We start from the raw sequence: 56,922 nt of genomic DNA, 5'->3' as shown, positions 1-56,922 counted from the left end.
CGCAGCGGTGCGCAACTGGAAGCGGGCGATCCAGATCGCCGTGGAGATGGACTGCGATCTGATCAACACCGAATTCAGCGGTCAGTCTGACGCTCCACTGGTGTGCGAAAACCAGTTCATGAAGTCCATGGATGAGCTGATGCCACACTTCGAGCGAGAAGGCATCCGGCTCGATATCCAGGCGCACCCTTACGACTTCTGCGAGCGCAACAACGAGTCGGTAGACATCATTCGCGGGCTGGACCGCGACTGGATCAATTACCTGTACGCCGCGCCACATACCTTTTTCTACGACGACGGCCTGGGAGACGTTGCGTCCATGCTTCGGTACGCGGGTGACAAGCTCACCCACCTGATCATTGCCGACACCTATAATCACCGTGCTTCGTCCAGTCTGCGTTATATCGTCAACCCGCCCGGCGTCACGGCAACGGTGCATCAGCATCTGGACATCGGGCAGGGCGAGGTGGACTGGACGGCGTTCTTTTCGACGTTGCGCGAGATCGATTTCGACGGTATCGCCACAGTGGCCGTATTTGCCTGGGAGGAGCGCGCAGATGAGTCGAGCCGATTCATGCTGGAACGGGTCAAAAGCGAGCTGCTGCGTTGATACGTCGGCATCCAATACACGACCCTTGGCTGCGGCCATGAGGTTCATGGGCTACAGGAGATATCCATGCGAGCAGGGCTGGTGGGCTACGGCAAAGGCGGGCGTTACTTTCATGCAACGCTGATTTCGAGTTTGCCCGGTGCCACATTTGCAGGCGTTGTCACCCGGTCACCCGAGCGAAAACAGGAAGTGGTCAACGACCATCCCGGCGTGGCAACCTTCGACACGCTGGCCGAAATGGTCGCCGCCGGGGTTGATGTGGTGGTGATTTCGACGCCGTTGGCATCGCGCCGGGCGTTGATCCTCGAGGCGATAGAACTGGGCGTCGCGGTGGTCAGCGACAAACCCTTTGCCAGCGATGCGGCTCAGGCCCGCGAACTGGTGGACGCGGCAGAACGGCGGGGCGTACTGCTCAGCGTTTATCAGAACAGGCGATGGGATTCCGACTTTCTCACCGTGCGCAAACTGATCGACAACAAGGCGTTGGGGGATATCAGCCGGTTCGAGTCCAGCATCGAACGCTATTCGCCACGCTCCGTCGGCAAGGCCAGCGGAGGCGGCATGCTGCGTGACCTCGGCAGCCATCTGGTGGATCAGGCGCTGGTCTTGTTCGGACCGGTCGAGCGGGTGTACGCAGAACTGCAGTTCGCTGCGCCCGGAGACGAACTGGACCATACATTTTTCGTGTCCTTGAGCCATGCCGGTGGCGTGACTTCGCATCTGTCCGGCAGTTGTCTGCAAAACACTGCCAAGCCCCGTTTCAGGGTCAGCGGATCAAAAGGCTGTTACAGCGTCGAAGGGCTGGATGGCCAGGAGGAAGCTGCATTTGCAGGCCTTACACCGCGGTCCGAGGGCGAGCGCTGGGGCGTCGAAGAGCATCGACGCTGGGGGTGGTTCGAGCAGGGTGAGCATCGCGAACGTGTGCCTTCGGAGCGCGGATGCTGGCTTGAATTCTATCGCCAGCTGCAGGAAGCCGTTGACCGGCAGGGCAGTAATCCGGTCAACCCTCATGATGCCATTGCCTCGGCACAGGTTATGGATGCAGCCCGTTTGAGCGCCAGTGAAGGAAGGGTTGTGATGCTGTAATCAGCTACATTGCAACCCGCCAGCAAGAGAGCCCGACGCCTGAAAAGCGTCGGGCTTTGTCGTAAAGGCATCCGAATAAAAATGAAATGGAATAAAATTCTAAAATCAGTTGAATTGGAAAATATTTTCCAATAGAGTCTTTTTCAGGTTACCGACTATCGAATCACTCGGGCTTTGAAGTTCTTCAAGACCACGAGAAGCAAGCCAACAAAAACAAAACAAAAGATAGGTACTGTCGATGAAAACCCCTACCTCTGGCTTTACTGCCAAGCGTTCTGTCACCTCGTCATTCTGGATTCGGACCATGGAGCGATTTTTCATGATCGTTGCCCGTGGCATGTGCGTGCAGCACAAGGACGCCCGATTGTTCTGCATTCCCGGAGCGACGGGCATTCGCCTGCCTCGCTGACAGGCCGTACCGGTTCTACGTCTTTACCAGGTCCCGACAACAACAAGAATTTGGAGACAGACCCTCATGAACACCAAGGTTCGCATTACCTCCCTGGCGGTGGCCCTGATGCTCGGCAGCAGTGCTGCACTGGCTGATATCAAGGTAGGGGTTGCCATGTCGCAGTTCGACGACACCTGGCTGACCTACCTGCGTCAGGACATGGGTGCCAAGGCAAAAGCCATGCCTGACGGTGTGGCGCTGCAATTCGTCGATGCCCGTGCAGATGTCAACAAGCAGATCGATCAGGTCAAGGAGCTCATCAACAAGAAGGTCGATGCCTTGATCGTCAACCCGGTGGACACCGCTGCGACAGCCAGTATCACCAAGGCGGCAGTCGCTGCCGGTATTCCGCTGGTCTACGTCAATCGCCGCCCGGATGATCCAAAACTGCCCGAAGGGGTTGCGACCGTCACCTCGGACGATACGGAGGCGGGCCGGCTGCAGGCGCAGTACATAGCCGACAAAATGGGCGGCAAGGGTAGCGTGATGATTTTGCTGGGTGATCTGGCCAACAACTCGACGCAGAACCGCACCAAGGGCGTCAAGGAAGTGCTGGCCAAATACCCGGGCATCAAGATAGATCAGGAGCAGACCGGCACCTGGCTGCGTCAGAAGGGCATGGACCTGACCAATGACTGGCTCACTCAGGGCCGAAAATTCAACGCAGTGATGGCCAACAACGATGAAATGGCCATTGGCGCTGCAATGGCGCTGAAGCAGGCCGGCGTCGAAAAAGGCACCGTGTTTGTCGCGGGTGTCGACGGTACGCCGGACGGGCTCAACGCCGTCACCAAAGGCGACCTGGCCGTCTCCGTTTTCCAGGATGCCAAAGGGCAGGCCGACGGGGCGATTGATGCCGCTGTGAAAATGGCCAAAAAGGAAAAGGTCGAGCCTCAGGCGATCATCATTCCTTATCGTCTGATCACGCCTGAAAACGTCGCTACCTTCAAATAACAGCAATCGACACGCCGGGGAGGAGCCTGAAATGCCCTCCCGCAGCCTGCCGCTTGAGGAGTCATGATCATGTTCGGTTCCGCTACTGCCAATCCGCCCGCGCAACGCGATCTGCCATCCAGTGATGTCGATGGTCTCACACCGGGTGCCGAGCCCCCTTACCTGCTGGAAATCAGCCACATCAGCAAGGGCTTCCCCGGTGTCATCGCACTCAACGATGTACAACTGCGTGTGCGCCCTGGCAGCGTGCTGGCGCTGATGGGCGAGAACGGAGCCGGGAAGTCGACGCTGATGAAAATCATCGCGGGCATCTACCAGCCGGACTCGGGCGAAATCCGCCTGCGTGGCAAGCCGGTTCGCTTCGAGACACCGCTTTCAGCCTTGCAGGCGGGCATCGCCATGATCCATCAGGAACTGAACCTGATGCCGTTCATGAGCATCGCCGAGAACATCTGGATCGGTCGCGAGCAGCTCAACGGCCTGCACATGGTCGATCACCGGGAGATGCACCGCTGCACGGCCGAATTGCTGGAGCGCCTGCGTATCAGGCTCGACCCGGAGGAACTGGTCGGCACGTTGAGTATTGCCGAGCGGCAGATGGTGGAGATCGCCAAGGCCGTGTCCTACGACTCGGACGTGCTGATCATGGACGAGCCGACCTCGGCCATTACGGAAACCGAAGTCGCTCACCTGTTTTCGATCATCAGCGACCTGCGCGCCCAGGGCAAGGGCATCATCTACATCACCCACAAGATGAACGAAGTTTTCGAAATCGCCGACGAAGTGGCAGTGTTCCGCGACGGCGCTTATATCGGTCTGCAACGCGCCGAAAGCATGGATGGCGACAGCCTGATCACCATGATGGTTGGCCGTGAGCTGACTCAGCTGTTTCCCGAGCGGGAAAAACCGGCAGGCGAGGTGCTGCTGTCAGTCAGCAATCTTTGCCTGAACGGCATTTTCAAGGGCGTGAGTTTTGACCTGCGTGCCGGCGAGGTTCTCGGTATTGCCGGGCTGATGGGATCGGGCCGGACCAATGTGGCCGAAACCCTGTTCGGCATAACCCCCAGCGACAGCGGCGAGGTCCGTTTTGATGGCAACGCGGTGCATATTGGCGATCCGCATCAGGCTATCGAACTGGGCTTTGCGCTGTTGACGGAGGACCGTAAATTGACGGGGCTGTTTCCATGCCTGTCGGTGATGGAAAACATGGAGATGGCCGTGCTGGCCAACTATGCCGGCAACGGTTTCGTACAACAGAAGGCTCTGCGCGCACTGTGCGAAGACATGTGCAAGAAGCTTCGGGTCAAGACCCCGTCGCTGGAGCAGTGCATCGACACATTGTCGGGCGGCAATCAGCAGAAGGCGCTGCTGGCGCGCTGGCTGATGACCAATCCCAGGGTACTGATTCTGGACGAGCCCACCCGCGGCATCGATGTGGGTGCCAAGGCGGAAATCTATCGCCTGATCTCCTTGCTGGCCAGTGAGGGTATGGCCGTCATCATGATTTCTTCGGAGCTGCCGGAGGTTCTCGGCATGAGTGACCGGGTGATGGTCATGCACGAAGGCGAAATGATGGGCGTCCTCGATCGGGGCGAAGCAACCCAGGAAAAAGTCATGCATCTGGCTTCCGGCCACAAGGTTCATTGAGTTCGCACTACAGGGCTCGGTAGAAGAAGAACAAAAGGGGAACGAACATGAGCAACGCGATCTTGCAAAACAAACCGGCGCTGGCGCCGACCAAGAGCAAACGGCGGCTGCCAACCGAATTGAGCATTTTTCTGGTGCTGATCGGCATAGGCCTGATCTTCGAGCTGTTCGGCTGGATCGTCCGTGATCAGAGCTTTCTGCTCAACTCTCAGCGGCTGGTGCTGATGATCCTGCAAGTGTCGATCATCGGCTTGCTGGCTATCGGCGTGACCCAGGTGATTATCACGACAGGCATCGACCTTTCGTCCGGCTCGGTACTGGCGCTGTCGGCAATGATTGCCGCGAGTCTGGCGCAGACTTCAGACTTTTCCCGTGCGGTATTTCCCTCGCTGACCGACCTGCCGGTGTGGATTCCGGTGGTAGCCGGTCTCGGGGTCGGGCTGCTGGCGGGTGCCATCAACGGCAGTATCATAGCCATAACCGGCATTCCGCCGTTTATTGCCACGCTGGGCATGATGGTCTCCGCGCGCGGTCTGGCGCGTTTCTATACCGAAGGTCAACCGGTCAGCATGCTCTCGGACTCCTACACGGCTATCGGACAGGGCGCGATGCCGGTGATCATTTTCCTGGTAGTGGCGGTTATCTTTCACATCGCCCTGCGCTACACCAAGTATGGCAAGTACACCTACGCGATCGGCGGCAACATGCAGGCGGCGCGTACCTCCGGGATTAACGTCAAGCGCCATCTTGTGATCGTCTACAGCATTGCCGGACTGCTGGCCGGGCTGGCGGGGGTGGTCGCTTCGGCGCGGGCCGCAACCGGGCAGGCCGGGATGGGCATGTCCTATGAACTGGACGCCATCGCTGCTGCGGTGATCGGCGGCACGAGTCTTTCCGGTGGGGTAGGTCGAATCACCGGCACTGTGATCGGCGCGCTTATCCTTGGGGTCATGGCCAGTGGTTTTACCTTTGTCGGCGTGGATGCCTATGTTCAGGACATTATCAAAGGGCTGATCATTGTGGTGGCGGTGGTAATCGATCAATATCGCAACAAGCGCAAGACCAAGCGCTGATTGGATAGAGTGTACGAAAGGGCCTTGAAGGCCCTTTTGTGCGTTTGATGTTGCAGGAACCGATTCGCTGTACGTGGGTCAGAGCCTCATCAAGCAGCATGCTGACCGGGTCTTTCGCCCGCATTTAAAGGGTTTTAAGGCAATTGCTGCGCAAAAATCCTTCAATTGTGTTGCCGAGTCCGCTAGCCGGCCTTAGACTGCCGCCCATCGTAAATTGAGTGCCAGGTGGCGCTTGGAGATTATTGGTTTGCACGGCAACGTCAGGCCGCTCCTCAATGCACGTTTTTTTATAGAGAAATAAATGACAAAGGAAAAGTTGCTGGCCATGCCGGCCGATGACTACATGAACGCCGAGCAGCACGCTTTCTTCGTCGAGCTGTTGCAGGGTATGAAGGTCGAGATCCACGAGCGAATCGAGCAGAGCCGTATTGCGATCGAGAGCCTGGACACGCCTGCCGACCCTGCAGACGCCGCTTCGGTCGAAGAAGAGCGTCACTGGCTGGTCAATGTGATCGACCGCGACCAGCGCATGCTGCCCCAGTTGGAAATGGCCCTCTCGCGTATTGCCGACGACACCTTCGGCTGGTGCGACGACAGCGGCGAGCCAATCGGCCTCAAGCGTCTGCTGATCAGCCCGACCACCAAGTATTGCATCGAGGCGCAAGAGCGCCACGAGCAGATCGACAAGCACCAGCGCCAGGCCTGATCACAGGCAGCAGCGACTGAGTGACCAGACCGGGAGGCAAGCGATTGCCTCCCGGTTTTGTTGTGCCCGGAATTTGTCTACGCCTGAATTGCCCGCTACGACCAACAGCGCATGGCATAAGGCCGTTATGTGGCGTTTAATAAGCGCTATAACGATAAATACCGACGGGGTGACGCAGCATGGCCGAGAACCTATCCATGGCAGCCGGATTACCGCTGGCCGATGCTTCAGGGCGTGCATCGAAGTGGTGGGTGCCAGCCGTGCAAAGTACCGTGTTGTGCCTGCTGTTCGCCGCCATGAGTGTGGTCGGCCTGTCTCTTTATGTCGCCATTCCTGTGGCGTTGCTGGTGGCCTGGCTGCCGCTTCTGACGCGCAAGAGGCCGCCGGGCTCACAAGTCAAGGCCGGTGACAGCGATATAGCACTGCTGACCCGGGATCTTTCCCGCACGACCAGCCACAACGCGCTGTCTGCGGCCCAGGTGGCTTTTTCTGTCGGGCATTTGGCGGGCAAGGTGCAGTCGCAGCTGGGTGCCGCCGGACAGATAGTTAGCAGCGCCGAGCAGATGATCGCCACCGAGCAACAAGCCGCCCAATTGAGTCAGCAGGCACTGATAGCCGCCAGCGAAGCGCGCCAGCGTAGCGAGTCGGGAAGCAGCGTTCTGAATGAGTCCATCGAGCGTATGCACTTTTTGAGCAAGCGCGCTGTCAGCAGCCGTGAACTGATCGAGGCGCTGAGCCAGCGCAGTGAAGAGATTCAGCGTGTGACGCTGGTCATTCAGTCTATTGCCAGCCAGACCAATCTGCTGGCGCTCAATGCAGCCATTGAAGCCGCCCGCGCCGGTGAGCATGGACGCGGCTTCGCGGTGGTTGCTGACGAAGTGCGCGGGCTTGCTGGCCGTACTGCCAGCGCTACCGGGGAAGTCGGGCAGATGGTGGCGGATATCCAGCAGCGCACGGCACAGGTCGTGGAGCAGATCCGCGAGCTGTCGTCCGATCTGGATGTGGGTGTCGAGCAGGTCGAGCTGACCGGCCAGCATCTGGGCAACATCGCCCGGCTTGCGGTTGAGGTAGAAAGCCAGGTCAGCGAAATTGCTCAGGGCGCAAGAAGCAATCAGGACCAGTTGGCGAGCCTGTTCAGCGCCGTCGAGCATATGCGCAGTGATCTTGCCGTCAGTGATGAACAGACGCGGCAACTGGCCAAAGCTGCAGTGCAGATGGAGGGGCAGGCCGAGACCATCAGCCAGCGTCTGGCTCAGGTCGGTCTGGATGACTATCACCAGCGCATCTATGATCTGGCCCGGGAAGGTGCACGGCTGATCGCCGAAAAATTCGAGGTCGATATCCAGCAGGGAAAGGTCAGCCTCGACGACCTGTTCGATCGCAATTACAAACCCGTCCCCAATACGTCGCCCACTCGCTTTACCACGCGTTTTGATCGCTATACCGATCAGGTCCTGCCTGCATTACAGGAACCGTTGCTCTCGCGTCATGAAGGTCTGGTGTTCGCCATCGCCTGTACGCAGCAAGGTTACGTGCCAACGCACAATAATGCGTTCAGTCAGCCTCTGACGGGCGATGCGACGGTGGACAATGCGCGTAATCGAAGCAAACGCAAGTTCGATGATCGTACCGGCATTCGCTGCGGCAGCCACCAGCAGCCGGTGTTGCTGCAAACCTACACCCGTGACACGGGCGAATTGATGCATGACCTGTCTGTGCCCGTTATCGTCTGTGGGCGACATTGGGGTGGATTGCGTCTCGGGTACAAACCGCAAGGTCGTTGATCACTGAAAACCGGTGAATCAGGCTGACAAGCGATTCAAATCATTCGCCCCTGCTCAATAAAGTGACGCAGTGGAACGCGGTTGTATGAGTGTGTAGGTATTTATTTATAAATACTAAGTTTAAACCTGTGGAAGTTGTAGGAGTTGTCTGAAAACACACTGTGCGACTTGACTGCTCACTGTCTTTAAGCAAGCTGTTTAAATCAGCGTTATTTACGTTTTGATTTAAGTGCGGCCTTTTCATGGCCTGCCTCTAAGGACGGAAAAGTTATGAGCGATAAATGGAGTGCCCAGCAAACAGCAGTGTCAGACGTGGTCACGCGGCGTGTTACCGCGCGGGTCGGAATTTTCTTCGATGGCACAGGGAATAATCGTGTCAACAGTCAAATTGGAGCCGACTGTCAGGCACTGTTTGAAGTCAATGGCGGGCAGCACATTAACGAGTGTGCAGGGCGTCATGTTCATCCTGGTAGTAGTTACAGTAACGATCCAAGCAATATAGCCCGGCTGGTCGATATCTATCGTCTACAACCTGTTGCCGAAAATGACGGGGAAGGTCTGAAGGTTTATTACTCGATCTATGTAAGCGGAGCGGGTACTACCTCGGGTGGACGTGATTCGGTATGGCCGGGGCAGAGTTTCGGTCGGGGCACCACCGGTGTGGTCTCCAAGGTGGAAAATGCCTTCAGAAAGCTTGAATCGGTATTGAAAGGATTTCCTCGGGATAACCCTGACTGCGTGCTGGAAGCGCTTGAGCTCGACGTGTTCGGTTTCAGTCGAGGTGCTGCGTCGGCCAGGCATCTGGCCAACGAAATACTGAAACAGGGGGCAGGCATGCTTGAGCCAATACTGCAAAGCCGCAAGGTCAGGCTCAGCGAGCATTTCAACTGGCGCAATGGCAGCGTTCGGCTCAAGGTTATCGGCCTGTTCGACACAGTCGCCGCCATCGGCAGTTTCAAGGACATGGGCAATACCCGGGATGCCAGCAACAGACGGGTCAATCTGTACCTGCCGCCGGGGTGTGCCCAGCAGGTCTTGCATCTGGTGGCTCGAGATGAATCACGACGAAATTTCGCGCTCAACAGCGTGCTGCCAGTGTGGCCCAGGGAAATTGTGCTGCCCGGCGCTCATTCCGATATTGGCGGAGGTTATCCTCCACAAATGGAAGAAAATGTACTGCTCACGCGTCCGCAAAGCAGCTTGATAAACCGTGACAGTCCGTGCAACACCGCAGCGAGCTGGAAGGACGCCGAGGCACGATTGCTCGAAATGAACCGCATTCACTGGATCGATCCGCTCGATAACCGGGCCTTTCTCAGGGTTCAGGCCTGCGAAAGTAAATGTTACCCGTGCAGAAAAACGTTTACCGGGTTGAATGGCATGAGAACGATCGTTGCTGCAGTGGGTATGCATCGACAGGTCTTTGGCCATCTGTCGAGGGTGTCATTGCAGGTCATGCATGCGCTGGCCTGCGACGAAGGCGTGCCTTTCGAACCGCTGCCAAACAGCCCGGAATTCCAGCTTCCGCCGGAACTCGAGAATATTGCTGCCCGCCTGATCGACTATGCGCGAGGCGGGCCTTACCTGCTGGACAGTCAAGATGAGCAGTTGCTGCGCTGGCGTTATATTCATCAATCCGCACATTGGAACGCAGTGGTCGGCAGGGTGGGTACTTTTAGTGATGCTGTCTTCGTGCATGCTCCGCAACCGGGTGGCCGGGTATTGCATCCCAACGTTGGCCAGCCCGGTTATCCGCAGTAGCAATCAACGCCCGGGTGGTTCACTCGGGCTTTTTATGCAGACGGACATTCAGCTCGTCTACCAACATTGCCCATTCAGCGTCCTCATGCAGTTGTTCTTTGAGGAAGTCAGCCTGCCGCGGCGTCCAGAACTCTGCATCGATCAGCTTGACGTCGTCAGGCAGGGTGTGACTGGCGACGAACGCTTCAATGCTCTTATCGTCAGAGTCGAGCCCCAACTGGGCGAACAGGTCGTTGATGGTCGTTGTAGTCTGTTCCATGTCATCTCCTCGCCGGGGGATATCCCCGTTTCATCAGTTCTCATGGGAGTGGTCGATACACGCAAGAGTTCGATGCATTTGGCAGCTGGGGAAAGATGGCCTTTTGTGCTCTGTCTACAAGTGATATGTTTCCAGTATCGCCGGGCCCACACTGATCGCGAGGATGGAACCCTTCCAGCCTTGAGTCGTGGTCAGGCTGGCTGCCGTTTCATGACGCCAGCGCCTGTGCGACACCGCTGTGTACAAAAGGTATATATCCCGTAGCTGCCATGAGCCGGTAGAATTCGCCACCCGCCTGCACAAGGTTTGCGGCGGCGCTTTCAGCGCTTCTGCGTGCAGCGTGCCGGAAAGATTTCCGGCCGTCTGACGCGGTCTATGGATGAATCACTTTCTTGACTGCCCTGACATCAGGCAGCCTCATTTTCATGTTTGAGGGTTTGTACTTTGGCTGTAAGTAATCTGGATACCCACGCCTTGTTCGTGCTCGGCGATCTCCGCGCACAGTTGGTCAAGCAGTTTCAGTCCCGTTTTGTCTATGTCACCGAACAGTCAGCCGAAGGTATTTACATCGCTGAAATCGACACCGAAACCGCGCTGGTGGTCGATGACAAACCGCGCCTTGAACTCAAGGTTGGCGATCATTTCCGCGCTTCCGTGTTGCCAAGCCGTGAAGGTGGCAAGCTCGAATTGAAATTCCGTGAAATCAAGACCACCGTGTACGGTCTGGGCGAATATGCGTTCGTCGATGTTCCTGAAGGTCACGGCATTGTGTTCAAGGAAGGTCAGACAGTTTTCATGGTATTTGCTGCAAAAGAGCAATTGCAGACCGGCATGAGCAAACTGTTGAAAGGCGCTGTCGGCAAAGCCGCGAAATGGCGCAAGGGTGAGTTGACCTTCAAGGCCAGCGAGTAACGCAGGCCGGGCTGTCGCTTCAGCCGCCTGCCGACTTTTCATTGCCATTACCGCTGCTGACTTCTGCGGGCACATCGTCACCGGCCATGCGCTTGCGGAACAGTGCAGTTCGCGCCAGCAGCAGGGTGGTGACAGGCACAGTGATCGCCAGCAACACCGGAATCAGCCATGCGTGAATCACCGGCTCTGACTTCAGCGCAGAGAAATAGATGATCGATGCCAGCGCGACGCACCAGGCACCCAGTGTTGAAGCCAGAGCAGGTGGGTGCATGCGCTGGAAAAAGTCCTTGAGGCGCAGCAGTCCGAGTGCACCGGTCAAGGCGAACAGGCTGCTGGCGATCAGCAGCCCGGCGGTGAGTATTTCAGCCCAGAAGGGCACCGTGTTCGGCAGTCCGGTCATTCGATCACTTCTCCGCGTAGCAGGAATTTGGCCAGAGCAAAGGAGCCGACAAAGCCGAACAGGGCAATCAGAATGGCCGCTTCGAAATACGTGTCACTGGCGTAGCGGATACCCAGCACCAGCATCATCAGCATGGCAATGATGTAAAGGTAGTCCAGTGCCAGGACCCGGTCCTGTGCTGAAGGCCCCTTCAGCAGACGAAGCAGGGTGATGACCATCGCCAAGGCGAAAATCAGCAGGCTGATCAGGATGGCGTTGTCGAGCAGTGCACTCATTGAAAGATCTCCATCAACGGACGCTCATAGGTGGTCTTGAAGTGCTCGATGAATTGCGCCTCGTCTTCGAGGTCGAAGACGTGCATCAACAGTATGCTGCGATCCAGCGCCAGTTCTGACCACACAGTCCCTGGCACCACCGTCGTGACCGCCGCCAATGCGGCGAGACCGTGGGCGTCGTGCAGGTCCAGGGGAATACGCACGAAGGCCGAACGTGGCGGACGCCCCTCGAGTCGCCATACGCTCAGACCGACCTGAAGGTTGGAAATCACCACATCCCGGCCTACCCGCCACAGAAATTTCAGGATTGTGCCGGGTTTGCGGATGCGTACCGGGAGCGGTCGCAGTGGTGCCATCAATAACGGAGCAAGAAAACCCAGCACCGCGCCCAGCAGCAGGTGGCCGGGGCTGATCGACAGGTTCAATACCAGCCACAGCAGCCAAAGTGCCAAGGAGAGGAGCGGGGCGGGAAACAGGCGCTTCATGGTTGTCCCTCCAAACTCATGTCCTCACTGGTGGGGCCGGGTATCGGACGCGTGGCAAGAACTGACTGCACATACTGTTTGGGCTCATGCAGTGCCGCAGCGGTGTCCTGGGTATAGCGCAACAGGGGCTCGGCCTTGAACGTCAGCGCAACGCACAGGCCCAGCAGGATGACGATCGGCAGGCATTCGTTACGGCGCAACAGCGGCGAAGGACGCTCGTGCGGCGTCCAGAAGCGTTGCGTGCCAAGCCTTGCAAAAGCGATCAGCGACGCCAGTCCGGAAAAGATCAGCAAAGCGATCAGCATCCAGGCCTGGGGCGAAAGCGCTTCATCCTGCGCTACGTCCAGCCCCAGCGGGTTCATCAGAGCGCTCAGCAGCGTGAGTTTGCCGATAAAACCCGACAGCGGCGGCATGCCGATGATCAGCAACGCGCAGGCGATAAAGCTCAGGCCTAGAAAAGCCATGGTCATGGGGATGACCTGACCGACCACGACCTTCTGTTCATCGTCCAGGTTGGCGCCAGGGGGTGGATGCAGAGACTCCAGGGCCCGGGGCAATTGATCCACGTCGTCCTCCAGCGGGATCTCGTTGGCCGAGCGCGAGCGTTCGATCAATTCACCGAGCAGGAACATGGCGCTCAGCGCCAGCGTCGAACTGACCATATAGAACAGTGCGCCCGAGGTCAGACTGGGTTGGGCGAAACCGACTGCGGACAGCAGAATACCCGCCGATACCAATATGCTCAGGCTGGCGAGGCGCTCCAGGCGCTGGGCGGCGATGATTGCAATTGCTGCTGTGAAGATCGTCGCCATGCCGCCGTAGATCAACCAGTCACCGCCAAAGAATGCCGATGCCCCGGCCTGGCCGGAAAACAGGAGCGTCCACAGGCGCAGCAGGGTGTAAACGCCCACTTTGGTCATGATCGCAAACATTGCCGCTACCGGCGCGCTGGCCGCCGAATAGGCCGGGACCAGCCAGAAGTTCAGCGGCCACATGCCTGCCTTGGCCAGAAATGCCGTGGCGAGAATGGCAGCGCCGGCATGCAGCAGGCCCAGGTCGGACTCCGCTACCTGAGGAATCTTGATCGCCAGGTCAGCGAAGTTCAGCGTTCCGGTCACTCCGTAGATCAGTGCAGCGCCGATCAGGAAAAGCGACGACGCCAGCAGGTTGATTGAAATGTAATGCAGGCCGGTCGATACCCGGGCCCGGCCAGAACCATGCAGCATCAAGCCGTAGGACGCTGCCAGCAGGACCTCGAAGAACACGAACAGGTTGAACAGGTCGGCGGTCAGGAATGCGCCGTACAGGCCCATGAGCTGGATCTGGAACAGTGCGTGGAAACTGGCACCGGCCCGGTCCCAGCGCGCCAGCGCGAACAGCAGCGCGCAGACACCGACAATCCCGGTCAGCACCAGCATCAGTGCCGACAGGTGGTCCACCACCAGCACGATACCGAATGGCACACCCCAGTTGCCCGGCAGGTAGACACCAATGGAGCCGCTGCTGCCGCTGTGCTGTACCCAGAGAAACAGCACCACGGAAATGCCCAGGCCGAGGATGCTGGAGAACAGGTTGATGCGCCCTTTGAGTGGCCGATGCTTTTCGCCCAGCCAGAGCATCAGTCCTGCGGTCAGCAGCGGCAGCAGGATCGGTGCGATGATCAGTTGGTTCAGCCAGCTCATGCCTTGGGCTCCCGGCCATCTACATGGTCGGTGCCGGTCAGGCCTCTGGAAGCAAGCAATACCACCAGAAACAGCGCTGTCATGGCGAAGCTGATCACGATTGCGGTCAACACCAGCGCCTGCGGCAGCGGATCAGTGTAATTGAGCAGGTCCTGCGGAATGCCGTCTTTGATGATCGGTTCTCTGCCGATGAACAGGCTGCCCATGCTGAAGATGAACAGGTTGACCCCGTAAGACAGCAGGCACAGCCCCATGACGACCTGAAAGGTGCGTGGCCGCAGGATCAGCCAGACACCCGAGGCGGCCAGCACACCGATGGCGATTGCAATGACTTCTTCCATCAGAGGATTCCTTGCGGGTTGGCGACAGGTTTGGGCAGTTGGGTCGGACGATGGCTGCGCACCGACTGGTGCGCCAGTGCGGTCAGGATCAGCAGCGTCGATCCGACCACTACGGCGTATACGCCGACATCGAAGAACAGCGCGCTGGCGATGTGGATATCGCCCAGAATCGGCAAGTCGACGTGTGCGGTGTGTGTGGTCATGAACGGATAACCCAGCAGCATTGAGCCGGCTCCGGTCAGAACCGCACACAGCAGGCCCGTACCCATCCAGCGTAACGGCCGCAGGCTCATTTGCGCCTCTACCCACTGAGTGCCTGCAACCATGTATTGCAGAAGGAACGCCACCGACATCACCAGACCGGCAACGAACCCGCCGCCTGGCTGATTGTGACCGCGCACGAACAGGTACATCGAGACGATGAAGGCAATCGGCAACAGCAATCGCACCAGTGCTGCAGGCACCATCATGAAACCGAGCGCTGTATCGCTGGCGCTGCGCGGGTTGACCAGGTCGGTCACCACGTCACGCGCCAACAGGCGTTGCTGTGTGGGCAGCAGGATGCTTTCCTTCGGCGGGCGGAAGCGTCGCAACAGGGCAAACACCGTCAGGGCCACCGCTGCCAGCACAGTGATTTCGCCAAACGTATCGAAGCCGCGGAAATCTACCAGCATCACGTTGACCACGTTGGTGCCCCCGCCTTGAGGCAGCGCACGGCTAAGGTAGAAGGACGAGATGGCGTTGGGTGTCTGGCGGGTCAGCATGGCATAGGACAATATCGCCATGCCCAGCCCGACGAGCACTGCCAGACCGAAGTCGCGTATCCGCCGGGTGCGAGCACGCAGACGCGCACTGAGCGGGGCCACGTCTTCATTGCGCCGTGGCAACCAGCGCAGACCGAGCAGGATCAGCACGGTGGTCACCACTTCGACGACCAGTTGGGTCAGCGCCAGATCGGGTGCCGAGAACCAGACAAAAGTGATGCAGGTCATCAGGCCGCAAACGCTGACCATGACCAGTGCCGCCAGACGGTGATATTTACCCTGCCAGGCAGCGCCGATTGCGCAGGCAATCGCGATAAGCCAAAGCGTGACAAAGACCCCGGACCCCGGAATCTTTGGCCGGTCGCCCCAGGTCAAACCACTGAAATACATCGGAATGAAGCCGCCCAGAACGGCTGCCAGTACCAGCAGAAACAATTGCGGCTGCAAGCGTCGAGTGCTGACCTTGCGCTCGAAACGTCGCGCCCAGTGCATCATCACAACCTGGCTGCGTTCGAAGAAACGCTTGCCGTTGAGTCGTCCCACCAGCGGCGGGGCGGTGATGCGCTCCTGCTTGAGGGGCTTGCGCAACAATAGATACAGAATGATACCGCCAGCCATCGCCACCAGACTCATGACCATCGGCAGGTTCCAGCCGTGCCAGATTGCCAGGCTGTACTCGGGCAGCGTGCCGCCGACCACAGGCCGCGCCGCCGCCGCCAGCAGCGGGGCCACCGACTGCGCCGGGAAAATCCCCACGACCAGACACGTCAGCACCAACAGCTCGACGGGCGCACGCATCCAGCGCGGTGGCTCATGGGGCAAGTGCGGCAAGTTCTTTGCTGCGGGACCAAAAAACACGTCGACGGTGAAGCGCAGCGAGTAGGCAACGCTGAATATCCCGGCGATAGTCGCGATCACCGGCAAGGCAATCTCGACCCAGGCAGTGGCGGAAATGAACACGGTTTCGGCAAAGAACATCTCTTTGGACAGAAACCCGTTGAGCAGCGGCACCCCTGCCATTGAAGCGCTGGCGACCATCGCCAGTGTCGCGGTGTAGGGAAGCAGCTTCACCAGCCCGCTCAGGCGCCGGATGTCCCGGGTTCCGCTCTCGTGGTCGATGATTCCGGCTGCCATGAACAGCGAGGCCTTGAAGGTGGCGTGGTTGAGAATGTGAAAGACTGCGGCTACCGCCGCCAACGGGCTGTTCAGACCCAGCAACAGCGTGATCAGACCCAGATGGCTGATTGTGGAGTAGGCTAGCAGGCCTTTCAGATCATTCTGAAAGATAGCCGCATAGGCACCCAGAATCAGCGTACAGGCACCTGCGCCGCTGACGATCCAGAACCATTGCTCGGTGCCTGACAGCGCCGGCCACATCCGCGCCATGAGAAACACCCCGGCCTTGACCATGGTCGCCGAGTGCAGATACGCCGACACCGGCGTGGGCGCTGCCATCGCATGAGGCAGCCAGAAATGAAACGGGAACTGGGCGCTTTTGGTCAGTGCGCCGATCAGGATCAGGGTCAGCAATACCGGGTACAGGGCATGGGCGCGAATTGCGTCTCCGGACGCCAGTACCCGGTCCAGGTCATAACTGCCTGCCACATGACCGAGGATCATCATGCCCGCCAGCAATGCCAGACCGCCCGCGCCGGTGACCATCAACGCCATGTAAGCGCCGCGCCGTGCATCGGCGCGGTGGTGCCAGTAACCGATCAGCAGGAACGAGAACAGGCTGGTCAGCTCCCAGAAAAACACGATTTGAATCAGATTGCCGGACATCACCAGCCCGAGCATGGCACCCATGAACGCCAGGAAAAACGCAAAGAAGCGCGGCACCGGATCGTCTGGCGACATGTAGTAGCGAGCGTAAAGCGAGACCAGCGCACCAATGCCCAGCACCAGCATCGAGAACAGCCAGGCGAAGCCGTCGATACGCAGAACGAAGTTCATTCCCAGGCTAGGCAGCCAGAAATACTCTTCGCGAATAACGCCGCCGTCGGCGATCTGCGGGAACCACAACGCCATCTGGATGGCGCCGATCAGGGCAACCAGACCCGCCAGAAACGATTCTGCGTTACGCGCGTTGTGCGGCAGGAAGGCCGCCAGACAGCTGCCGATGAAAGGCAGAAGCAGTAGAACTATCAGGGACATAGGCTTCTAATCTGCAGGGGAATGTCAAGCATCATACGTGCCAGACACCCCGATACCAAAGGGACTGTTTCCGAAATTTCCTACAAAAAGTGTCTGCTGTTTTCAAGACAGCAGATCGTTGTCATGAAACAGGTATGTAACGGCGAAGCGAGCACCTGGCTCAATCGGCTCTGGACACGCCTTGTTCCTTGATGAGGCTCTGTTCGGCGGGCGCAGAGCGCCGCTTCATTTCGCTGACGATCACCCCGGCTACAATCAAGGCTGCACCCAGCAGGGCGATGCCCGGCAAGCGCTCACCGGCCAGTCTTCCGACAATCCCGGCCCAGACCGGTTCACCCGCATAGATCACGGTGGCACGCGTGGGCGAAACACTTTTCTGTGCCCAGTTCATGGCGATCTGAATAACCGCACTCATTGCGCCAAGGCCCACGGCACTGAGCACCAGCACCCAGGAAAAAACCGGCAGGCGTTCCTGGGTGGGGACAATCATCAGAAAGGCCAGAGCTGAAGCGGTTGCCAGCTGCACCACGGTAACCCTGCGTACATCGACCTTGCCGGCATAGGCACTGATCATGATGATCTCGGCAGCTATGGCCACGGCACTGATCAGCGTCACGATCTCGCCAGAGCTGAGTTGCAGGGCAGTACCTTGCGGTCCGGCGACCAGCATCAGCCCGGCAAAGGCGAGGATGATGCCCAGCGTCGGCATCAGACCTGGTCTTCGTCCAAGCACCAGCCATTGCAATAAAGGCACGCAAGGCACATAGAGCGCCGTGATGAACGCGGACTGGCTGCTGGGAATGCTCTGCAATCCGATGGTCTGCAGGCCATAACCGAGCATGATGCAGGTGCCGATGAAGACCCCGGCCTTGAGTTCAAGAAAAGTCAGACCGCGCAGCACCTTCGTCGAAAACAGCGCTACGATAAGCGCCGCTGCGGCAAAACGCAGACCGACGAAAAACATCGGGCCGCTGACGGTCATCGCGTGCTGGACCAGCAGGAAGGTGCCTCCCCAGAGCATGGTGATCATAATCAGCACGGCTTCTGCCTTGCTGATGCGGGGTAGACGGCTGATAGACTTCATGTCAGCTCGGGACTCCTGTGAATGGCTATGCGTACGTCAAGCGCTGGACACCCTGACGTCGTCTTTGAAATGGGCAGTATAATGCGCAACGGTTTGATATGAGTACCTGAATGCACAAAGAAAATACTCAACGCCCTCCGGTGTTGCAGCACGTCAGCCAGAACGTGCGCCGTTTGCGCAACGACGCCGACCTCAGCCAGACCGCTCTGGCGGAAAAGTCCGGGGTCAGCCGCCGCATGCTGGTCGCTATCGAAGCGGGCGAGAAAAACGTCAGTCTGGCAACACTGGACCGGGTGGCTGAAGCGTTGGAGGTGGCGTTCAGCGACCTGATTCAGGCCCCCGAAAATCGTGATTACAGCCGTATCAACGAACTGGCATGGGCCGGTACGATTTCAGGCAGCAAGGCCGTGCTGCTCGCCAGGGCGGTTGCCCGGCAAGAAGTGGAGTTGTGGGAGTTCTGTCTGGAGCCTGGTGATGCCTACGTGTCGGAAGCCGATCCGGATGGCTGGAGTGAACAGGTCTATATCGTGGAAGGGCATCTGACCCTGCGCTTCTCGGACCCTGCTGCCGTGCAACAGGTCGGCCCTGGCGAGTTCTTCATGTTCCCCAGCAATCAGCCACACCGTTATTGCAATGAGGCTGATACACCCCTGCGTTTTGTGCGTAACGTCGTGCTCTGACCTTCCGACTCTTCTATTGCAATCCGACCGAGGCGCTGTTCGATGACCGAAGACCCTAACCAGACGGCTGACATTCTGATCATTGGCGGAGGTCTGAGCGGCAGCCTGCTGGCGGTGCAGTTGCTGCGCAGAGCCGGCCAGCGTCGAATCCTGATCATCGAAACCCGCAGCGAGCTTGGCAGGGGCGAGGCTTACAGTGCAACGGAGCCGGGCCATACGCTCAATGGCAACGCGGCGCGGATGAGTGTCGATCCGGACAATCCGGATGACCTCACGCACTGGCTGACGGCCTATCTGGCCGAGGGCGGCTGGCCTGAAGCCGCCGAGCAAAAGGTTCCGATCGCCGAGCTGTTTCCGCCGCGTGGCGTGTTCGGGCTTTATGTTCAGCAGCGCTTGCGTGAGGCCCGTGAAGCTGGCGAAGCGGCTGCTTCCACGGTAATGCATGTGCGCGGCGAAGCCGTCGATGTGCAGGTCCATGAACAGGGTGTGAGCGTCACGCTGGCTGACGGTCGTCTGTTGCGCGGCAGCCAGGCTGTGCTGGCGACGGGTATGTACGCCGCTTCGCGCACACCCCGGCGCGAGTCGAACGAGCTGAACGCGGCAGCGCTGGATCCCTGGAATGTGCAGGCAATGGAGCAGCTCGATGCGCAGTCCAGAGTGCTGATCATCGGCTCCGGCCTGACCATGGTCGATGCGCTGGTCTCGCTGGAAAAAGCCGGGCATCGCGGGCCGATTCAGGTCTATTCCCGGCACGGCCTGCTGCCCCATGTTCGACGCCAGCCGCCGGAGTGGTCCGACTTTCTGGCCCAGGACCCGAGTATTCGCAGCACTCGGCAACTGGTACGCAAGGTCCGCGAGCAATGCGAGCTGGCCATCGAGAGCGGCATCGATTGGCAGGCCCCGCTGGACACCGTGCGCGCCAACGTCGGTAGACTGTGGAATCAAGCCAGCGACAGGCAGCGCCGCCAGTTCGTCCGCCATGTACGGCCCTGGTGGGAAAGCCATCACCATCGCTCTCCGCCACCCAGTGCTGCGCTGCTGGCAAGGCTGATCAGGCAAGGACGGCTGAGCATTGACGCCGCGTCATTGCAGAGCGTTGCAAGCCTGCCTTCCGGTCAGGTGCAGATCAGCGTTCGTCGGCGCGGTGACAGCAATCCCACGCAGATCCTCGGCGATGCCTTGATCAATTCCACGGGTATCGAGTACGACTGGCGGCGAGTGGATCGCCCGCTGCCTCGGCAACTGCTGGAGCGTGGATTGATCCAGCCGGGGCCTTTGGCGCTGGGCATCGCTGCCGATGCCGGTGGCGCGGTGCTCGACGCGCACAGTCACTGCTCGTCACGCCTGTTCGCCATGGGCCCGCCGCTGCGCGGCATGTGGTGGGAAAGCACCGCAGTGACCGATGTCGCACTCCAGGCCAAGGCGCTGGCAATGCGCTTGCCATGAGGTGCCGCCGCGTGATCGTGGCCGGACGCAAGGCGTCTGCAACGGCATGCCCACGCGGAGCGCGGGCACCATAGCGTCTTGCGGATACCGCGCGTTCCTCACGCTCCAGCGTGGAAAGGCCTTGCTTGACGCTCCGCGTCGTCTGCCTGTGTATTACACCGACAGGTGCAACATCCGGTCGCCCTGCACGTTTTCACCCGGCCTGCGTTTGTTGACTGCCAGTTCACCGATCTTTATCAGTCGCGTACGTGTGACATTTCGCGTCAGGCCCAGCAAGCTGGCCGTGTGCACCTGATTATGGTGACAGAAGCGGTAGGCCGTTCTGAGCAATGTGTCTTCGACCTTCTCGTGCAACGCGCCGGCCTGTTCTTCGAACAACTTTTGAAACGCCCGATTGAGCAACTGTTCGGCAGATTCGTCAGGCGGGTTCTGTTCGTCCTGACGCTCGATTCTCAGGTTCGACAGGCGCAGGTCATCACGCTGAATGACGCCTTCCCGGCAGACCAGCAAGGTGTGATGAATGACGTTTTCCAGCTCGCGAATATTGCCTGGCCAACTGTAGGTCTTGAGCTTGTGCTCGGCTTCCGCACTGATTCTTACCGGGCCATGGCGCAGACGCTGGCTGTAGACCTCGATAAAGTGCCGCGCCAACGGCAGGATGTCGCCGGGCCGGTCGCGCAACGGGCTCAGTTCCAAGTTGACCACGTCCAGCCGGTAGTAGAGGTCCTCGCGAAAATGCCCGGCGTTGATGGCTTTTTCCAGTTGTACGTTGGTGGCCGCGAGTACCCGCACGTCAATCGGCACGCTTTTGCGCGAGCCCAGACGGACGACTTCCCGTTCTTGAAGTACGCGCAGCAGCTTGACCTGCAGTGTCATGGGCAGGTCGCCGATTTCATCGAGAAACAGCGTGCCGCCGTTGGCCTCCTCGAACCAGCCAGCCTTGGCGCTGATCGCTCCGGTAAAGGCGCCTTTCTCGTGACCGAACAACTCGGCCTCGATCAGGTTCTCGGAGAACGCGCCACAGTTGACCGCCACGAACGGCTTGTCGCGGCGTGCACTCAGCTCGTGGACGTGCCGTGCCACCAGCTCTTTGCCGGTACCGGTTTCACCAATGATCAGTACGCTGGCATCGCTGGGCGCAACCTGGCGCACATGAGCGAGCAAGGCCCTGGACTTGGGGTCCTCGAATACCTGCGCAGTGGCCCTGATCGAGGTCGCCAGCGCAGGCGAGTGCGGTAAGGTCAGCAGTTGCCCGGACATCACTTGGCCTGCGGGGGCAGATCGTTGGCGATCATTTCGCCGAACGGGCCCGTCAGGTTGGTGATGCCGCGCCCTGCAAGGCTGGCGTAGGGTTCAGGCAGCAGCGGGAAGACCAGCTCGGCAAAGCGATACGCTTCTTCCAGATGCGGGTAGCCCGAGAAAATGAAGCTCTCGATGCCCAGGTCCGCGTATTCCTTGATGCGCGCCGCGACTTCTTCAGGGTTGCCGACCAGCGCCGTGCCTGCGCCACCGCGTACCAGGCCAACGCCCGCCCACAGGTTGGGAGCAATCTCCAGATTGTCGCGGCGGCCGTCATGCAGGGCAGCCATGCGTCGCTGGCCTTCGGAATCAAAGCGTGAGAAAGACTTCTGGGCCGCAGCAATGGTTTCATCACTGATGTGTTCGATCAGCGTGCTCGCAGCTTTCCAGGCTTCTTCACTGGTTTCGCGCACGATAACGTGCAGGCGAATGCCAAACTTCACGGTACGCCCCTTGCGGGCTGCTCGTTCGCGAACATCGGCCAGCTTCTGAGCCACGGCGGCCGGCGGCTCGCCCCAAGTCAGGTACACATCCACCTGATCGGCAGCAAGGTCATGTGCCGCGTCGGAGGAACCACCGAAGTACAGCGGCGGATAAGGCTTCTGAATCGGCGGGTAGAGTGCTTTGGCGTTCTGTACGCGCAGATGCTTGCCTTCGAAATCGACCGCTTCGCCCTGCAATACCCGACGCCAGATCTGCAGGAATTCGTCAGTGACTTCATAGCGCTCACTGTGATCGAGGAAACTGCCGTCGCCGCGATTTTCGTCCGGATCGCCACCTGTCACTACGTTGATCAGCAAACGGCCGCCGGAAAGACGATCGAGTGTGGCTGCCATGCGAGCCGAAACGGTCGGGGAAATGATGCCCGGACGGATCGCCACCAGGTATTTCAGGCGCTCGGTCAATGGCACCAGCGCCGAGGCGATGACCCATGAGTCTTCGCAGGAACGGCCGGTTGGAATCAGTACCCCGTGATAGCCCAGATCATCGGCGGCCTGCGCGACCTGCTTCAGATAATTGAGGCTCACGGGACGTGCGCCCTTTGTCGTGCCCAGATAATGGCCGTCGCCGTGAGTCGGAAGAAACCAGAAAACGTTCATGACAAATCCTTGGAAGTGATCAGCTGAGTGAAAGCTGACGGGACCAACTGTTGGTTTGCAGACAGTTCGCCAACAGCGTTCGAGGTGGAGCCATTTATAGAACGTCTGATTTATTCCGCAAAAGAACGTTAAACCATATTTTTAGATCCTAAACGCATATAAGGGCCATCAAAATCTGTATGTCACCCTGCAGACCCTTCCAGGACAAGGCTTTGAACGTCTCGCGACCTCGCTCGCTATTGTGTTTATCAGGAGCCAAAGCGTTGACAGTCCGGTTATGAAAACAAAAAACCGCGCTTACCTGCGCGGGTTTTCCGGCACTCGTCAGGCTGTCGAAACTTTTGTCCGACCGGTCCTGTCACTTTTTCAAGATCAATAGGAGTCAGACCATGGCAAGGGCAATCTGGAAAGGCGCAATCAGCTTCGGGCTGGTACATATACCGGTCGCGTTGGTATCGGCGACAACCTCAACCAGTGTCGACTTTGACTGGCTCGACAAGCGCAGCATGGACCCGGTCGGCTACAAGCGAATCAACAAGGTCACCGGCAAGGAAGTCACCAGCGAAAATATCGTCAAGGGTGTGGCGTACGAAAAGGATCGTTATGTGGTGCTCAGCGAAGAAGAAATACGCTCCGCGCACCCAAAATCGACTCAGACCATCGATATATTCGCCTTCGTCGACAGCCAGCAGATCCCTTTGCAAAACATCGACACACCTTATTTTCTGACCCCGGACAAACGCGGCGAAAAAGTCTATGCACTGCTGCGCGAAACCCTGATCGATACCCGCAAGGTAGCGCTGGCCAATGTCGTGTTGCACACCCGTGAACATCTGGCGGCGGTCATGCCGCTGGAGTCGGCACTGGTGATGGTGATCCTGCGCTGGCCTGCCGACGTGCGCGAGCTCGACGCTCTTGAGCTGAGCGACGCGGTGACGGATGCGCAGTTGACCAAAAGCGAGCGCGACATGGCCAAGCGTCTGGTCAAGGACATGAGCGCCGACTGGCAGCCTGAGCAGTACCGTGACACCTTTCAGGACAAAATCATGCAACTGGTCGAAACCAAGGCAGGAGAAGGCAAGATCGAGGATGTCGAGACGGATCCGGCCGAAGAAGAGCGCAAGAGCGCCGATGTCATCGACCTCACCGACTTGTTGCGGCGCAGCCTGGCGGGCAAGGGTAGTGCGGGTAAAAGCAAACCGGGCAAGCCTGCGGCAAAAGAAAAACCTGCCGACAAGGACAGTACCAAGCCCAAACGACCTGCCGCTCGCAAGAAAACCAGTAAAGCCTCTTGAGCCATACGGAGACACCGGCCATGGCCAAGCCCGCCAGCGAGTACACACGCAAGCGCAATTTTGCCGTCACCTCCGAGCCTGCGGAGAGCCCGCGCAAAGGCAAATCCCGTTCGAAGCCCGGTGCGCTGGCTTTCGTGATTCAAAAGCACGATGCACGTAACCTGCACTACGATTTTCGCCTGGAACTGGACGGCACGCTCAAGAGCTGGGCGGTGCCCAAAGGGCCGAGTCTGGACCCCAGACAGAAGCGGCTGGCCGTGCATGTTGAAGACCACCCACTGGACTATGCCGGTTTCGAGGGCAGCATTCCGCAAGGTCAGTACGGCGGCGGCGATGTGATTGTCTGGGACCGTGGGATCTGGCAACCGCATGGCGATCCGCAAAAGACCTATGAGGAAGGAAAGCTCAAATTCACCCTGGTCGGCGAGAAGCTCAGTGGCGACTGGGCACTGGTACGTACCCGGCTCAAAGGTAGCGGCAGCAAGGAGCAGTGGCTGCTGATCAAGGAAAAGGACGCCATTGCACGGCCTGCTGACGAATACGACATTACTCAGGAGCAGCCGCAGAGCGTGATCAGTGGTGCTCACGTCGGCACTCACGTCGGCAATGCTCATGCAGACAAAAAGCGCAGCACGTCGGCAAAGCCTCCGGTTAAACCTGCATCGGGCAAAACCGGGGCCTCGGCGTCAAAAACCGAGGCATCCGCTTCACCTGCAACAACAGCGCGGAAGAAATCGAAGCCAGACTTCCCTGAAGCGCTTTCGCCGCAACTGGCGACGCTGGTGGATGCGCCGCCAGCGGGTGACTGGCTGTATGAGATCAAGTTCGACGGCTACCGCATTCTGACCCGCATTCAGGATGATGAAGTGCGTTTGTTCACCCGTAACGGTCATGACTGGACCGAGCGGCTACCCGAGCTGGTCAAGGCGCTCAAGGGGCTGAAAGTAAAAGACAGCTGGTTCGACGGTGAGGTCGTGGTTCTTGACGAGCAAGGACTCCCGGACTTCCAGGGGCTGCAGAATGCCTTTGACGCCGGCACCAGCAAAAACATCCTGTATTACCTGTTCGATATGCCGTTTCTGGGCGCAGAAGATCTGCGTGAAGTGCCCCTTGAGCAGCGTCGTGATGCCTTGAAACACGTGCTCGACGCTCAGCGCAGTCGCCTGTTGCGTTATTCGGATGCCTTTCAGGCCGGGCATCATGACATTGTGGCGAGTGCTGCCGCAATGGGCCTGGAAGGGGTCATTGGCAAGCGTGCCGGGAGTGCCTATGTCGGCAAGCGCAACGCCGACTGGATCAAGCTCAAATGCCGGCTGCGACAAGAGTTCGTGATTGTCGGGTACTCCGCTCCTCAGGGCAGCCGCTCGGCATTTGGGGCCTTGTTGCTGGCGGTCAACGACGGCGATGAGGGACTGGTGTATGCCGGCAGGGTCGGCACCGGGTTCAGTGAAGAGACGCTTGCACAACTGCACAAACAGCTGAAAAAGCTCCACCGCAAGGATTCACCGCTGGCCAGAAAACTGTCCTCGGCTCAGGCCCGGGGTGTGCAGTGGGTCGAGCCAAAACAGGTCTGCGAAGCGGAATTCGCCCAGTGGACCCGCGAAGGCATTGTGCGACAGGCTGCATTTGTCGGATTGCGCAGTGACAAGCCAGCCACTGAGGTGGTGCGCGAAGACGCTCAGCCTGCCAGGGTTGCCAGTCAGGGCCAGACTAAAGCGAAGTCGGCAGCGCCCCGGAGCGGTAAAAAAACCGCTCAAGGCAAAGTGGATGTGGCCGGCATCGGCATCAGCCATCCGGATCGAGTGATCGACAGCAAGACCGGCACCAGCAAGGTCCAGCTTGCACAGTTCTACGAGTCTATCGCCGAGTGGATTCTGCCGTATCTGGACAAGCGTCCGGTGGCGTTGCTGCGTTGTCCGGAGGGCATCGACGGTGAGCAGTTCTTCCAGAAACACGCCGAGCATCTGGCGATTCCGCACATCAAACAGCTGGATCGTGCGCTGGATCCCGGACATGCCGCGCTGATGGAAATCGATTCGCTGCCCGCATTGGTCGGTGCTGCGCAGATGGGAGCCATCGAGTTGCATACCTGGGGCGCGACGCGTGACAGGATCGAAACGCCGGACCATTTCGTTCTGGACCTTGATCCCGATCCGGCGCTGCCCTGGCGCAGCATGATCGAAGCCACGCAAATGGTGCTTGCCGTGCTGGAGGAGCTTGGGCTCGACGCCTATCTCAAGACCAGTGGCGGCAAGGGAATGCACATCATTGTGCCGTTGGCGCGGCACGCAGACTGGGACACGGTGAAGGCCTTTGCCAAGGCCATCGCCGAGTTCGCCAGTCGTCAGTTGCCCGAACGTTTCACTGCGACCATGGGGCCGAAGAACCGGGTGGGGAAAATTTTCATCGATTACCTGCGCAACAGCCGAGGCGGCAGCACAGTGACGGCCTATTCGGTACGTGCCCGGCCGGGGCTGCCGGTCTCGGTGCCGATTGCGCTGGATGAGCTGGCGGGTCTGAAGTCGTCGGCACAGTGGGACATCTCCAGCCTGGGACAGCGCTTGAAGCAGCTCAAGGACGATCCGTGGGCCGGCTACAGCAACCGCCGCAAAATCACGCAAAAGATGTGGAAGCAACTGGGCGCGAAACAGCCGTGAGACGCCATGTTTCATTGGCTGCAAGCCGACATGCCCTGGCATGTCGGCCGGCCGCCTGAGGGTCAGAGAATCCGGTACAGCAATCGCTCGACCCGGACCCGGCTGACGCGCTTGAGGAACTTGCGCACCCCTTCGGGATAATTGGCCAGTGTGTCGAGTTCGTCATATTGGTTGACGCGCTGGGTATTGCGCATCAGATGAGCGATTTCTGCGTCACGCGGCTCGCTCCACAGGCCTTGCGGATCATCGATCAGCAGCGCGTTTTCCAGGTCCAGATTGAATGCGCGAGGGTTAAGGTTGTTGCCCGTCAACAGGGTATAGCGCTGATCGACCCAAATGCCTTTGAGATGGAACGTGTTATCGCCATGTTTCCACAGGTGCACGTTGAGGCGCTGCTGCGCGATTGCCTTTTGATGCTTGTGGGCAAAGCGCCGCAGACTGATTTCATACAGGTACGGCAGGGCCGAGATCACCTTGAACGGTTCGTCCGGGTCAATGAAGAAGTCGTTGGCGGTCTTGTCGCCAATGATGATATCGACCTGCACACCGCGCTTGAGCGCCCGGTTGATCTCACGGGTCACGGCCACCGGCAGGTTGAAATACGGGGTGCAGATGGTCAGCTGGATCTTGCTCGACGCAATCAGGTCGCAAATGGCTCGGTTAAGGTTGTTGCGTGGTCCGACGCCCAGCAGCGGAATCACCCGCAGCTCGCCGTTTTCCTTTTCACCCGCCGAGGTGTCGTAGGCAGCGCGCTTCAGATCACTGCGAAAGGCGCGGATTTCGCTGCGCAGGCTGCGCGAGTCGGGTGGCGATTGCAGGTCGAGGCGGTGCACGGCCGGTGACGGGAGTATTTCTCGCTGTACCAGATTTTGAAAAGCATCCGCCAGTGGTGCGCTTTCGATCAGGTGGTAACGGTCCAGGCGGTATTTGTCGAGCTTGTGCAGATAGACGTTGTTGATGCTGGCACCGCTGTAGATCACACAATCGTCGATCACACTGCCCTTGAGATGCAGCACCCCGAACAGCTCGCGGGTTTGCACGGGCACGCCGTAGATCGGTACTTCTTCATCGTATTCAAGGTTCTGCGCCTGATACCAGGTCGAGTTGCCGGGCTGACGTCCGGCACCGATCAGCCCCCTCTGCGCACGGAACCAGTCAACCAGCACCACGACATCAAGCTCCGGCCGGGCAGCCTTGGCCGCGTACAGCGCGTCGAGGATCTCCTGGCCGGCTTCATCCTGTTGCAGGTACAACGCGATGATATAGATGCGGCGGGTGGCCGACGCGATCCTTTCCAGCAGACAGCGCCTGTAGTCGGCGGCAGAAGGAACAATGGAGATTGCATCGCTCGGCAAGGCAAAACCACGAAGTGCTGCCAGGGTCGAGCGTCGGAAAGTGGACGGCATAGGCCTCTCGATCGGAAAACCAATAGCGCATGAGCTTACACGAGAGTTGCGTGCAGGTGGCTGTCCCTGACCTGTTTCAAAGCATTGCGAAGCGTCTCGGGATGTTATGCCCATGGCGAGCGGTGTGACATCGGGCACTGAGCGTCGGGCGTTCGCGACATTGGCCGATACGCTTTGAAGCTGGCGGGTACGATCGATTTTCGGGTGGCTGGCCGCATCGCGGGATGCGGCCAGTGGCTCGATCAGTAGCCGTTACGCTTGAGAATGGTGTGAATGCTTTCTTTCGCGGGGCGCCCGTAGAATTTCAACAGTTCAGCGGTACGGTTGGTGAAGAAACCATCGACCCCATCGTTGCTGATGCGCTTGAAGTCATCGGCGGCGTCCACCGTGTAGGCGTGGATCACCATACCTTTCTCGTGGGTCAGGTTGTTCATCCAGGGCTTGACCAGGTCCATGTAGCTTTGGTCGCCGCCCTTGGCCAGTTGCGACGAAGGACCGGTGCCGATGGCACCATGGGCTTTGGCCCAGTCAATCCATTTCTGGAACTCCTCCGGTGATTTGACTTCCTGCGAAGCGTAGTAGGTGGCTTTGTCCTTGGCTCCCGAATCCTTGAACGCGACGCTGGATTTAGGCTCTATCGAGCCTTCGCCAATCCACAGCAGCATGACTTTGGGCACTTTCGGCATTTCTTTCTGCAGCAATTCCAGGCTTTGCTTCTCGAACGTCTGCAGTACCACGCGTCCCGGCATATGCGCGACGTTGACATGCCCGGCCGCTGCGGCGGGGCGTTGCGCGAGCCAGCCGCGTTGGGTCAGCACTTTTTTAAGGTCGGCTTCGACACCGGGAAACTTGTTCGGCACCTTGGTCTCGATGTACAGCCCCGGTTTGTTCGCGCCGCCTTCGGCGATGTCGATGACCTCATCCAGTGTCAGGATTTGCAACCCGGTGTAACTGTCGCGCGCCCTGTCGGGGTAGGCCTTGTTGAACCATGAACCAGCATCCAGTTGCTTGAGCTCCGCCAGCGTGAAGGTACTGACCGGGTCCTTGACCCGGGTCGGGAACACTTCGGCAATGTTGGTGGTGCGTTCCAGCACGTCATCGTGCAGCGCTATCAGTACGCCGTCCTTGGTGCGCTGGATGTCCATTTCCAGGTAATCGGCACCCAGATCGCGTGCCAGGGTATAGGCCGGAATGGTCTCTTCCGGCGCGTCGAATGAAGCGCCGCGGTGGGCGATCACGGCGGGCCAGGGCAGACCGTATTTCTCGCTCAATACCTTGCCTGGGGCATCCGCCGCCGCTGCCATGCCTGATGACAACATCAGGCTCGACATGACAGCCGAGGCCAAAAGGGTCTTTTTCAACAGGGTGGTGGAAAATCCTTGCATGGGCGGGTGTTTCCTTGTTTTTGAGAAGGCCTGTTTTGAGAAACCTGAGCACCAGCCGACAGGGCTGCCGTTGGTTTCGCTGCATGCAACGATAGCGCACTTGCGATCCCGGGTCTGGCAAGGCCTCAGGCTCTGGGCCTGAATTGGCTACGCTCGCCGAGTTTTCGTACAGAGCCCAGTGTCTCCGGCAAATGCGTCCACTTTATGAACACATAGTGCGGGCGAAAGCTTTTTTTCAGCGCGAACACCAGGGTGCGCTGCACAAGCGCGTCGAGTCGCGTTAAGGTCAGTGTTTTGCTGATCGGACGGGAACGCACATGACAACGGTATTGGTGCTGGTGGAAAACCTGGACACGTATTTGCCGATTCTGGAAAGCAGCGGTTTTCAGTTGATTCGTGCGCCGACGGCCGAACTGCGCGCCGAGGCAATTGCTGCGCACGGGCAGGAAATCAGTGCCGTTGTCACACGCGGACCGCTGGGTTTTTTCGCCGAGGAAATGGATGCACTACCGCAGCTGCGCATCATTTGTGTGAGCGGTGCCGGCTACGAGAAGGTTGATCTGTCTGCTGCGCAGGCGCGGGGCATCCGTGTGACCAACGGTGCGGGCGTCAATGCCGCCACAGTGGCTGATCATACGCTGGCGCTTTTGCTGTCCCTGGTGCGCGACATCCCGCAGGCCGATGCCTCGGTGCGGCGCAGCGAGTGGCGCAAGGTGGTACGACCCTCGCTGGCGGGCAAGCGCCTCGGCATTGTCGGGCTGGGAGCCGTGGGGCTGGCGATTGCCAGGCGTGCAGCAGCGTTCGACATCGCCATCGGCTACCACAATCGCAAACCGCGCACCGATTGCGATTACACCTGGCACGCCACGCCACAGGCGCTGGCTGCCGCGTCGGATTTTCTGATCATCGCCACCCCCGGCGGCACCGGCACGCAGCATCTGGTCGATGCACAGGTGCTTGAGGCGCTGGGTCCTGAAGGCTTTCTGGTCAATATTGCGCGCGCCAGTGTCGTGGATACTCATGCCTTGGTCGATGCGCTCGAGAACCAGCGGATTGCCGGAGCCGCGCTGGACGTCTTCGACGATGAGCCCGCTGTGCCGGACGTGTTCAAGACGCTGGGCAATGTCGTGCTGACGCCCCATGTAGCAGGGCTGTCCCCGGAGGCCTCGAGAGACAGTGTGCAGATGGTCAACGACAATCTGCTGGCATTCTTTTCCGGAAAACCGGTGCTGACGCCTGTGATTGACTGACCCGGCGTGCAGTATTGCACGCCGGCATTGCAACGATGCCCATTCTGCTGGTTTTGATGCCTGTTTATAGTCTCCGCCCAGGTCATACGAAGTCGAACAGGGAGCAGGGCATGGGCAAGGCAGATAGCGTAGGCAACACGGTAAAGATCGGCCTGGTGGGGGATTTCAACGCGGATGTTCCAGCCCATCGGGCCATTCCTCTGGCACTGCAGATGGCGGCGGAGGTGCTTCAAATAACGGTCGGCTTCGAATGGCTGCCGACGCCACAAATCGGCAACGGTGCACGGCTTGGCGAATTCGACGGTCTCTGGTGTGTACCTGCCAGTCCGTACCTGGACATGCAGGGCGCATTGACTGCCATTCGTTTCGCCCGTGAGCAGCTCGTGCCGTTTCTTGGAACGTGCGGCGGCTTTCAGCACGCGTTGGTGGAGTACGCTCGCCATCAATTGGGCTGGGCAGACGCCGAGCACGGCGAAACGGCGCCAGAAGCGCCAAACGTCATCATCGAGCCACTCAGTTGCTCACTGGTTGAATCGGTGGCAGCGGTTCAGTTGCAACCCGATACATTGATCGCCCGGGCGTACGGCAGGCTGGATATCGAAGAGCGTTATCACTGCCGCTACGGTCTGCGCCGTGAGCTGGAGTCCGCGCTGTTCGGCCAACGGCTCGAAATCAGTGGACGCGGCCCGGAAGGCGAAGTACGCAGTATCGAACTGCAGGGGCATCCGTTCTTCGTCGCCACGCTGTTCCAGCCGGAACGGGCTGCGTTGCAGGGCGAAATACCGCCTGTGGTCAAGGCTTTCCTGCGCGCTTGCAGCGCATTCGTACAGAGTACCGAATCATGATGGCCTCGCGCTTTGCCACGCCCTATTTTGCGGTCGTGTTCACCTCATTGCGTACGCATGACGAAGGGCAGGCCTACGCAGATGCTGCGCAGCGAATGGTAGGTCTGGCCCGGCAACAGCCCGGCTTTTTAGGCGTGGAATCGGCACGCGGCGAAGACGGACTGGGGATCACCGTGTCCTACTGGACCGATGAGACCGCGATTCTGGCCTGGAAACGGCAAGCCGAACATGCCGAGGTCCGCGAGCAGGGGCGTGCACGCTGGTATCAGGCGTTTACCACGCGAATCTGCAAGGTCGAGCGTGATTACGCGTTCGACAGCTAGCTATCAGGGCATTACCGGCGGCGTATAGGCCAGCGTAGTGCCCAATGCCCAGAGCAGAAACAGCACCAGTGGCGTGTGAACCAGCAACTGCACGAACGAGAACCCGATCAGGTCACGCGCTTTCAGGCCCAGTACCCCCAGCAGCGGCAGCATATAAAACGGATTGATCAGGTTGGGAAGCGCTTCGGCTGCGTTGTAGATCTGCACTGCCCAGCCGAGGTGATACTGCAGGTCATTGGCGACTTGCATCACATAGGGCGCTTCGATGATCCACTTGCCGCCGCCCGATGGAATGAAAAAACCCAATATGGCCGAATAGACGCCCATCAGAATCGCGTAGGTGTCATGCGAGGCGATACTGGTGAAAAACGTCGAGATATAATGCGCCAGGGTTTGCGCATCACCGCCTTTGACTGTAGTCAGCAGTGCGGCGATCGAGCCGTACAGTGGGAATTGAATCAACACACCGGTGGTAGTGGGCACCGCCCGTGCTACCGCATCGAGAAAGCTGCGCGGCCGCCAGTGCAGCAATGCGCCGAGCATGATGAACAGAAAGTTGTAGGTATTGAGTCCGGAGATCGCAGTGATCGCCGGTTTGTTCGAAAACTCGTTGAACAACCAGCCTGCTCCCAGCAGCACCATCAGGATGATCAGCAGCGGGCTGTACTCCAGCCATTCGCCGGGCCGTGTGCGAGGCGGCAGTGGCGGCAGGTTGAAGGCCGGGTCGACACCGCAGGCCTTGGCGTCGCGAGCGCTGATGGGACTTGGGGCGGTGGCATAGGCCACGATCAGTGAGATGACCACCAGTGCTGCGAGCATGACCCCGGATTGCCACAGAAAAATGGTTTCGGTGAAAGGAATCACGCCGGTGATCGCCAGGATGGACGGCGGCAGGCTGGCCGGGTTGGCCTGCAACTGCGCAGCCGAAGAAGACAGCCCCAGCGCCCAGACTGCGCCCAGCCCCAGGTACGCGGCAGCACCAGCTGCGCGATAATCCATACGCAGGTCAGTACGCCGGGCGAGGGCGCGTACCAGCAAGCCGCCGAACACCAGTGACAGTCCCCAGTTGAGCAACGAGGCCAGCATGGAAATCAGCGCCACCCAGGCCACCGCCGAGCGTCCGTTGCGTGGCACCCGGGCCAGGCGGTCGATCAGGCGTACGGCGGGAGGTGAACTGGCGACCACGTAACCGCCAATGACCACGAAGGCCATTTGCATGGTGAACGGAATCAGGCTCCAGAACCCGTCACCGAATGCCTTGGCGGCCTCGGCCGGACGTGCGCCGATAGCCAGCGTTGCCAGGGTGACGATAACCACCGCCAATGCGGCAAATACCCAGGAGTCGGGAAACCAGCGCTCGGCCCACGCTGCACAGCGCAAGGCAAATCGCGCGGAACGGCTTTCTTCGATGTTGGCGGCCATCTGGGGCACCTCTTCTTGTCATTATTATCGGGGTCGAGCGCAAGGTGGTGTTACCACGTCGGGGCACCAAGCGTTCGCAAGCCATTCTGATGTTGGTCAGACGCCGCAGGAGCTAGCCGGGCCGTTGGCCACAGTCAAGCGCGAGCTTCATAACCAGGAGCCAGAGGCTCACGGTCCTCAAAAGCTCATCTCGATCACGTCATCCGGAACGATCAGTTTGCCGGCGGTCCTGGCTATGATCTCTTCGACGCTGACCCCAGGCGCACGCTCGCGGAGGATGAACGCACCGTTTTCAATTTCCAGGTACGCCAGATCGGTCAGCACCTTGCGAATGCATCCCGCACCGGTCAGTGGCAGGCTGCAGCGGGTCAGCAGCTTGGATTCGCCGTCCCTGGATGCGTGGGTCATGGTCACAATGATGTTTTCGGCACCCGCCACCAGGTCCATCGCGCCGCCCATGCCCTTGACCAGTTTGCCGGGAATCATCCACGACGCGATATTGCCCTCGACATCCACCTCGAAAGCGCCAAGCACCGTCAGGTCGACATGGCCACCACGGATCATGGCAAAGGATTCGGCCGACGAGAAAATCGATGCTCCGATGCGTGCGGTAACTGTCTGCTTGCCGGCATTGATCATGTCCGCGTCGAGGGTATCCTCGGTCGGAAAGGCGCCCATGCCCAGCAGGCCGTTTTCCGATTGCAGCATGACGTCGATGTCGTCCGGCACATAGTTGGCCACCAGCGTTGGAATGCCGATGCCGAGGTTCACGTAATAACCGTCCTTGAGTTCACGAGCGACGCGTTGAGCCATTTGTTCGCGAGAAAGTGCCATGGTCTGAATCTCTTTGTTGTTGTCTGCCCGAGGCGGCGCTATCAGGATTTTCTGACGGTGCGCTGTTCAATGCGTTTTTCAAACGTGCCTTGAATCACTCGATCGACATAAATGCCGGGCGTGTGGATCTGGGCAGGCAGCAATACGCCGGGTTCGACGATCTCCTCGACTTCCACCACGGTGATACGTCCAGCGGTGGCCGCTACCGGGTTGAAGTTTTGCGCGGTATGTCTATAGATGACATTGCCGAAGTGGTCGGCTTTCCAGCCTTTGATCAAGGCGAAGTCGCCGGTGATGGCTTCCTCCAGAATGACGTTGCGGCCATTGAACTGACGGGTTTCCTTGCCTTCAGCCACGGGGGTTCCATAACCTGTCGCGGTGTAGAACGCCGGAATGCCCGCGCCACCTGCGCGCAGTTTTTCCGCCAGGGTGCCTTGAGGGGTGAGTTCGACTTCCAGTTCGCCACTGAGCAACTGCTTTTCGAACAAGGCGTTTTCGCCGACGTAGGATGAAATCATTTTCCGGATCTGCCGGTCTTCGAGCAGTATGCCCAGGCCGAAGCCGTCAACGCCGCAGTTGTTGGAAACCACGGTCAGGCCTTTGATGCCCATGCGTTTGATCTGCATGATCAGGTTTTCCGGAATGCCACACAGGCCAAACCCGCCGCAGAGCACAGTCATGCCATCGGTCAGCCCGGCGAGGGCTTCTTCGTAGGTCGCTACTCGTTTATCGAGTCCAGCCATGATGATCCGCCTTTTATAGTTGTTGACCGACAGTCGCACTGCCGGAGGATCGATGACTTGCATCTTCTCTCGTGAGCACTGATTTGTTAATTTTGTTTTTCTGATCAATTGATAAGAAAATCGAATAGATGAACGTCAAGCAGCTTCGCGCTTTTCTGGCAGTGGCGCAGTACTTGAGCTTTGCTCAGGCAGGGGAGCGGCTGAACATCTCGCAGCCGGCGTTGAGCCTGACGATCAAGGGGCTGGAGGACGACCTGGGCGGGCAATTGCTGACCCGCACCACACGCAATGTGGCGCTGACGCCCGAAGGCGAAACCCTGCTGCCGCTGGCGCGCCAACTAATGGCCGACTGGGACAACACCGAAGAGTTGCTGCGCCAGCGGTTCACCTTGCAGACGGGGCGGGTTTCCATCGCCGCCATGCCATCATTCGCCGGCAATCTGCTGCCTGCGGCGCTGAAGGTGTTCCGCGGGCGCTACCCGCGGGTCAACGTTGCGGTGCATGACGTGATCAACGAACAGGTGCTGGAGATGGTGCGCCATCGTCGCGTCGAGCTGGGGATCGGTTTTGAGCCCGAGTCCAACGGCGCCCTGTCGTTTACGCCGTTCTATATGGACCGTTTCGTGGCCGTGGTACCTGGAGAGTCACCGCTGGCCGGGCGGGGCGAGGTGTCCTGGGCGGAACTGTTGCGCGAAGACTTTATCGCCCTGCAACGCCCTTCGGCCGTACGTTTGCTGCTGGAACAGGCCATCGAGCCCAGGCACGGCAAGCTGGCGGTGGCGTTCGAAAGCCATCAGTTGTCGACCATCGGCCGTATGGTTGCCAACGGTCTGGGCGTAAGCGCCGTTCCATCGCTGTGCATAGGGCAGATGCACGAACTGGGGGCATGCTGCGTTGCGCTGGTAGAACCGCGTATCGAGCGCCGTATCGGCCTGATGATGCTGGCCGATCACAAACTTTCCACTGCGGCCCAGGCGTTGCGCGAGGTATTGATCGAGGAGGCTCGTAGCAGTCGATAGCGACTATCACGGTGGATGATTTTTGCTGCAACGGGGGGCGGCGTAACCTTGCTTCATTCCTGAAATGAAGCCCGCCCGGAGGCCCCAGATGAACCGTATGCTTGCCCTTGCGCTTGTCCTGACATTCACCGTTGCGCTGGTTTCCGGCTGCTCCACCCACCATGCGGTCGAGCAGCGTGCGTTCAGTGCCGAAGAAAGCCATCAACTGGCGCTTGAAGACCTGAACCGTCGTGGCCTGTCGTTTGAGGAGTACCAGGCGCGCAAGGCGCAGTTGATGGCCGATCCTCAGATTCAGCAGGCGCGGGAATTCGACGATAAAGGCGAAACAAGTGTTGACCTGGGTGTGACGGGCCAACAGCCACAAGGCTAACAGTCTGCTTAAAAATGATTTTTTGTATAACTGTACGGTAGGAATTAACAGTCAACTGTCCGTGTGTTTCCTCTGCCGCTTTCGATAGGGTGAGTACCTGACTCACTGATCCGGACAGGCTGTATGGTGCTCTCTTTCGATTTGCTTCTTGCGTTCACACTCTTCGCGTTCGTCACCTCGATAACTCCCGGCCCGAACAATATGATGCTGCTGGCCTCCGGCGTGAATTTCGGTTTCAGCCGCACCCTGCCGCATATGCTCGGCATCAGCATCGGCTTTTTCGTATTGGTGCTGGCCGTCGGCTTCGGTCTGGGCAGTGTGTTCAAGGCGTGGCCCGTTCTCTACACGATCCTGCGCTACGTGGGGGCCGCTTACCTTCTGTACCTGGCCTGGAAAATTGCCACCTCAAAACCTGCTTCCGATGAGGTCGACAGCCAGGGCAAACCGCTGGGCTTCATGAGCGCCGCGCTGTTTCAATGGGTCAATCCCAAGGCGTGGATCATGGCAATCGGAGCTATCAGTACTTACACGCCGATGCAGGGCTATTTCTACAATGTGGTGGTAATTTCGGCGGTGTTTGCGCTGATCAACCTGCCCAGCGTGGGCATCTGGACAGGTTTTGGCAGCTTGCTGCGCAACGTTTTGCGCGAACCGCTGGGGCTGCGTCTTTTCAACGGGGTGATGGCCTTGCTATTGGTGGCCTCGCTGTATCCGCTGTTTGTCGAGCACTGAGTCCGGGGCTATAAAGCCAGTTGCAAATGCCCGCCCGCCTGTTTATGACGAGCCTGCAAGCGTCGTTGCAGGCCGTGATGGAAGTGTTCCAGCCCCTCATGCAGGCGCTCTGTGAGAATTTCGTCCAGCGTTCCGCCTTCTTCATTGTCGTCGTAAGTGATCTGCGTATCGATGGCGAAGATGCCGTGCAGCACTTCCTGAGACTTGAGGGCAGACAGTACCGGTTTGAGTGCGTAATCCACAGCCAGCATGTGCGCAATGCTGCCGCCGGTGGCCAGCGGCAAGACCACTTTGCCATGCAGCGCGCGTTCGGGCAGCAAGTCGAGCAGGGTTTTCAGCGCGCCTGAAAATGACGCCTTGTAGACCGGCGTGCCGATCAGCAGGCCATCGGCCTGCCTGACCGCTTCGATAAATTCCAGGACTTGCGGGCTGTCGAAACGGGCAAAAAGCAGGTCCTCGGCATTGAAGTCACGTATGCGCAACGTGGTGACTTCAACTCCGTGGTTCTGTAACCAGCGGCTGGCATGGGCCAGTACGACGCCAGAACGAGATTTGGGCGAGGGACTGCCTGAAAGTGAAACAACGAGCATGTGGGATTTCCTTGCGATAAGCGTGAAACTGTAAAGCAGCTTGTGTGCCAGCCTCCCCGAGGCAGGGCGATTGCCCCGCAGACAATGGCCCTGGGTGCGTTTTTGTAAACGGGATGAGAGGTCGACGTGCTGATGCAAACGTTGCCAACTGTTGAACGGCTGTTGCTCTGGCAACAGTCCGGCGCTTGACCCAAGGGTCAGTTGCGGAAGGCTGCACCGGTCTGCACCACGCTGGCCGATCCGAGCAACTGGCTGATGAACCGGCTCCAGCGGGTGATGTCGGCGGGACCGACGAATACCACGTCCTGCGCCTTGAGCTCGAACTGCCCCGCCAACAGGTAGGCTGTGGGCTTTTTCGCGTTGAGGTGGTAAACGGTGGAGGTGGCTTCGGCAAAGTTTTCCGCACCGCGTATTACGTAGACTGCATCGCCGTCCGCACTGTCCGGGTTTAGTCCGCCGGAATTTCCCAGCGCCTCCAGCAGCGTCAGTCGGGTGGTGCCGAAGGAGATCACTTGCGGATTACGCACTTCACCCAGCACGTAGATCTTGTTTCGCGAATTGCTGTTCAGGTGCAGGTAATCGCCGTCCTTGAGGAAGATCCTGCTCAGTTGCGAGTCCTTGCGGTTGAGCGAGTCGATGTCGATCAGGTAGTCCCTGCCGTCGCGACGCAGGGTCAGTCCGGCCAGGTTGGCATCGGTCAGGTCTACACCTGCAACGCTCACCGCCTGCACCAGGCTCAAGGGAATATTGGTAATCGGTTGCGGGCCGGGGACCTTGAAAGAACCGGACAGAAGTATTCGCTGGCTGTTGTAGCGCAGCACTTTTACGTCGACCTTGACCTCGGTGTATTGCGGTGCCAGCCCCATGCGCAGCTGCTCGCGGACCTCGCTGACCGTTCTGCCGCTCGCACGGATCCTTCCGACATAGGGAAAGTAGAGTGTGCCATCGTTGAGCACTTCCCGGGTGTTGGCATCCAGTTGGTCCTGCGAGCCTGGCGCTGTCAGTTCCGGGTGTTCGAACACGGTGACCAGCAAGGTGTCTCCCGCGCCAATCACGTATTCCGGGGTTTTGTAGTCAAGCAGCGCCTGCGGCAGTGCCTTGGCCTCTGCCGTTGCGCGCAGTTGCTGTTGCTGCAGGCTTTTCGGTGTGACCTCGATCAACTGCGCACGTGGCTCGTCTGCCTTGCCGGTAGTGACGTCGTCCGGCGTCATGTGCTGCCCGGGGGCGAATGCACAGCCTTGCAGCGCCAGGCTGGTGAGCAGTAAGGCAACTAACGTTGGATTCATTGCGTTTTTCCTTTCATGGCATTGCTCCTTTCTTTGAGCGCACCGAGGGTGCCCGGCGCGTTTTTTCACTCAGATGCCGCCTTAGAAGGCGTTCTTGTTGACGAACCCTTTGAGCAGTGTCAGCAGGATGATTTTGAGGTCCAGCCAGATCGACCAGTGTTCGATGTATTCCAGGTCGAACTCGACGCGCATGCGCATCTTGTCGAGTGTGTCGGTCTCCCCGCGCCAGCCGTTGATCTGCGCCCAGCCGGTAATGCCGGGCTTGACCTTGTGGCGCAACATGTAGCCGCTGACCTGCTTGCGGTACTGTTCGTTGTGCGCAATGGCATGAGGGCGCGGGCCGACAATGGACATGTCGCCGTGCAACACGTTGAAGAACTGCGGCAGTTCATCCAGCGAGGTGCGCCGTAAAAAGGCACCCAGCGGCGTCACCCGTGCATCGTTGCGTGTGGCCTGAAGCACCAGATCGGCGTTTTCCTGGACGTTCATGCTGCGGAATTTCCAGACCATGATCGAGCGGCCGTCCAGCCCGTAGCGACGCTGACGGAACAGTACCGGGCCCTCGGAAGTGAGCTTGATAGCTGCAGCGATGGCCAGCAGCGGCAGAGCGATCAACAGCAGAATCAGACAGGACAGGACGATGTCTTCGGCGCGCTTGACCAGGCTCCAGGCACCGTCCATGGGCGAGTCGAAGATGCTGATGCTGGCCAGGCCATTGATGCTCTCACTGCGCGCATGCAGCAGGTCAAACATAAACACGTCCGGAATCAGGTATACCGAGGCGGTGGTATCACTCAAGCCGGTAATCAGCTCGCGTAATTGCGGCTCGGCGCTGAAGGCAAGGGTGATGTACACCTTGTCGATCCGGCCCGCGCGGGCATCTTCGATCAACTGATCCAGGTCGCCGAGCACAGGCAGGCGACGTTTTCCGGTCTGCAGATTCATTTGCTGCGGGTGCGCATCGTAAAAACCCAGCAGGGTCAGCCCCATCCACGGCGCAAGGGAAATGGAGCGGGCCAGTCGTTCCCCTACCTGACCCGTCCCGACGATGGCCACCCGGCGCGTATTGAAGCCATGCCGACGCAGCGTGTGCAGGGCCAGGCGGATCAGCAGCCGGTAGCCGCACAGCACCCCAAGCGCCAACGCGAACCAGCTCATCTGGGCGTTATCGGGTAATTGCGTCTGGTTGAGCAGCAGGCTGTTCAGTAACAGCAGGGTGATGAACGTCATCGACCAGTAACTGAAGACTTTGCTCAGTTCGCGCAGTATGCGTTCGCCACGCCACGAGCCGTACAGCTGGTGATATTCGCTGATCCAGTGAAAGACCAGCACCGCCAGGACGATGTGTGACCAGGCCCGGGTGCTGTCGGCGACGGTCAGCCCGGTTTGCCAGTAACCGATCAGCACGATAATGATCAGATCCAGCAGGCGATGAGCGAGGGAAAGCGTTGACTGATGGGCATGCAGAATGCCGCGTACGGAAGTGCGCATTGGGGGAGCTCGCTCAGACGGTTTTTATCGGGACGACACGGCCTGGCAGTTCGCTGCCCAGGACGGGCGATGGCTGCACAATCCGGTTTGTGTGGGGCAGGCGGGCCAGATGCACCAGATGTGACGTGGCCAAGCGGTTTTCGACGAAGGCTTTTATCTCCTGTTCGAAGCGCTCCACCGAAAACCGTTCGGCATTGGCGCGGCAGGCCTCTGGCGCAATGCGTGACTGCGCTGCCTCGAATTCGCCGATAGCGGCGATCAGCGATGCTGCGGTCTGCTGCCGGTAAAACACGCCGGTCGGTTGCGGGTGCTCCAGACCGTGCACGGTCTCCATGACGCCACCCTTGCCGAACGCGATCACCGGCGTGCCGCAGGCTTGAGCCTCTACCGGGCTGATACCAAAATCCTCTTCTGCCGCGAAGACAAACGCCTTGGCGCTGCGCATGTGCGCCAGCAAGACTGCGCCAGGCTGGAACCCCAGCAGCGTTACGTTGGACACCCGGCTGGCAATCGCCTGCGCCTTGGCCAGGTCCGGCCCGTCGCCGATCATGATCAGGCGTTTGTCTGGCATGGCGGCAAACGCTTCGACGATCATCGGCATGCGTTTATAGGGCACCATGCGCGAGGCGCACAGATAGAAGTCCCCGCGCGCGCCGTCGGGGGTAAACCCGAGCGTGTCCACCGGCGGATAGATAACCGTGGAGTCACGGCGATACGCCTTGGAGATGCGTGCGCCGATAAAGCCTGAATTGGCAATGAACGCATCCACGCCGGTCGATGTGCGCTGGTCCCACAGGCGAATGTAATGCAGGATCAGGCGTGCCAGGCTGCCCTTGATTCCCTTGTCCAGCCCCGACTCGTGGAGATACTGGTGCTGCAAGTCCCAGGCGTAGCGGATTGGCGAGTGCACATAGCTGATGTGCAGTTGGTCAGGGCCGCAGAGCACGCCCTTGGCCACCGCATGGCTGCTGCTGATGATCAGGTCATAACCGGACAGGTCCAGTTGCTCGATGGCCAGCGGCATCAGTGGCAAGTAGCGTGGATAGTGGTTGCGTGCACCGGGCAGTTTCTGGATGAACGTCGTTCTGGCGACCTTGCCGCGCAGATGCGTTCGGTCCTGATCGCTGAGAAAGTCGATGACCGCAAACAGGTCCGCATCGGGCCAGACGTTGATCAGTGAAGCAAGCACGCGCTCGGCACCGGAGTAACTCACCAGCCAGTCGTGGACGATAGCAATTCTCATGGGTGTTCCTTGCTGTAAGGGCCCGCGCTACTGCGGATGCGGCAGGGCGCATCCTGGCGTTACTGTGGTGGGTTCAGGGTTTGCCGGTGAACGATTCGGCAGCGTTATGCCGCTTGCTTCTCAACGCAGGAGAGGACGCCAGCAACGCATCGATACGCTGGGAAAGACGCTGCGCAGAAAGGTCCCAGGAAAAACGCTGCACGTTATGCAATCCCTGAACCTGCAGCGCGTTGCGCAACGGCGCGTCAATCAGCATGCGTTGCATGGCTGCGGCCATGTGGCTGACGTCCAGTGGGTCGAAATACAGTGCACTGCCCTGCAGGACTTCGGGGATCGACGCGGCGTTGGCCGCCAGCACCGGGCAGCCACAAGCCTGGGCTTCAAGCGGCGGAATACCGAACCCCTCGTAAAGCGAGGGAAACACGAACGCTGTCGCGCCCTGATATTGCGCGATCAACTCGGCGTCGTTGAGTCGCCCCAGAAAACGGATGCGCGGGTCACGGCAGGCGAGACGTTGCAGGTCAGGGTCGGCAAACAGCGCGCTCGCCGCACCGACAATATGCAGTTGCAGGTCGGCGTGACCACGCAGGCTTAGAAATGCCTGAATCATCCTGTTGAAATTCTTGTGCACGGCGGGCGACGAAACTGCCAGCAGGTATTTCGGTTGATCGACAAATGTCGTACCTGGCTTGAACTCGTCACTGACCGCGGCGGGCACGACCAGTACCTTGTCCTCGGCGTAGCCATAGAACGAGGCTATTTCACCCCGAGAGAAGCTGCTGCCGGTGATCAGGGTTCTGGCGCGTGACAGGAGTATCGGCGTGATGGTCCGATAGGCCAGCCGGAACAGCCGGGTATAGCTTTGCGGGTAGCGCACGTAGTTAATGTCATGGTGAGTCGCTATCTGGTTGCCATAGAACATCGGCCCCGTGTTGCTGATCGAGATCAGCAGCGGGCTGCCCTGACGTTTCAGATGAAGCGGCAGATCGATCTGTTCCCACACATGGCCGGTGGAATGTCCGATGCGCTGCGCCTGCAGCGCATTGGCACAGTCGTGCAGCTTGATGTTGTGCGGGGCGACGAAGACCAGATCGTCGCGCAGTCGTTTTAGCGCTCTGCACATCTGCTCTGCATAGCGCTGCACCCCACTGACATCCTGGGTAAGAAACCGTGAATTGATGACAATCATCTCAAGCATCCTGCTGATGAGGGGAGCTGGCTGGTGCCAGGTTCTGTCCTTGAACGTCGTAAACAGGGCGGGTTGCGCCCTTCGTCACACTACGTGCTGCATTCCATAAGCGTCTGGGCAAAAATGCTTTCGTACTGGTCGAGCATCAGGTCCAGGTTCATCAACGACGCGACACTGTTGCGTGCCTGGCTGCTCAGACGTGCCAGCAGTTCGGGCTGCTGGTGCAGCTTGAGCATTGCCAGCCCCAGTGAATCCGGGTCATCGGGGCTGCACAGCAGGCCATTGAGCGGGTCCTGAATGATTTCCGTCAGCCCGCCCATGCGGCTGGCGATGACCGGCAGCGAGTGGGCGCAGGCCTCGACGGCCACCATGCCGAACGGCTCATTCCACAGGGATGGAACGATTGCCACGTCGATCTGGCGGTAGAAGTCTTCTGGCCTCTGCACGCCGACGAAACGAATGTTCGGTGATGTTGCCATGGTCCTGAAGCGCTTTTCGTCAGTCGATTGTCCGCGCCCGGCAATCTGCAGCGTGGACTTGAACGGCAGGTGCTGGAACTGATCGATCAACCATCCCAGCCCCTTGTTTGCCGACAGTGTGCCCAGATAGCCGAAACGTAAGGGGGCGTCATCGCCGGTTGCTCTGGGCTGCCCGGACATCGGCGCTGTGAACGGGCTGGCGTTATGCACCACATAGCCCCGCGCGCCCTTGAAATAGCCCTGTGCCTGCAGGGTGTCGAGCATGAACCGGCTGACACCTACGACCGTGCTGACCTGTTCTGACTGCTGTGCATGGTTGCTGCGCAACTGCGTGCACATCGTGCACTGGCGCTGACAGCTGTGCCCCTTCTTGAACATGGTGCTGGCAGGGCAGAGCAGGTAGAAGTCATGCAGAACCTGCACGATCGGGCGATTGGCAGCGGTTATTTCGTCCCACGCCGACACCGACCAACCGGTCAGGTTATGGCACACCACCAGCTCCGGCTGCTCCAGTTCAATTACCCTTGCGACGTACTCGCGCATGCCCGCGTTGTAGCGATCACGCCAGTGCCAGGCAAGCCGCGCCAGACGACCCGGACGTTGGGTCATGAAGTGCCAGTACCGGTTAAGCAGGCCGGCACGATAGACCTTGACTCTATTGACCTCTGCCAGCTGCAGACCGGGGCGGTCTGTGGTGGTCAGTACCGCAACGCTGTGTCCGCGTTGCTGCAAGCCCTCGACGGTACGCTGCAGAATGATTTCCGCGCCGCCGCCTATGTCGGGTGCATAGAGGCTGCTGATAAAGAGGATTTTCATAGTGGGTGGGCCTTGTTCAGGCCCAGCGCGCTGGCTTCCCCTTCGCGAATGGCGTTGTTGAGCAGGCTCAACCGTGCGGTGACGCCGCAACGCCATGCATACAGGCTCAACAGACAAAGAAATATCCGGCGATTGAGCCGGTAGATCAGTGTGGAGGACGCCCAGACGTGCCTGTCGAACCAGGCCTGATTGCGTGCGGCGTAGTAGGCACGCAGATCCGATCCGCCCAACAGGTAGTTTTCGTAGACATTTCGGGTGCGTGCCTTGATGTTCCAGGAGTCTTCCAGATCATCCAGCAACGCTTCGGGTATCAGCGATAACGTCCCGCCACCGTCGGTAATGCGCCAGGTGTACTCGGTGTCGTCGCTGTACAGGATGAGTGCGTCCAGTGGCAGGCCGATCTTCTCGTACAGGCTGCGATGGGCCAGCAATCCGCCATAGGTGGCGAACGGTAGCTGTACCCGCTCCGGCATTGACAGGCTCGCACGGGGCTTTCCCCAAGGCAGGCGTCGCCAGATTTTGTACGGCAACTGGGCAATGTGGAAACCGAAGAAGCTTGATCGCCTCTGGATTGCGTAACGCAGCGGTACGCCAGCGGCGATGTCCGCCTGATGCGTGGGGCGAAAGCCGAGCACTGCGCAGTTGTCGCTGCCGTCGATTGTCTGCCGTTCATGCAGCGCCCGGTGCAGCACTTCAATGGCATTGGCGGTTGGCGCGTTATCGTCGTCCATGAGCCAGACGTATTCGTCGCCTTTCTCCAGTGCGGCCTTGATGCCTGTCGCATAGCCGATGGCCGAGCCGGTGTTGTGGGGCAGCCTGATCACCTGAACCTGATCCGGCCACTCGTCGCACAGCGCCTGCAACGGCGCGACTGAGGCGTTGCTGACAATGATCACACGGGCAATCAGCGGGCTCTTCAGCGAGCGGTTGATCAATGTGTGCAGATAGCTGGAACGATCACCATAGGTGAGCGTCACCAGAGTGGTCTGGTGGGGCATGGCGCGGTTCCGGGGCTGATGAAATAGGCTGCGGTTGCCTGTTTTCAGGCACCTTTCGCGTGGCAGTTTCATACGCGGGCGGCGAGGCTTATGCGCGTGCTTCGATGCGCAACAGGCTGCTGATGGGCAACACCACCTTTTGCTGGCGTTGCAGCATGTTGAGCAGAATCACCGCGCGTTCAGTGCCATCTTCAGCCAGAAATATGGCTTCCACGTCACTCCAGTTGCCGGTTGTGATCATCACTGGCTCGCCCTGAATAAATCGTACTTTGGGCGCGGGCGTCGAGAGTCGCTGGCGGATCTGTTCGATCAGATGATCGCGTACCGGCACCGGTTGGCCGCCGAACGTCACAATGCGCGAGACGCCGCGCGTGGAGCGAATCGGATACCAGTTGTCCTGCACCTGATCCATGCGGATGAACAGGTAACCGGGGAACAACGGCTCGCCGGCCAGAGCTCTTGCGCCGGTTCGCTTCACGTTGGCGTGCAAGGGTCGGTAACACTCGAAATGCTGACGGCACAGATGTTCTTCGGCACGGGCTTCCTGGCGGGGTTTGGTCTGGATCAGGTACCAGCGAGCATTCTGGTCGGACAGTGACATGGTTAATTCCTTTTAAATGAACAGCCCGGTTAACGACAGGCATTACTCCGGGCTAGCGGGGTGCAGGGTGGTAGTTGTAGCCGTAAGCCGCGCAGTCGTAATCGGACGTCGTGGCCTTGCGCACCACTGCATTGAAGATGGCACCCTTGATCAGAATTCCGTTCTGGCCCAGACGCCGTTTGCAGGCTTCGATCTCCTGAACGGTGGTCATGCCAAAGCGTGCCACCAGCAGACAGGTGCCTGCCTGACGACCCACCAGTGTCGCGTCAGTCACGGCAAGGACAGGTGGCGTATCGATCAGAATCAGGTCATACAGCGGCGACAGTTCGGCAAGCATCTTGTGAAAGTTGTCATGCATCAGCAATTCCGAGGGGTTGGGGGCCGCGAAGCCGCAGGAGATGAAATCCAGATGCCGGACCCGTGTCTGGTTGATGACATCGGTACAGCGCAAGCGGGCGGCCAGTGTGTCGGACAGGCCGTGTTTGGGTTGCAGACCTAAAACGCGATGCAGGTAGCCTTTGCGCATATCGGCATCGATCAGCAGGACCCGCTTGCCGGTCTGGGCAATGATGGTTGCCAGATTGCTCGATACAAACGACTTGCCGGCACTTGGCGTCGGGCTCGATATCATCAGCACGTTGTTACGTGCTTCAAGCATGGCGAAATGCAGGCTGGTGCGTAGACTTCGCAATGACTCGATGGCCAGCTCGCTGGGCGCAGCAATGCTCAGCAGCCTTGATTCCTTGCTGTCTGGAGTACGCTTCTCGAGGCGCTCCTGCTGGCGCGAGTGCGGCAGCGATGCATAGACCGGCATGCCCAGACTTTCGATGGTTTCGGCGCTCTCGATGCCACGATAGAAGGCCTGACGTATGAAAACGATGATCATGGCGACCAGCGCGCCGATCAGCGTGGCCAGCGACACAATCAGTGTCTTCATCGGTTTGACGGGTTTTTCGACGTTGGTGTCGGCATTGTCGATGACCCGCACGTTGCCGATGTTGCCCGCGCGCAGAATGTCCTGCTCCTGGCTTTTGTTGAGCATCAGTGTGTAGGTCTGACTGATGACTTGCATGTCGCGGGTCAGGCGCAACAATTCCTGCTGGGTCATGGGCAGCGCGTCGATTTTCTTCAGCAGGCCTTGTTTCTGCTGCTCCAGCTGGTTCATCTGGCTCATCAGGCTGCGATAGGTCGGGTGCTCACGGGTGTACAGCCGTTCCAGCTCGACGCGCCTGAGTTTCAGTTCGGAAAGCATCGAGTCGAGGCTGACCACCTGATCGAGCACGCCTTTGGTTTCGATGCTCAGATCGACCGATCTGGCGCTGGTCTGGAACGTATTCAGCGCGGCTTCCGATTCCTCCAGCTGCTTGCGCACCGCGGGCAACTGGGAGCGCAGAAACTGCAGGCGCTGGGCGGCCTCGGCAGAACTGCGCTCGACGTTCTGGCGCACATACAGGTGGCTGACCTCATCGAGAATCCGGTTGGCCCGCTGCGCATTCTGGTCTTCGATGGACAAATAGATGATGCCCGAATCCCTGCCAGCCTCGGCGATCTTCAGGCGGTTCTGATAGACCAGTGCGGTGCTGAGCGTGCGCTGTCTGGAGAGGCTGAAGTTAGTACCGGGGCGCGCCAGCAGCGTTGCGACCTGAATCCTGATCCCGTTGCCCTCGACAACGCGGTTGGTCGTGCCGCCAAGCAGCAGATTGTGTTCGTTGTCGTACAGCGAGAACTGGCCCGGCCTGCCTGCGGTCAGGGTAAGTTTTTCGCCCAGCAGGTATTCCGGCACTTCCAGTTGAAACACATCGATTTTTTCGCCACCCCAGGCGTAGTGTGTCAGGCCGAATAAAGGCTCTGCCAGCTCACCGTCGCGCAACGGCTTGAAGGTGCGGTACAGATAGGGACCGATCACTGGAAAGAAATCAGGTGTCTGAAGCGTATTGAGCTTCAGATCGTCGACCACCTTGCCCAGCAGTGCGCGTGACTTGATCAACTCGATCTCGGTGGTCGCCTGCGACACTGAGAGTGGTTTGGCGCTGACCTCCGGAGTGCCTTCGATGCCGATTTTTCTGGGCTCTATCTGAATCATGGCGGTGGCCTGATACACCGGCGTGGCGAGAATGGCATAAGCCAGACCCGCCAGAAAAAACAGGCCGACGGTCCACGCGATCAGGGTCTTGTGGTCGAACAGCATCCGCAGAAGAGTTGCCAGATCGATCCGCGAGTCCTGTTGGAAATCCAGGGATGGACGGTTCATGACGGTCATTTATCCTGTTGCTCCTGACTGAAAATGAGGAAGCCAGTCGTCTATGCAGCGCGAGAGCTGCACGTAGGTCCGTTCAAAAGCGGAGGCAGGCCGTCGATAAGGGTCAGCTACGTCGAGCGGCTGCTGCCATTGACCGATCAGAAAGGCTTTGCCGCGTACTTCGGGGGCGAGGTCGAGAACGTCGGAAAAATGCGCTTGCTCCATCAGCAGAATCAGATCCGCCTGGCGCAGCAGTTCGCGATTCATCTGGCGCGCGGCATGCCGCTGAGGTTGCACCTTGTGCGACTGGAGAACCGCCCGCGCCGCCGGGTCGATGGAGCAGCCCGACAGCGCAGCAATGCCTGCCGACTGAACACGCACCTGCGTCGCTTCCAGGCGCTGCTGCAGCATTGCAGCGGCCATCGGGCTGCGGCAGATGTTGCCGACACATATCACCAGCACGCTACTGAACATGAGATTTGCTCGTGGTCGGCAACAGGCGTCTGCCCAGGTTGACGAGCACGTTGCTTGCCACTTTCCACAATGTCTGCAGCTTGTGGCGGGGTGCGAGTGCGGCCAGCGACAGGCACACCGTCTGCATCAGGAAGTGTTCGTACAGAGACTGATTGCCCAGGCGGTTGTAATAATTGGCCAGGCTCGAGCAGGTCTGCAGGTTCATGTGCAGCTTGCGTTTGTCGCTGCGCATGGAAAACACCCCGCCGGGGTGCATGCGATAGGCGGCGGGCTTGATCTGCGCCATGAATTTGCCTTTGCCGTAGGCACCCAGCAACGACCACCAGCACATATCGTTCAGCGGTGCGTTGCACAGGCTCAATTCAGGCGGCAGCGTGCTGAACACATTGCGAAAGCAAACAGTGAGCGTTGAAAGGCGCCTGGCCTGTTGCAGCTCCAGCGCCGTAGCGTCGGTACGCAAAGAGCCTTGCAGTTGCACGCCATATTGACCGTGCTCGTCAAAGGCGAACGCATCGTGGTAGGTGATGACGTAATCAGGATGACGTTCGAGAAAGTCCACTTGCAGTTGCAGTTTTCGCGGATCAGTCCAGTAGTCGTCGGCTTCGCAGTAGGCGATGTAACGGCCGCGAGCTTCGGCAAACAGACCCGGAACGCAAGGTGCGCCCTGGCGGTACTGATTGACCTGCTGATAGAAGGGCCGAATGATCGCCGGATGCCGCTCGGCATAGTGCGCAATGATGCAGGCAGTACCGTCTGTGGACGCATCGTCGTTGATCAGGATTTCGAAGTTGAAATCGGTCTGCTGTGACAGGAACCCATCCAGCGCCTGAGCAACAAAGGCCTCCTGGTTGTAGGCGGGGCAGATGATGCTCAACAACGGCGGTTCCAGGCGGGGCTCGCCGGTATTTTTTGCAGTGTCGTCCATGGCTCAAGTACTCGGTTTACTGAACAAAACGTAGATTTTCGACGCCAGCGGCCTGTGGCTTGCCGCTACCAGTGTCAGGGTGACGATTCCGCTGGCGGCGAGTGCGAGAAACAGGCTGCCACGGCTTTCATCGGCAATCAGGCGGAACACCGGCGAGCTGATCGCGAGGCCTGCGGCAGTCATCGCACTGATACGTAGGATGTCGCTCAACCATTGGCGATGAAGGCCCGGGGCCAAGTGCCGATGCACAATCGTCGGCCATATGACGAACGACGTTGCACGCAGAAAAAACCACGCCAGCGCCGCGCCGTAGACACCCTGATAATGGATCGCCAGACACATCACGGGCACGCTGATCAACGTTGAAATCAGGCTGTACCCCAGGTGCAAATGCATCCGGCCATAGGCGTATTGCAGATAGAACTGAAAAGCGCTAGCGGCCATGATTGCGCTGCCCAGTGCATACCAGCCCAGCACCGGACGACTCCAGAGCGCCGCAGCTTCATCGCCGGTCCAGGCGAGGATCAGCGGCTCGGCGTACAGGGCGATGACGGCGGCCAACGGGAATAGAAACGTACAGGCAAGGCGATTGGCCGCGAGAAACAACGCATGCATATCGTCGAGTCTCCCTTCGGCCATCAACACTGTCAGGCGCGGCAACAGCGTCTGTACCAGCGGATTGCTCAGCATCACGATGCCAGTGGCGATCAACGCGACCAGTGAAAAGTAGCCGTACTGGTCCAGCGGCAACAGATTCGACAGCAGCACCTTGTCCACCTGGGTCAGCACGATCCACAGCACTGCGCTCAGTGACAGGCTGGCAGCAAAGGGCAGAATCGGCTTGACCAATTGCCAGTCCAGACCGGTGAGCCAGTGCGGTGCAGGCATCTGTCGGCGCGCTTTTCCGGCGAAGACCAGGGTTTCGAGCAATCCAACCGCAAGCTGAAACTCAAAGAAGTCCCGAGGGTCCCGGGAAAACTGACTGACCAGCAACAACCCGCCGAAGTAGCGCAGGGTTGCAATTGATACATTGGCGGCGTTTAGCCAGCCATGCTGTTCAAGGCCCTGAATGCCGCTTTTATAAAGTGTCGAATACAGGCGCAGGGCAATGATAATGCCCATCAAGGCGATGCATTGGGCCAGCGTGTCAGGGGGCAGTGTATTGGCGTTCAGCCAGTGTGCTGCGATCCATGGGCTGGCGACATGGACCAGCAGGCCGCAGAGCATCGCCATAGGCAGAAATATCAGTTCGAACGAGCGCAGCAAGCGGCCCAGGCTTTGTTCGTGCTCGGGAGCGCCTTGCTGATGCGCCACCGCGCGCACCAGGCTGGGAGACAGTCCGGCATCCAGTAGTTGCAACCAGGCTTGCAGCAGGGTGAAGAAACCGATCAGGCCATAAGCCTCGGCACCCAGGTGGCCCAGATAAAACGGCATGATCAGAATCCCGATCAGCATTACATAGGCCTGCCCGCTGTAGTTCAGGATGGTGTTGCGAATGACGGAGCTTGTGCCAGGCATGATAGTCAGCAGACCCGTGCAACGGTGCGGGCCGGATAGCCTGCCTCCGTCGCGTCGCAGGTTTCGATCAGGGTACGGATGACTAGATCCTGTTCGCTTTTCAGCAGGCCGGGATAGATCGGCAGACACAGCACTCGTTCGCTCAATGCTCTGGACACCGGCTGGCCGGGCTGCGGCTGCAAGTATTCCAGCGTGTCGAGCGACGGATAAAAATACCGGCGAGGGTTGATCTGGCGCAGGTTGAGTGCTGTGCGCACTGTCAACAGCTGCTGCTCGTCGTGCAATGCTACCGGGTAATAGCTGTTGTTCAGTTCGCTGTCGGCTTGGGGTTTTTGCAGATCCAGACAGCTTTCCAGTGCGGATGTGTAGCGGTGAGCTATCTGCGCGCGTTCTTCAAGAATGTTGTCGATGTTGTCGAGAATGCAAAGGCCCATGGCGGCGGAGAATTCATTGAGCTTGGCATTGATGCCGATACCGTCTATCCGGTCGACCCCGGAGATACCAAAGTTGCACATCAGGTGAGCGCATGCGGCCAGTTCGTCATCGTTGGTGATGATCGCGCCGCCCTCGATGGTGTGAAACAGTTTGGTGGCATGAAAACTCAGGGTGCTGATATCGCCCTGGTTGAGCACCGACTGGCCGGCATGACGTACGGCAAACGCGTGTGCGCCGTCATAGATGACTTTGAGTCTGTGTTCGCGAGCGATGTGCTGAATAGCCTCCACGTCGCAAGGATTGCCAAATACGTGGGTGCCCACGATCGCTGTCGTGTCCTCGGCAATACTGCGTTTGATGTGGTGTGGCGAGATATTCCAGGTGTCCGGATCGATATCGGCAAAGACTGGCCGAATACCTTCCCATTGCAGTGAGCTGCTGGTCGCCACAAAACTGAATGGCGTTGTAACCGCGCTGCCGCTGAGCCCGAGAACGCGATAGGCAACCTGCAGGGCCAGGGTGCCATTGTTGGTCAGAATGATGTGTTTGATGCCCAGATAGTCCTTGAGTCGCTCCGTCAGCTCTTTGGCCAGCGGCCCGTGATTGGTCAACCAGCCGCGTGCGTAGATGCCTTCGACGTAGCGTTTGAACTGGTCGATATCACCCAGATAGGTCTTGGTCACGTTAATCATCGAAGCCTCCATGTTTCTCTGAATCGGGGGTGTCACCAAGGTGTGACCAGGCACCTGCCGCACAGGGGCGCTGCATTGCTTCAGGCAACGCTACCGCCACACCGAACGCGTTCAGTACTTTAAAAAGGGAATTGAGAGTCAACGGACGTCCGCCGATGCGTGATTAGCACCGTGGAAAAAACTGACAGCGTGGGCAGAACAGCAATCAACTTAGGCTTGATGATCCCGACGCTATGCGCAGCGGCATTTGCGTAACAACCGGAATGGGCCTGACGGTCCTATATATCGGTGGTGGTAGGGTATCTGTCAAATTATTTCGTCAGCTTTCTGTTAGGCTTTTGATAAATGGCAGGCGAGATTTGTTAACTATATGATTTATAAGGACGTCAAAAAAATACCATTATGGATGTGTATTTAAATGACACGGTAACTGTGCGTCACCACGCAGCGACAGGTCACCGGATTTTACAGCTTTCACGGGTCTTATATTCTTTTTTTGAATATCTAAATAATAATTAATAATTTTTGGTTCTATGTGGTTTGATGCATGATTGCGCTCATGGTCCGCAAGCGGGAGAGCGCGCATGAAAGAACCGGTGCTGTATTTTGATTACGCTGCAACTACACCAGTGGACGAGCGTGTCATCAAGGTCATGGTCGATTGCCTGGGTATGTCAGGCAACTTCGGTAACCCTGCGTCCAGCTCTCATGCATTCGGTCAAAACGCCCGTCTTGCGGTGGAGCTTGCCCGGGGGCAGGTTGCCCACCTGGTAGGTGCTCAGCCCTCGCAGATCATCTGGACCTCCGGCGCTACCGAATCCAGCAATCTGGCGCTTAAGGGTGTGGCCCAGGCACGCGCAAAGAGGCAAGCAGTCGCCGGAGGCGGATACGGTCATATCATCACCAGTCAGATCGAGCACAAGGCTACCCTCGATACTGCCCGACAACTTGAGGAGGAGGGCGTCGAGGTAACCTGGCTGGCACCGGACAGCGAGGGGCTGATCAGCGCCGACGCTGTCAGCGCAGCGTTGCGCGAAGATACGTTTCTGGTCTCCCTGATGCTGGTCAATAACGAACTGGGCACCCTCAACGACATCGCGGAAATCGGCAGACGGGTACGCGCTCACGGTGCGTTGTTACACGTCGACGCCGCGCAGGGCGCTGGCAAATTGCCGATTGACCTGAGCCAGCTTGCGGTAGACCTGATGTCGCTTTCTGCACACAAAATCTACGGGCCCAAAGGTATCGGCGCGCTGTATGTCGGTTCGCGTGCACAGCAGCGGGTGCTCGCCCAGATTCACGGGGGAGGGCATGAATCAGGTCTGCGCTCCGGCACCCTGGCGACCCATCAGATTGCCGGAATGGGCGCGGCCTTCGCTTTGGCAGCAGAAGTGCTCGAGGGCGAAGTTGCTGAAATACAGCGGCTCAACAGTCTCCTTTGTCGACGACTGGCCGATATTCCGGGCGTGTGTATCAACGGTAGTCTCACACAGCGGATTGCTCACACCCTCAGCTTTACGTTCACCCATAACGATCTCGACGTAGCAGCGCTGGGCAGCAGGCTCGCCTTCTCCTCCACCTCTGCCTGTAACTCGGCGAAGAACCAGCCTTCACACGTGCTGCTGGCCCTCGGGCTCAGCCCGCAGGCCGCCAGCCAGACCATACGCTTGAGCCTTGGGCGCTTCACTCGTGATCGGGATATCGAGTGTGCGGCCCAGTCCATCCGTGCTTGTCTGATTCAACCAGCGTTCTGGGCGGTTGCTCAGTCTCGATGAGTGCTCCATTATCTGAGTCGGTAAAAGCAGTCAATTTCCGGGTCAGCAGGAGAGTCAATGAGCACGCAATCCAATGCCAGTTCAGAAGTGGCAGAACGTTTGGCGCATACCCGCGTCTTGATGAGCAGGGAGCGCATCGATGCCTATCTGGTGCCGTCAGCGGATCCGCACCTCTCCGAATACCTGCCGGGCTATTGGCAGGGACGCCAATGGCTGTCGGGTTTTCATGGTTCTGTCGGTACGCTGATCATCACCCAGGACTTTGCAGGCATATGGGCTGACAGCCGCTACTGGGAGCAGGCCGCCAAGGAACTGGCCGGCAGCGGCATCGAGCTGGTGAAACTGTTGCCAGGCCAGCAAGGCCCACTGGAGTGGCTGGCAGACGAGGCCAAGGCCGAAAGTGTGGTTGCCGTTGACGGGGCGGTACTGGCCGTTGCCTCTTCGCGTACCTTGGCAAGCAGGCTTTATGCACGTGGTGCCCGGCTGCGAACAGATATAGATCTGCTTACCGAACTGTGGCAAGACCGTCCCGCTTTGCCGTCTCACCCTATCTACGAACACTTGCCTCCCCAAGCTTCTCTGGATCGTGCAGAAAAACTGGCGCGTGTCCGCCAGATCGTCGACGAGCGGAACGCTGACTGGCACTTCATTGCAACGCTGGACGACATTGCCTGGCTGTTTAATCTGCGCGGCGCTGACGTTTCCTATAATCCGGTCTTCATCGCCTTTGCCTTGATCGGTCCACAAAGCGTCACGCTGTTCGTGGACTCGAAAAAGGTGCCGGATTCGGTGCGGGCGCGTCTGGAGCGCGACGGTATCAACCTTATGGAGTACACGCAGATCGGCGCAGCCTTGCGCGAACTGCCGAAAGACGCCCGACTGCTGGTCGATCCGGCGCGGGTTACCTGCGGGCTGCTCGATTACCTGGACAGTGAAGTCACGCTGGTCGAAGGGCTTAACCCGAGCACATTACTGAAGTCGCAAAAAACCGAGGCCGATGCAGGTCACATCCGTCAGGCAATGGAGCAGGACGGCGCAGCACTCTGTGAGTTTTTCGCCTGGCTGGACAGCGCGCTGGGACGCGAACCCATCAGCGAAGTGACAATTGATGAAAAGCTGACTCAGGCGAGGGAACGGCGTCCGGGATATGTATCGCCCAGTTTCGCCACTATTGCTGGCTTCAATGCCAACGGTGCAATGCCGCATTACCGTGCGACTGAAGCCGAGCATACGCAGATAGAAGGTGATGGCTTGTTATTGATCGACTCGGGCGGTCAATATCTTGGCGGTACCACCGATATCACGCGCATGGTCGCGATCGGGACGCCGACTGCCGAGCAGAAGCAGGACTGTACGCGGGTCCTCAAAGGGGTGATCGCATTGTCGCGCACTCATTTTCCCAAGGGCATTCTGTCACCGTTGCTGGATGCCATTGCACGAGCGCCCATCTGGAGCGAAGGCGTCAACTACGGTCATGGCACCGGACATGGCGTGGGTTATTTCCTGAACGTGCACGAGGGGCCGCAGGTCATCGCCTATCAGGCACCGGCCACGCCGCAGACCGCAATGCTTCCGGGCATGATCACTTCCATCGAGCCTGGTACCTATCGGCCTGGACGCTGGGGTGTGCGTATCGAGAACCTGGTGATCAATCAGGAGGCGAGCACAACCGAATTCGGCGAATTCCTGCGCTTTGAAACCCTGACTCTGTGCCCGATTGATACCCGTTGCATCGAGGTCTCGATGCTCAACGAAGAAGAGCGCACGTGGCTGAACGACTATCACGCACAGGTCCTTGCGCGCCTGAGCCCCTTACTGCAAGGGACTGCGCTGCTGTGGCTGCAGGCCCGCACGCTTGCTGTCTGATGGCGGATAGGTAAGACGAGTTGCCGCAAGCTCAGTCCTGCGGCAACGGATTGGCCAGTGGCGTACCTTTCCGGCAGACGATGATCATGCTGCGGCTGGTATAGCCTGCCGGGTTCAGACCAAACGGATAGTCTTCCGGCTCTTCGGTCGCATCCCCGGATTTTGCAATGACCTTGAATGTCCTTGACGCACAGGCGTTGGTTGCCAGTTCATAGCATTTGGCCCAGGAGGATGTCAGTCCGGAGCAGTTGATGTGAATGCCGCGCTTGCTTTGTTTGACAGGCTTGGATGTGGCTGCACAACCTGCCACAGCCAACATGGCCAATACGATAAAAATGTATTTCATTCCTTTCCTTAGCAGGCCATTGCTGATCGCGATCCATATGGATGACTGGACCATGAGTCGGTAAAACTGTAACGCAGAACTATCGAATATGAATGTGGCAGGTGTAAACATGGCGCATGCGCGTAACAAATGCCAGTGCAGTGTCGTTTCTTGACCTTGTGAGGGGCTGGTGAGTTCAGTCGGCAGGTACCAATTGCGGTTTGGTGTTTGCAGACCCGAGTGTTGCGCCAATCGATGCGAAAATAATTGCAGCGATCGCCAGCCATTGAGTCAGTGAAAGGCTTTCGTGAAGAAACACCAGACCTGACAGCGCTGCGAAGACCGGTTCCAGGCTTGCCAGGGTGCCGAATGTACGCGCCGACATCCGCGTCAGAGCAATCATTTCCAAACTGTAGGGCAGGGCCGTCGACAGAATGGCGACACCCAGTGCTGCCGGTATCAGGGAAATGTCCAGTAACGCAGAGCCTGCATGTATTGCTCCGACAGGTCCGATAAAGAGTGCCGCGATCATCACCCCGAGCGCTGCAGTCTGTACGCCGTTGTCTGCACCGGCTTTGTGCCCGAACACTATATAAGCGGCCCAGCACACGCCGGCCCCGAGGGCGTAAGCCGCGCCGACTAGGTCAATCGCTTCGGTCGAGGCACCCAGCGGTATCAACAGCAGTAAACCGATGACTGCCAGCGAAACCCAGAGAAAATCGATGGGTTTACGCGAAGACAGCAGG

General features: G+C 59.0%; 52 protein-coding genes (2 of these 52 running past the window's edge). 21 read left to right on the top strand and 31 right to left on the bottom strand.

All coding sequences use genetic code 11. The features are described from left to right. Positions 1 to 610: the 3' portion of a sugar phosphate isomerase/epimerase family protein gene (locus MME58_RS16750; protein WP_054986462.1), read on the top strand. The gene continues 251 nt to the left of window position 1, outside the view; only the last 610 of its 861 coding nucleotides appear in the window; the start codon falls outside the window, past its left edge; its stop codon occupies positions 608 to 610. Between the two features lie 66 nt (positions 611 to 676). Further along, a complete protein-coding gene (locus MME58_RS16745) occupies positions 677 to 1,696 on the top strand; it encodes a Gfo/Idh/MocA family protein (protein WP_054986463.1) in 1,020 nt (339 codons plus the stop codon). 105 nt (positions 1,697 to 1,801) lie between these two features. Here the strand turns inward: MME58_RS16745 and MME58_RS16740 are convergent, their stop codons facing one another. Then, a complete protein-coding gene (locus tag MME58_RS16740) occupies positions 1,802 to 2,017 on the bottom strand; it encodes a hypothetical protein (RefSeq protein ID WP_147470849.1) in 216 nt (71 codons plus the stop codon). Between the two features lie 154 nt (positions 2,018 to 2,171). Between MME58_RS16740 and MME58_RS16735 the strand changes: the two genes are divergently transcribed. The 6 genes from MME58_RS16735 (at position 2,172) to MME58_RS16710 (ending at position 10,072) form a co-directional block, all read left to right on the top strand. Next, entirely contained in the window at positions 2,172 to 3,101 is a 930-nt protein-coding gene (locus tag MME58_RS16735; RefSeq protein WP_055005367.1) for a sugar ABC transporter substrate-binding protein, read from the top strand. A gap of 69 nt (positions 3,102 to 3,170) precedes the next feature. Continuing rightward, the gene (locus tag MME58_RS16730) at positions 3,171 to 4,748 is read left to right on the top strand and encodes a sugar ABC transporter ATP-binding protein (protein WP_055005422.1); all 1,578 of its coding nucleotides are present in this window, start codon (positions 3,171 to 3,173) and stop codon (positions 4,746 to 4,748) included. A gap of 47 nt (positions 4,749 to 4,795) precedes the next feature. Continuing rightward, positions 4,796 to 5,821 (top strand): ABC transporter permease, encoded by a 1,026-nt coding sequence (locus MME58_RS16725; RefSeq protein WP_055005366.1) that lies wholly within the window; start codon positions 4,796 to 4,798, stop codon positions 5,819 to 5,821. A 301-nt stretch (positions 5,822 to 6,122) separates the two neighbouring features. Beyond that, positions 6,123 to 6,527 carry a TraR/DksA family transcriptional regulator gene (locus MME58_RS16720; protein WP_002554078.1) on the top strand — a complete coding sequence of 135 codons (405 nt, stop codon included), beginning with the start codon at positions 6,123 to 6,125 and terminating at the stop codon, positions 6,525 to 6,527. A gap of 179 nt (positions 6,528 to 6,706) precedes the next feature. Further along, complete coding sequence (locus tag MME58_RS16715; protein WP_054986466.1) at positions 6,707 to 8,311, top strand: methyl-accepting chemotaxis protein; 1,605 nt, start codon at positions 6,707 to 6,709, stop codon at positions 8,309 to 8,311. Between the two features lie 270 nt (positions 8,312 to 8,581). Further along, positions 8,582 to 10,072 carry a T6SS phospholipase effector Tle1-like catalytic domain-containing protein gene (locus MME58_RS16710; protein WP_055005365.1) on the top strand — a complete coding sequence of 497 codons (1,491 nt, stop codon included), beginning with the start codon at positions 8,582 to 8,584 and terminating at the stop codon, positions 10,070 to 10,072. A gap of 19 nt (positions 10,073 to 10,091) precedes the next feature. Here MME58_RS16710 and MME58_RS16705 read toward each other — a convergent pair whose 3' ends face one another. Then, positions 10,092 to 10,331, bottom strand: a complete 240-nt coding sequence (locus MME58_RS16705; protein ID WP_054986468.1) for a DUF2789 domain-containing protein — start codon at positions 10,329 to 10,331, stop codon at positions 10,092 to 10,094. A gap of 444 nt (positions 10,332 to 10,775) precedes the next feature. On the opposite strand from MME58_RS16705, the gene MME58_RS16700 reads away from it, so the two are divergent. After that, positions 10,776 to 11,243 carry a hypothetical protein gene (locus tag MME58_RS16700; protein WP_054986469.1) on the top strand — a complete coding sequence of 156 codons (468 nt, stop codon included), beginning with the start codon at positions 10,776 to 10,778 and terminating at the stop codon, positions 11,241 to 11,243. Between the two features lie 19 nt (positions 11,244 to 11,262). Here the strand turns inward: MME58_RS16700 and MME58_RS16695 are convergent, their stop codons facing one another. The 7 genes from MME58_RS16695 to MME58_RS16665 form a co-directional block, all read right to left on the bottom strand. After that, positions 11,263 to 11,643, bottom strand: a complete 381-nt coding sequence (locus MME58_RS16695; RefSeq protein WP_054986470.1) for a Na+/H+ antiporter subunit G — start codon at positions 11,641 to 11,643, stop codon at positions 11,263 to 11,265. Further along, positions 11,640 to 11,918: a K+/H+ antiporter subunit F gene (locus MME58_RS16690; protein WP_055005364.1), complete on the bottom strand. Its 279-nt coding sequence runs from the start codon at positions 11,916 to 11,918 to the stop codon at positions 11,640 to 11,642. Before MME58_RS16690 ends, MME58_RS16695 begins: the two co-directional genes overlap by 4 nt. Continuing rightward, positions 11,915 to 12,403, bottom strand: a complete 489-nt coding sequence (locus MME58_RS16685; protein ID WP_054986471.1) for a Na+/H+ antiporter subunit E — start codon at positions 12,401 to 12,403, stop codon at positions 11,915 to 11,917. Before MME58_RS16685 ends, MME58_RS16690 begins: the two co-directional genes overlap by 4 nt. Continuing rightward, entirely contained in the window at positions 12,400 to 14,085 is a 1,686-nt protein-coding gene (locus MME58_RS16680; protein WP_054986472.1) for a monovalent cation/H+ antiporter subunit D, read from the bottom strand. The genes MME58_RS16685 and MME58_RS16680 overlap by 4 nt, the downstream gene beginning before the upstream one ends. Beyond that, positions 14,082 to 14,426, bottom strand: coding sequence for a Na+/H+ antiporter subunit C (locus tag MME58_RS16675; protein ID WP_002554068.1), 345 nt, complete (start codon positions 14,424 to 14,426; stop codon positions 14,082 to 14,084). Before MME58_RS16675 ends, MME58_RS16680 begins: the two co-directional genes overlap by 4 nt. Beyond that, a complete protein-coding gene (locus tag MME58_RS16670) occupies positions 14,426 to 17,344 on the bottom strand; it encodes a monovalent cation/H+ antiporter subunit A (protein ID WP_055005363.1) in 2,919 nt (972 codons plus the stop codon). Before MME58_RS16670 ends, MME58_RS16675 begins: the two co-directional genes overlap by 1 nt. 160 nt (positions 17,345 to 17,504) lie before the next feature. Further along, positions 17,505 to 18,428, bottom strand: coding sequence for a DMT family transporter (locus MME58_RS16665; RefSeq protein WP_054986474.1), 924 nt, complete (start codon positions 18,426 to 18,428; stop codon positions 17,505 to 17,507). A gap of 110 nt (positions 18,429 to 18,538) precedes the next feature. On the opposite strand from MME58_RS16665, the gene MME58_RS16660 reads away from it, so the two are divergent. Together MME58_RS16660 and MME58_RS16655 are read left to right on the top strand one after the other, a co-directional pair. Continuing rightward, the gene (locus MME58_RS16660; protein ID WP_054986475.1) at positions 18,539 to 19,108 is read left to right on the top strand and encodes a helix-turn-helix domain-containing protein; all 570 of its coding nucleotides are present in this window, start codon (positions 18,539 to 18,541) and stop codon (positions 19,106 to 19,108) included. Between the two features lie 42 nt (positions 19,109 to 19,150). Further along, complete coding sequence (locus MME58_RS16655; protein WP_055005362.1) at positions 19,151 to 20,554, top strand: FAD/NAD(P)-binding protein; 1,404 nt, start codon at positions 19,151 to 19,153, stop codon at positions 20,552 to 20,554. 153 nt (positions 20,555 to 20,707) lie between these two features. Here MME58_RS16655 and MME58_RS16650 read toward each other — a convergent pair whose 3' ends face one another. Further along, positions 20,708 to 21,814: a sigma-54 interaction domain-containing protein gene (locus MME58_RS16650; protein WP_054986477.1), complete on the bottom strand. Its 1,107-nt coding sequence runs from the start codon at positions 21,812 to 21,814 to the stop codon at positions 20,708 to 20,710. Then, complete coding sequence (gene ssuD / locus MME58_RS16645; RefSeq protein ID WP_055005361.1) at positions 21,814 to 22,953, bottom strand: FMNH2-dependent alkanesulfonate monooxygenase; 1,140 nt, start codon at positions 22,951 to 22,953, stop codon at positions 21,814 to 21,816. Before ssuD ends, MME58_RS16650 begins: the two co-directional genes overlap by 1 nt. 389 nt (positions 22,954 to 23,342) lie before the next feature. Here ssuD and ku point away from each other — a divergent pair, with 389 nt between their 5' ends. Together ku and ligD are read left to right on the top strand one after the other, a co-directional pair. Next, positions 23,343 to 24,248: a non-homologous end joining protein Ku gene (ku, locus tag MME58_RS16640; RefSeq protein ID WP_054986479.1), complete on the top strand. Its 906-nt coding sequence runs from the start codon at positions 23,343 to 23,345 to the stop codon at positions 24,246 to 24,248. 20 nt (positions 24,249 to 24,268) lie between these two features. Further along, a complete protein-coding gene (gene ligD, locus MME58_RS16635; protein WP_055005360.1) occupies positions 24,269 to 26,905 on the top strand; it encodes a DNA ligase D in 2,637 nt (878 codons plus the stop codon). A gap of 62 nt (positions 26,906 to 26,967) precedes the next feature. On the opposite strand, the gene pssA is transcribed toward ligD, so the two are convergent. Both pssA and MME58_RS16625 read right to left on the bottom strand, forming a co-directional pair. Further along, positions 26,968 to 28,311: a CDP-diacylglycerol--serine O-phosphatidyltransferase gene (pssA, locus tag MME58_RS16630; protein ID WP_055005359.1), complete on the bottom strand. Its 1,344-nt coding sequence runs from the start codon at positions 28,309 to 28,311 to the stop codon at positions 26,968 to 26,970. A gap of 242 nt (positions 28,312 to 28,553) precedes the next feature. Next, complete coding sequence (locus MME58_RS16625) at positions 28,554 to 29,696, bottom strand: glycerophosphodiester phosphodiesterase (RefSeq protein WP_055005358.1); 1,143 nt, start codon at positions 29,694 to 29,696, stop codon at positions 28,554 to 28,556. A 317-nt stretch (positions 29,697 to 30,013) separates the two neighbouring features. Here MME58_RS16625 and MME58_RS16620 point away from each other — a divergent pair, with 317 nt between their 5' ends. The 3 genes from MME58_RS16620 to MME58_RS16610 all read left to right on the top strand — a co-directional run bounded on the left by MME58_RS16620 (position 30,014) and on the right by MME58_RS16610 (position 32,114). Beyond that, complete coding sequence (locus tag MME58_RS16620) at positions 30,014 to 30,946, top strand: 2-hydroxyacid dehydrogenase (RefSeq protein WP_055005357.1); 933 nt, start codon at positions 30,014 to 30,016, stop codon at positions 30,944 to 30,946. A 110-nt stretch (positions 30,947 to 31,056) separates the two neighbouring features. Then, positions 31,057 to 31,791 carry a CTP synthase C-terminal region-related (seleno)protein gene (locus tag MME58_RS16615; RefSeq protein ID WP_055005356.1) on the top strand — a complete coding sequence of 245 codons (735 nt, stop codon included), beginning with the start codon at positions 31,057 to 31,059 and terminating at the stop codon, positions 31,789 to 31,791. Next, positions 31,788 to 32,114, top strand: coding sequence for an antibiotic biosynthesis monooxygenase family protein (locus MME58_RS16610; protein WP_055005355.1), 327 nt, complete (start codon positions 31,788 to 31,790; stop codon positions 32,112 to 32,114). The genes MME58_RS16615 and MME58_RS16610 overlap by 4 nt, the downstream gene beginning before the upstream one ends. A 3-nt stretch (positions 32,115 to 32,117) precedes the next feature. On the opposite strand, the gene MME58_RS16605 is transcribed toward MME58_RS16610, so the two are convergent. From MME58_RS16605 to MME58_RS16595, 3 genes are all read right to left on the bottom strand, one after another. Beyond that, complete coding sequence (locus MME58_RS16605) at positions 32,118 to 33,536, bottom strand: short-chain fatty acid transporter (protein ID WP_055005354.1); 1,419 nt, start codon at positions 33,534 to 33,536, stop codon at positions 32,118 to 32,120. Between the two features lie 177 nt (positions 33,537 to 33,713). Beyond that, a complete protein-coding gene (locus tag MME58_RS16600) occupies positions 33,714 to 34,370 on the bottom strand; it encodes a CoA transferase subunit B (protein ID WP_054986487.1) in 657 nt (218 codons plus the stop codon). Positions 34,371 to 34,411: 41 nt separating this feature from the next. Next, entirely contained in the window at positions 34,412 to 35,113 is a 702-nt protein-coding gene (locus MME58_RS16595) for a CoA transferase subunit A (protein ID WP_054986496.1), read from the bottom strand. A gap of 128 nt (positions 35,114 to 35,241) precedes the next feature. Here MME58_RS16595 and MME58_RS16590 point away from each other — a divergent pair, with 128 nt between their 5' ends. The 3 genes from MME58_RS16590 to MME58_RS16580 all read left to right on the top strand — a co-directional run bounded on the left by MME58_RS16590 (position 35,242) and on the right by MME58_RS16580 (position 37,234). Then, positions 35,242 to 36,132 (top strand): LysR family transcriptional regulator, encoded by an 891-nt coding sequence (locus MME58_RS16590; protein WP_055005353.1) that lies wholly within the window; start codon positions 35,242 to 35,244, stop codon positions 36,130 to 36,132. A gap of 88 nt (positions 36,133 to 36,220) precedes the next feature. Beyond that, on the top strand, positions 36,221 to 36,502 hold the full coding sequence (locus MME58_RS16585) for an outer membrane protein assembly factor BamD (protein WP_054986489.1): 282 nt from the start codon (positions 36,221 to 36,223) through the stop codon (positions 36,500 to 36,502). Between the two features lie 123 nt (positions 36,503 to 36,625). Further along, positions 36,626 to 37,234 carry a LysE family translocator gene (locus MME58_RS16580; RefSeq protein WP_055005352.1) on the top strand — a complete coding sequence of 203 codons (609 nt, stop codon included), beginning with the start codon at positions 36,626 to 36,628 and terminating at the stop codon, positions 37,232 to 37,234. Between the two features lie 8 nt (positions 37,235 to 37,242). On the opposite strand, the gene ssuE is transcribed toward MME58_RS16580, so the two are convergent. The 13 genes from ssuE to MME58_RS16515 all read right to left on the bottom strand — a co-directional run bounded on the left by ssuE (position 37,243) and on the right by MME58_RS16515 (position 52,210). Beyond that, positions 37,243 to 37,824 (bottom strand): NADPH-dependent FMN reductase, encoded by a 582-nt coding sequence (gene ssuE, locus MME58_RS16575; RefSeq protein WP_054986491.1) that lies wholly within the window; start codon positions 37,822 to 37,824, stop codon positions 37,243 to 37,245. 197 nt (positions 37,825 to 38,021) lie between these two features. Continuing rightward, positions 38,022 to 39,110 (bottom strand): polysaccharide biosynthesis/export family protein, encoded by a 1,089-nt coding sequence (locus tag MME58_RS16570; protein ID WP_055005351.1) that lies wholly within the window; start codon positions 39,108 to 39,110, stop codon positions 38,022 to 38,024. 81 nt (positions 39,111 to 39,191) lie between these two features. Beyond that, a complete protein-coding gene (locus MME58_RS16565; RefSeq protein WP_055005350.1) occupies positions 39,192 to 40,601 on the bottom strand; it encodes an undecaprenyl-phosphate glucose phosphotransferase in 1,410 nt (469 codons plus the stop codon). A 13-nt stretch (positions 40,602 to 40,614) separates the two neighbouring features. Next, entirely contained in the window at positions 40,615 to 41,844 is a 1,230-nt protein-coding gene (locus tag MME58_RS16560; RefSeq protein ID WP_055005349.1) for a glycosyltransferase family 4 protein, read from the bottom strand. Positions 41,845 to 41,917: 73 nt separating this feature from the next. Next, complete coding sequence (locus tag MME58_RS16555; RefSeq protein ID WP_055005348.1) at positions 41,918 to 43,033, bottom strand: glycosyltransferase family 4 protein; 1,116 nt, start codon at positions 43,031 to 43,033, stop codon at positions 41,918 to 41,920. Positions 43,034 to 43,122: 89 nt separating this feature from the next. Then, positions 43,123 to 44,328, bottom strand: coding sequence for a glycosyltransferase family 4 protein (locus MME58_RS16550; protein WP_054987585.1), 1,206 nt, complete (start codon positions 44,326 to 44,328; stop codon positions 43,123 to 43,125). Continuing rightward, the gene (locus tag MME58_RS16545) at positions 44,325 to 45,326 is read right to left on the bottom strand and encodes a glycosyltransferase (RefSeq protein ID WP_054987586.1); all 1,002 of its coding nucleotides are present in this window, start codon (positions 45,324 to 45,326) and stop codon (positions 44,325 to 44,327) included. The genes MME58_RS16550 and MME58_RS16545 overlap by 4 nt, the downstream gene beginning before the upstream one ends. An 88-nt stretch (positions 45,327 to 45,414) precedes the next feature. After that, a complete protein-coding gene (gene rfaH / locus MME58_RS16540) occupies positions 45,415 to 45,927 on the bottom strand; it encodes a transcription/translation regulatory transformer protein RfaH (protein WP_054987587.1) in 513 nt (170 codons plus the stop codon). 52 nt (positions 45,928 to 45,979) lie between these two features. Then, positions 45,980 to 48,187: a polysaccharide biosynthesis tyrosine autokinase gene (locus tag MME58_RS16535; RefSeq protein WP_241409103.1), complete on the bottom strand. Its 2,208-nt coding sequence runs from the start codon at positions 48,185 to 48,187 to the stop codon at positions 45,980 to 45,982. After that, on the bottom strand, positions 48,188 to 48,640 hold the full coding sequence (locus MME58_RS16530; protein ID WP_054987588.1) for a low molecular weight protein-tyrosine-phosphatase: 453 nt from the start codon (positions 48,638 to 48,640) through the stop codon (positions 48,188 to 48,190). It lies immediately after the preceding gene. After that, complete coding sequence (locus MME58_RS16525; RefSeq protein WP_054987589.1) at positions 48,630 to 49,565, bottom strand: glycosyltransferase family 2 protein; 936 nt, start codon at positions 49,563 to 49,565, stop codon at positions 48,630 to 48,632. Before MME58_RS16525 ends, MME58_RS16530 begins: the two co-directional genes overlap by 11 nt. A 3-nt stretch (positions 49,566 to 49,568) precedes the next feature. Beyond that, entirely contained in the window at positions 49,569 to 51,083 is a 1,515-nt protein-coding gene (locus tag MME58_RS16520) for a lipopolysaccharide biosynthesis protein (RefSeq protein WP_055005347.1), read from the bottom strand. 5 nt (positions 51,084 to 51,088) lie between these two features. Further along, positions 51,089 to 52,210, bottom strand: a complete 1,122-nt coding sequence (locus MME58_RS16515) for a DegT/DnrJ/EryC1/StrS family aminotransferase (protein WP_055005346.1) — start codon at positions 52,208 to 52,210, stop codon at positions 51,089 to 51,091. Positions 52,211 to 52,794: 584 nt separating this feature from the next. Here MME58_RS16515 and MME58_RS16510 point away from each other — a divergent pair. Together MME58_RS16510 and MME58_RS16505 are read left to right on the top strand one after the other, a co-directional pair. Next, the gene (locus tag MME58_RS16510; RefSeq protein ID WP_055005345.1) at positions 52,795 to 53,985 is read left to right on the top strand and encodes a cysteine desulfurase family protein; all 1,191 of its coding nucleotides are present in this window, start codon (positions 52,795 to 52,797) and stop codon (positions 53,983 to 53,985) included. 57 nt (positions 53,986 to 54,042) lie between these two features. Beyond that, positions 54,043 to 55,851, top strand: a complete 1,809-nt coding sequence (locus MME58_RS16505) for an aminopeptidase P family protein (protein WP_054987593.1) — start codon at positions 54,043 to 54,045, stop codon at positions 55,849 to 55,851. Positions 55,852 to 55,882: 31 nt separating this feature from the next. On the opposite strand, the gene MME58_RS16500 is transcribed toward MME58_RS16505, so the two are convergent. Then, a complete protein-coding gene (locus MME58_RS16500) occupies positions 55,883 to 56,197 on the bottom strand; it encodes a hypothetical protein (RefSeq protein ID WP_054987594.1) in 315 nt (104 codons plus the stop codon). A 175-nt stretch (positions 56,198 to 56,372) separates the two neighbouring features. Further along, positions 56,373 to 56,922: the 3' portion of a threonine/homoserine exporter RhtA gene (gene rhtA / locus MME58_RS16495; RefSeq protein ID WP_054987595.1), read on the bottom strand. The gene runs 338 nt beyond the window's last position; 550 of the gene's 888 nt are visible here — the last part of the coding sequence; its start codon lies off the right edge, out of view — the gene reads right to left on this strand; the stop codon is at positions 56,373 to 56,375.

This window comes from Pseudomonas syringae pv. tagetis (genome assembly GCF_022557255.1).
Classification (GTDB): domain Bacteria; phylum Pseudomonadota; class Gammaproteobacteria; order Pseudomonadales; family Pseudomonadaceae; genus Aquipseudomonas; species Aquipseudomonas caricapapayae.
This window is presented reverse-complemented; position numbering and strand designations above follow the sequence as displayed.

Bases quoted from the DNA above. Each gene is read 5' to 3' on its own strand.
- MME58_RS16745 (WP_054986463.1), top strand. From the start codon at position 677: ATGCGAGCAGGGCTGGTGGGCTACGGCAAAGGCGGGCGTTACTTTCAT.
- MME58_RS16740 (WP_147470849.1), bottom strand. From the start codon at position 2,017: ATGAAAAATCGCTCCATGGTCCGAATCCAGAATGACGAGGTGACAGAA.
- MME58_RS16735 (WP_055005367.1), top strand. From the start codon at position 2,172: ATGAACACCAAGGTTCGCATTACCTCCCTGGCGGTGGCCCTGATGCTC.
- MME58_RS16730 (WP_055005422.1), top strand. From the start codon at position 3,171: ATGTTCGGTTCCGCTACTGCCAATCCGCCCGCGCAACGCGATCTGCCA.
- MME58_RS16725 (WP_055005366.1), top strand. From the start codon at position 4,796: ATGAGCAACGCGATCTTGCAAAACAAACCGGCGCTGGCGCCGACCAAG.
- MME58_RS16720 (WP_002554078.1), top strand. From the start codon at position 6,123: ATGACAAAGGAAAAGTTGCTGGCCATGCCGGCCGATGACTACATGAAC.
- MME58_RS16715 (WP_054986466.1), top strand. From the start codon at position 6,707: ATGGCCGAGAACCTATCCATGGCAGCCGGATTACCGCTGGCCGATGCT.
- MME58_RS16710 (WP_055005365.1), top strand. From the start codon at position 8,582: ATGAGCGATAAATGGAGTGCCCAGCAAACAGCAGTGTCAGACGTGGTC.
- MME58_RS16705 (WP_054986468.1), bottom strand. From the start codon at position 10,331: ATGGAACAGACTACAACGACCATCAACGACCTGTTCGCCCAGTTGGGG.
- MME58_RS16695 (WP_054986470.1), bottom strand. From the start codon at position 11,643: ATGACCGGACTGCCGAACACGGTGCCCTTCTGGGCTGAAATACTCACC.
- MME58_RS16690 (WP_055005364.1), bottom strand. From the start codon at position 11,918: ATGAGTGCACTGCTCGACAACGCCATCCTGATCAGCCTGCTGATTTTC.
- MME58_RS16685 (WP_054986471.1), bottom strand. From the start codon at position 12,403: ATGAAGCGCCTGTTTCCCGCCCCGCTCCTCTCCTTGGCACTTTGGCTG.
- MME58_RS16680 (WP_054986472.1), bottom strand. From the start codon at position 14,085: ATGAGCTGGCTGAACCAACTGATCATCGCACCGATCCTGCTGCCGCTG.
- MME58_RS16675 (WP_002554068.1), bottom strand. From the start codon at position 14,426: ATGGAAGAAGTCATTGCAATCGCCATCGGTGTGCTGGCCGCCTCGGGT.
- MME58_RS16670 (WP_055005363.1), bottom strand. From the start codon at position 17,344: ATGTCCCTGATAGTTCTACTGCTTCTGCCTTTCATCGGCAGCTGTCTG.
- MME58_RS16665 (WP_054986474.1), bottom strand. From the start codon at position 18,428: ATGAAGTCTATCAGCCGTCTACCCCGCATCAGCAAGGCAGAAGCCGTG.
- MME58_RS16660 (WP_054986475.1), top strand. From the start codon at position 18,539: ATGCACAAAGAAAATACTCAACGCCCTCCGGTGTTGCAGCACGTCAGC.
- MME58_RS16655 (WP_055005362.1), top strand. From the start codon at position 19,151: ATGACCGAAGACCCTAACCAGACGGCTGACATTCTGATCATTGGCGGA.
- MME58_RS16650 (WP_054986477.1), bottom strand. From the start codon at position 21,814: ATGTCCGGGCAACTGCTGACCTTACCGCACTCGCCTGCGCTGGCGACC.
- ssuD (WP_055005361.1), bottom strand. From the start codon at position 22,953: ATGAACGTTTTCTGGTTTCTTCCGACTCACGGCGACGGCCATTATCTG.
- ku (WP_054986479.1), top strand. From the start codon at position 23,343: ATGGCAAGGGCAATCTGGAAAGGCGCAATCAGCTTCGGGCTGGTACAT.
- ligD (WP_055005360.1), top strand. From the start codon at position 24,269: ATGGCCAAGCCCGCCAGCGAGTACACACGCAAGCGCAATTTTGCCGTC.
- pssA (WP_055005359.1), bottom strand. From the start codon at position 28,311: ATGCCGTCCACTTTCCGACGCTCGACCCTGGCAGCACTTCGTGGTTTT.
- MME58_RS16625 (WP_055005358.1), bottom strand. From the start codon at position 29,696: ATGCAAGGATTTTCCACCACCCTGTTGAAAAAGACCCTTTTGGCCTCG.
- MME58_RS16620 (WP_055005357.1), top strand. From the start codon at position 30,014: ATGACAACGGTATTGGTGCTGGTGGAAAACCTGGACACGTATTTGCCG.
- MME58_RS16615 (WP_055005356.1), top strand. From the start codon at position 31,057: ATGGGCAAGGCAGATAGCGTAGGCAACACGGTAAAGATCGGCCTGGTG.
- MME58_RS16610 (WP_055005355.1), top strand. From the start codon at position 31,788: ATGATGGCCTCGCGCTTTGCCACGCCCTATTTTGCGGTCGTGTTCACC.
- MME58_RS16605 (WP_055005354.1), bottom strand. From the start codon at position 33,536: ATGGCCGCCAACATCGAAGAAAGCCGTTCCGCGCGATTTGCCTTGCGC.
- MME58_RS16600 (WP_054986487.1), bottom strand. From the start codon at position 34,370: ATGGCACTTTCTCGCGAACAAATGGCTCAACGCGTCGCTCGTGAACTC.
- MME58_RS16595 (WP_054986496.1), bottom strand. From the start codon at position 35,113: ATGGCTGGACTCGATAAACGAGTAGCGACCTACGAAGAAGCCCTCGCC.
- MME58_RS16590 (WP_055005353.1), top strand. From the start codon at position 35,242: ATGAACGTCAAGCAGCTTCGCGCTTTTCTGGCAGTGGCGCAGTACTTG.
- MME58_RS16585 (WP_054986489.1), top strand. From the start codon at position 36,221: ATGAACCGTATGCTTGCCCTTGCGCTTGTCCTGACATTCACCGTTGCG.
- MME58_RS16580 (WP_055005352.1), top strand. From the start codon at position 36,626: ATGGTGCTCTCTTTCGATTTGCTTCTTGCGTTCACACTCTTCGCGTTC.
- ssuE (WP_054986491.1), bottom strand. From the start codon at position 37,824: ATGCTCGTTGTTTCACTTTCAGGCAGTCCCTCGCCCAAATCTCGTTCT.
- MME58_RS16570 (WP_055005351.1), bottom strand. From the start codon at position 39,110: ATGAATCCAACGTTAGTTGCCTTACTGCTCACCAGCCTGGCGCTGCAA.
- MME58_RS16565 (WP_055005350.1), bottom strand. From the start codon at position 40,601: ATGCGCACTTCCGTACGCGGCATTCTGCATGCCCATCAGTCAACGCTT.
- MME58_RS16560 (WP_055005349.1), bottom strand. From the start codon at position 41,844: ATGAGAATTGCTATCGTCCACGACTGGCTGGTGAGTTACTCCGGTGCC.
- MME58_RS16555 (WP_055005348.1), bottom strand. From the start codon at position 43,033: ATGATTGTCATCAATTCACGGTTTCTTACCCAGGATGTCAGTGGGGTG.
- MME58_RS16550 (WP_054987585.1), bottom strand. From the start codon at position 44,328: ATGAAAATCCTCTTTATCAGCAGCCTCTATGCACCCGACATAGGCGGC.
- MME58_RS16545 (WP_054987586.1), bottom strand. From the start codon at position 45,326: ATGCCCCACCAGACCACTCTGGTGACGCTCACCTATGGTGATCGTTCC.
- rfaH (WP_054987587.1), bottom strand. From the start codon at position 45,927: ATGTCACTGTCCGACCAGAATGCTCGCTGGTACCTGATCCAGACCAAA.
- MME58_RS16535 (WP_241409103.1), bottom strand. From the start codon at position 48,187: ATGACCGTCATGAACCGTCCATCCCTGGATTTCCAACAGGACTCGCGG.
- MME58_RS16530 (WP_054987588.1), bottom strand. From the start codon at position 48,640: ATGTTCAGTAGCGTGCTGGTGATATGTGTCGGCAACATCTGCCGCAGC.
- MME58_RS16525 (WP_054987589.1), bottom strand. From the start codon at position 49,565: ATGGACGACACTGCAAAAAATACCGGCGAGCCCCGCCTGGAACCGCCG.
- MME58_RS16520 (WP_055005347.1), bottom strand. From the start codon at position 51,083: ATGCCTGGCACAAGCTCCGTCATTCGCAACACCATCCTGAACTACAGC.
- MME58_RS16515 (WP_055005346.1), bottom strand. From the start codon at position 52,210: ATGATTAACGTGACCAAGACCTATCTGGGTGATATCGACCAGTTCAAA.
- MME58_RS16510 (WP_055005345.1), top strand. From the start codon at position 52,795: ATGAAAGAACCGGTGCTGTATTTTGATTACGCTGCAACTACACCAGTG.
- MME58_RS16505 (WP_054987593.1), top strand. From the start codon at position 54,043: ATGAGCACGCAATCCAATGCCAGTTCAGAAGTGGCAGAACGTTTGGCG.
- MME58_RS16500 (WP_054987594.1), bottom strand. From the start codon at position 56,197: ATGAAATACATTTTTATCGTATTGGCCATGTTGGCTGTGGCAGGTTGT.